The organism is Methylobacterium hispanicum (assembly GCF_022179285.1).
GTDB classification, from domain to species: Bacteria; Pseudomonadota; Alphaproteobacteria; order Rhizobiales; family Beijerinckiaceae; genus Methylobacterium; species Methylobacterium hispanicum.
Window position 1 is genome coordinate 222731 of sequence record NZ_BPQO01000003.1, and the last position, 53889, is coordinate 276619.

Below are 53889 nucleotides of genomic sequence, written 5' to 3' on the forward strand. Positions count from 1 at the left end.
GCCGTTGCCGGCGGGCAGGAGCTGGTCGAGGGCGGGCACGCCGGTGACGCCGCCCGCCGCCGCTTGCGCGTGGGCTGCGGTGGCCGCGAGGCTCAGGCCGAGCAGCGTGAGGCCGAGGCCTGCCCCGAAGCGTCGCGGATTCGTCATTGCACCACCAGGGATTCGACGATCAGCTCGCGCACGCTCCCCTTGGTGCGCAGCGCCACGCGCTCGTTGAGGTCCTCGCGCAGGTGCTGCAGGCCGCTCGCGCCCTCGATCTGGGCCATCGAGAGGGTGCGCAGATACGCGAGCAGGTCGGCGCGGATCTCGGCCAAGGTCGCGTCCGGGTTCTGGACGGTGCCGGCCTTGAACACCACCGAGGACTCGACGCGCACCCAGGATTCGGGCGGCTCGGCAAGGTTCGTGACCACCGAGCCGACGCTGCGGAGCGTCAGGTCGCCCGCGTAGGTCAGCACGGCCACGGGCTTGGCCTGCTCGTCGCGCACCTTCTGGTCCACGGCCTTCTCGACCGAGGACAGCAGGTAGACGCCGAGCGCGCCGCCCGTGCCGACCGCCACCAGCGTGGCGAGGGCGAGCGCCCCGATCGAGCCCCCGCCCTTCTTCTTCTGCGCATCGGCCATGTCGAAAAAACCTCAGAACGGCGCGACGGTCTCGAAGATCTGCTGGCCGAGCGTGGGGTTCTGCACGTCGGTGATCCGGCCGCGCCCGCCGTAGGAGATGCGCGCCTCCGCGATCTTGTCGTACTCGATGGTGTTGCGCCGCGAGATGTCGCGCGGGCGCACGATGCCGGCCACCGCCAGCACCCGGACCTCGTTGTTGACCCTGACCTCCTGCGAGCCCGAGATCAGCACGTTGCCGTTGGGCAGGACCTCGGTGACGACCGCCGCGACCGAGAGGCTGAGCGTCTCCTTGCGGTCGATCGTGCCCTCGCCCTTGGTGCTCGTGCCCGAGCGGATGCCGGTGTCGGCGGTCGCGGTGTCCTTGAGCGCGGAGACGCCGTAGCCGAAATCGAAGCCCAGCGTCGACTTCTGCTGGCGCGAGCGCTCGGTGGCGTTGTCGAACTGCGCCTTGTCGTTGATCGCGATGTTGACCGTGATCACGTCGCCGACGTTGCGGGCGCGCGGGTCCTGGAACAGCTCGGCGCTGCCCGGCGACCACGTGGAATGGTAGCCCGAGCGCGGCCCCAGCGCCCCGAAGGTGACGGGCAGGGGTTCGCGCGGCGGGCTGAGGCCGGCGCCCACGGGGGTGAGCACGGGCGGGCGGCCGATCGGGTCGAGGGTGCTCTGGCAGGCGCCCAGGGCGAGCGCCAGGGCGAGCGCGGACAAGCGGAGGGGGGTCACGATCTCTCGTCCTTCTTGGGCTCGCTCGTCCTCTCGGCCGCCTTGCGGCCGAGGTCCGACATCTTGCGGGCGAGCCCGGCGGCGCGGGCCGATTCCATCTCGGCGAGGATGGCGCTCGCCGCGCGGGCGTTGAGCTTGGTGAGGATCGCGGCGGCCGCGTCCTCCGGCATGGTGGCGAGCTGGGGCGCGGCAGCGTCCGGCCGCATCTTGGCGTAGAGCGCCACCACCCCCGCGTCGGCCTTGGCCAGGAATTCGTTGCGGCGGCGGAGCCAGTCCTCGTACTCGGCGCGCTTGGCCTCGAGCTTGGCGATGCGCGCCTCGACGTCGCGCTCCAGCGCCGCGAGCTGCTCCTTCTGCCACGCGAAGCGGGCGTCGGCGGCGGCGTCCGCGATCCCCGCGCAGTAGCCGGCCTTCGGCGCTTCCTTCACGTAGTCCTGCGCGGTCGCCTCCTTGGGCGCGTCGCGGATCGCGAGCGCCTTCATGGCGGCCTCCTTGGCCGGGTCCGGCTTGTCGCCGCCGCCCGCCGCGAGCGCGGGGGAGGCGGCGAGGCCGAGGAGGAGGGTGAGGGACAGGGTGGGCAGGGCTCTCATTGCACCACCAGCTCCGCCTGGAGGGCGCCGGCGGTCTTCACCGCCTGCAGGATCGCGATGATGTCGGTGGGCTTCAGGCCGACCGAGTTGAGGCCGCGCACCAGGGTCTGCAGGTCCGAGCCGCCCACGATGGCGAGCTTGCCCTGCTCCTCGCGGGCCGCCACCTCGGTGCGCGGCACCACCACCGTCTCGCCGCGGGAGAACGGCGCGGGCTGGGCCACCTCCGGCGTCTCGGTGACCCGGACCGTGAGGTTGCCGTGCGTCACCGCCACCGTGGAGATCTGGACGTTGCGCCCGATCACCACCGTGCCGGTGCGCTGATCGACCACCACCTTGGCGGGGATGTCGGGCTGGACTGTCAGGTCGCCGATCTCGGCCACCAGCCGGGTCTGCGTCGCGTCGCGCCCGCGCAGCACCACCACCGAGCGCTGGTCGCGCGGGCTCGCGATGCGGCGGCGGAAGCGGGCCATCGACCACGCGTTGATCGCGTCCGCCACCAGGGTCGCGGTCTTGAAGTCGGGGTTCTTCAATTCGAAGACCAGCTCGGGCAGCTCGCGGAAGGTGCCCGGCACCTCGCGCTCGATCAGCGCGCCGTTCGGGATGCGCCCGGCCGTCGGCACCCCTTGCGTCAGCTGCTCGGCCTGCCCCTGCACGTTGAACCCCGAGACCGCGAGCGGCCCCTGCGCGGCGGCGTAGACGAGGCCGTCGCCGCCGGTGAGCGGCGTCATCAGGAGCGTGCCGCCCCTGAGCGAGGTGGCGTCGCCCATCGAGGTCACGGTGACGTCGATGCGCGAGCCCGTGCCGGTGTAGGGCGGCAGGTCGGCAGTCACCATCACGGCCGCGATGTTGCGGGTGCGCAGGCGCGCGTCGCGCACGTTGATGCCGAGCCGGTCGAGCAGCGATTGCAGCGACTGCTCGGTGAATTGCGCGTTGCGCAAGGTGTCGCCCGTGCCCTGCAGGCCGGTGACGAGGCCGTAGCCGAAGAGCTGGTTGTCGCGCACGCCCTTGAGCGTGGCGATGTCCTTGATCCGGGTGCCGGCGAGCGCCGGCCCGGCCGGGACCAGGGCCGGCCCCGCGAGCAGGACCGCCAGCAGCGCGAGGACGAGGCGGCGCATCGGGAGCGGCATCACTGCGCCCCGATCTTGATGCGCCCGTCCGCCAGCACGGTGCCGAGCACGATGCGGTTGGTGTCGGCGTTGCGCACCCGGATGGTCTCGCCGAGACCCCCGTTCTGGAGCGGCGCGCCGACCGCCGTGATGACGAGGCCGTTCTCCTCGAAGATCATCTGCGTGAGCGCGCCCCGGCTGACGAGGCGGGGGTCGTCGACCGCGTTCACCGGCACCGGCTCGCCGGGCAGCAGCATGCGCCGCGCGGTGCGGCCCGCGATGGCGAGCGGCGCGTCGATCACGGCCTGCCGCGCCCGGTAGCTCGACGGGTAGGCCTGCATCCGCAGCATCGAGTCCTTGATCGTGTCGCCCGGGTAGACCGTGACGGTGGGCACCGGCAGCAGGATCTCGTCCGGGCCCGCGTCGGCGGGGCTCGCGACGAGCAGCAGGAGCGGGAGCGCCGCCCGGCGGAGCCGGTCGCGGAGGGAGGGGCGCCGAGAGGAGCCGGGCGAGGAGCCGGGCGAGGAGCCGGGCGAGGAGCCGGGCAAGGAGCCGGGAAAGTGGCGGACGGGCTTGGTGCGGGCCATGAGGGATCGCCGAAGGATGCGCCGGGAGCGGACGGCGCACGGGGCGCCGCTGGGTCGTTCGGGTCGTTCGGGCGGGGACCGGGCGGTCCCTTCGGGGGCGCCCTCCCGCCTCAGCGGATGCCCTTCGAGACGGTCGAGGACATCTCGTCGGCGGCCTGGATCACCTTCGAGTTCATCTCGAAGGCGCGCTGGGCCGTGATCAGGCTGGTGATTTCCTTGACCGGATCGACGTTCGAGCCCTCGAGGTAGCCCTGCTGGATCTTGCCGTAGCTGACGTCGCCCGGGTTGCCGACGACGGGCGCGCCGGAGGCCGGCGTCTCGCGGTAGAGGCCGTTGCCCAAGGGCTCCAGGCCCGCCTCGTTGGCGAAGTTGGCGAGCGTGAGCTGGCCGATCTGCTGGTTGGCGACCTGCCCGTCGATCTTGGCGTAGACCTGGCCCGAGAGGTTCACGGTGACCTCGGAGGCGTTCGGCGGGATCAGGATCGCCGGATCGACGAGGTAGCCCTCCAGCGTCACGAGCTGGCCGGTGGCGTTCTTGTTGAAGGAGCCGGCGCGCGTGTAGTTGATCTCGCCCGCCGGGCTCGTGATCTGGAAGTAGCCGCGCCCGTTGACCGCGAGATCGAGCTGGTTGCCGGTCTGCGCCAGCGAGCCCTGCCGGTGCAGGTTGCGGATCGCGGCGGCGCGCACGCCCAGCCCCAGCATCGCGCCCTCCGGCACGGCCTCCTGGCCGGCCTGGTTCGGCACGCCCTGCTGGCGCTCGGCCTGGTAGAGCAGGTCGGTGAACTCCGCCCGCGCCCCCTTGAAGCCGGTGGTGTTGAGGTTCGCGACGTTGTTCGCGATCACTTCGAGGTTGAGCTGCTGGGCGGACATGCCCGTGGCGGCGATGGCGAGGGCGCGCATGATCGGGGTTCCTCAGATCGCCGTTCAGATCGCCATACGGCTGAGTTCGAGATAGGCGGCCACCACCTTGTCGCGGATGGCGACCGCGGTCTGGAGGCTCTGCTCGGCCGACATCACCGCCTCGACCACCTGCTGGGTCGTGGCCCGGCCCTGGATGCCCGCGATCGAGGCCGCCTCGCCCGCCCGCACGTCGTTGCGTACGCCGGTTGCGAGCTGGGCCATGATGTCGCCGAAGTCGGTCGGCGCCGCGGACGGGGCGGCCGGGATGCCGCCCGCGAGCGCCGCGGCGCCCGCGAAGGCGCTCTTCTGCACCGGCGCCGCGCTGTCGGCGCGCGAGAGCGCGGCGGCCTGGACGGCCCTGTCGAAGGCCGAGAGCGATCCGAGAGCCTCGATCATCGGTCGAATATCCTTCAGGATTTCAGGAGGTCGATCATGCCCGCCACCATGGCGCGGGCCTGCTTGATCACCTGGAGGTTGGCCTCGTAGGAGCGGTTGGCCTCGCGCATGTCGGCCATCTCGACCAGCATGTTGACGTTGGGCAGCTTGACCATGCCCTTGTCGTCGGCGGCCGGGTTGGCCGGGTCGTGCTCGGTGCGGAAGGGCGCGGTGTCGTTGCCGATGCCGGAGACGCGGACCGAGGCCGCGCCCAGCGCCCGCTCCATCTCGGCCCGGAAGGTCACGGTCTTGCGCGCGTAGGGGTCGGCGCCCGGCGTCTCGCCGGTCGACTGGGCGTTGGCGAGGTTCTCGGAGACCACCCGCATGCGCAGGGACTGGGCCTCCAGGCCGGCGCTCGCGAGCCGCGTGGCGGAGAGGAGCGGGTCGATCATCCCTTCACCGCGAGCTTGAGCATCCGGTCGAAGGCCTTGACGATGCCGGTGTTGAGGCTGTGCTCGCGCGCCACCGTGCCGGCCTTGAGCAGCTCCTGCTCCAGGGTGACGGCGCTCGCGGTCTCCAGCACGTCCCAGCCGTCCCGGGCCTCCTGCACGCGGGTGCCGGCGCCCGCGCCGTCCACGTGGGCGGAGGCCGTCTGCGCCATCTCGTAGCCGGCGCGGGCCAGAACCTGCGCGAAGGGCGTGACGTCCCGCGCCTTGTAGTCCGGCGTGTTCGCGTTCGCGACGTTGCCGGCGATCGTCGCCTGCCGCACCCCGAGGTGCCGGGCCTGCATCGAGGCGAGGTCGAACAGGTAGATTCCGCTCATGCCGCCTCCTTGCCGCCGTCCCGGCGCGCGCCACGGGTCCCGGGCCCGGACGCGGGCCTCCCATGGATCAGGGGTGTAGGGCGGCAATCTTGCACGAGGCTGGCCCCGCCCCGCCTTGACAGCCCGGGCGCGCCGCCGCACCGCTCGGACGCTGCCCGGACCACGAGGAACCGCCGTCCAAGATGCAGGAAGACCCGCCGGAAGAGCTGCCGGCCGAACCGTCGGACGCGCGGCCCGGCCCCGACGCGGCGGCATCGGACCCGCCGGACCCGGCCGAGCGCGTGCCCGCCACGGCCCGCTACGCGGGCGGCGCCGGGGCGGGGGGGCGCGCGGGCGAGCATGTGGTGGCGGCCAAGAACCGCTGGGCCCGCGCCGTCCTGGGCTTTCGCGATCTGGCGCCCGAGACCTGGTACGCCCTCGACTTCACCCTGGCCTGGGATCCGGCCGAGGAGGCCGGCGGCGCCCTCGACTTCGCGCTGGTCGGCTTCGACTTCCTGGCCCCCGACGGGTCGAGCCTCGACCTCGAATCCGTGCCGGGGCTGGTGCGCACCCTGCCGGATCCCCACGGGATCTGGCTGCCCGGCCCGGCCTACCGGCCGGAGGGCGCGCGCGCGGCGGCGCTGCGCGTCGCCTTCCGGGTGCCCGCGCCCGCCAGCGACCTCGCCCTGGGCTTCCGCTCCTGGCGCAACACCGCGCCGTTCGGGGTCTCGGGCGTGCGGCTGCGCCCGGTCGTGACCGGGCCCGGGGGGGCGCCCGCTCCGGGCGCGCGCCGCCGCCGGCTCGGTCCCGAGCCGCTGGTCCTCGTCCAGGCCCTGGTGCCGGGCGCCGGCCTCGTCCTGCGCGGCCAGATCTTCTCCGAGCGGCCCGACGAGCACGCGGCCTATGCGGGCCTGCGCTACCGGGACGCGGCGGGGGCGGAGCTGCCCCTGCCCTATCCCGACACCGTGTCGGTGCCCGGCCACGGCGCCTCCGTGAACCTGCCGGCCCGGCCGCAGGCGCGCCGCTTCACCCTGACGCTGCGCCCGCCCCCCGGGGCCGTCACGGCCGAGCTGGCTTTCCGCACCTGGGAGGAGGCGGACGAGGACCCGCCCGCGGTCGAGCTGGTGGCCGCGCCCGAGGTGGCGCTGGAGGAGCGCTTCCGCCTGGAGAGCCTCTGCGGCGACGACCTCCTCGACGGACCGGCCTTCCTGGCCCGGCTCGCCGAGCGTCTCGGGCTCGAATCCGGGGCCGAGGCCGGCTGGATGCCGGGGGCCGGCGAGGCCGCGGCGGACGGCCAAGGGAGCGGCGAAGGGAGCGGCGAAGGGAGCGGCGAAGGGAGCCGCGGAGAGGGCGGCGAGGCCGCGGCGGCGCCCGTTCCACCGCCCCTCTCCGCCTCGACGCCCCGCCCCGCCCCGCTCGCCCGGGCCCGCGCGCTCCGCCAGGGCCCTGAGCGCACGGGGCGCGGGCCGGACGGGCGCCCGCTCCTGCGGCTCGCCGGCCTGCCCGACTGGACCCCGCCCGACCCGCCGGACTGGCGCGCCGACCCCTTCCGCTCGGTGCCCTGGCGGCTCGACTACCAGTCGCTCGGGTGGCTGGCGCCGCTGGGCGCGGCGGCGCCCGCGCTCGCCGCGGCAACCGCCGCCTCCTGGGCGGGCGAGAACCCGTGGGGCCAGCCCGCCGACCCGCTCAGCCTGCACCCGGCGGCGCTCAGCCTCCGGGCCGAGGTGCTGGCCGGGCTCGCCGCCGGGCCGCTGCCGGCGCAGGACGAGGCCGGCCTGCGCCCGGTCCTCGTCGGCGCGGCGGCCCAGCACGGCGTCGCGCTCGCCGAGATCGTCGGGCAGAACGCCTTCGGGCGCTCGCTGCACGGTGTGCAGGCCGCCGCCGCCCTCCTGGCCGTCGCCCGCGCCCTGCCCCGGCTGCCGCTGGCGCCCTTCTGGGACGGCCTCGCCCTGCGCGTCCTCGGCGAGGCCGTCGCGGCGCTGATCGGGCCGGACGGGCGCTTCGCCGAGCCGGCGCTGCAGCGGCGGCTCGACCTCCTCGGCCTCGGCCGGGCGCTGGCGGAATGCCTCGCCGGGCAGGCGCCCGGTCCCGACATCGCCGCCCGGGTCGAGGCCGGCCTCGCGGGGCTTCCCGGGCTCCTCGACCCGGGCGGGCGGCTGCCGCCCTTCGGCGACGCCCCGCCGGCCGGCGACGAGGCGGCCTGGGTCGCCCGGCTCCTGGCGCGCGGGACCGACCTCGCGGCCGCCCGCGGGCAGGGCCCGGGGGCGACGGTCTCCGCGGGCGGCTTCGCGCACGACACGCTGAGCGCCCGCGCCGACGCGGTCGGGCGCGGCGCGGCGCACTTCGCCTGCACCTTCGCGGCCCCGCAGGGCCACGCCGACTGCACCTCCTTCGTGCTCGCCGCCGAGGGCGTGCGCTGGATCGTGGAGGCGGGCGGCTCCGAGAGCCTGGAGGCGGGCCCGGCGCGCCACTACCTCGTCTCGGCCCGGGCCCACAACGTCGCGCTGCTCGACGGTCGCGAGCCGGTGGCGGGTCCGGCCTGGCACGCCGGCCGCTTGCGCCTGGAGGGCGCCACCGCCCACCGCATCGCGACGCGGCTGCACGGGCCGGACGTGGCGCACGAGCGGATCTTCGTGCTGCTCGACGACCTCGACGGGATCGCGGTGATCGACCGCTTCCGGGGGGCGGCCGAGGCCGCGCTCGCCTTCGAGGGGCTGCTGCACCTGGCGCCCGAGGCGATCGTCGCGCTGTCGGGCCCGCGCCGGGCGCTGGCACAGCAGGGCGCGCGCCGGCTCAACCTCGTGCCCTGGGTGGCGGAGGGCCGCGCCGCGGGACTCACCCTCGTCAACGGCCGCAGCGAGCCGCCGGGCGCGCTCCAGGGCTTCGTCGCCGGCCCGCGCGGGCTCGTGCCGGCCGGCACCCTCGCCTACGCGGTCGCGGGCCGGGGCACGGTCTGCGGGGGCATGCTGATCGCCACGGACCTCACGGTCGAGGAGCGGCTGACGCGGCTGCTCGCCGGGGAAGCCGCGAGGGATTTCCTGGCGGCGTAGGGCATCCTCCCTCTCCTCGGGGAGGGAGCGCTACGAGCGCACCTCGCGCTTGGGCACGAAGTTCATCTCGTCCACCAGCACGTCCTTCACCACCTCGGCGCCGAGGCGGCCGTTGACCGCGCTGCGGACCTCGGCGAGGCGCCGGGTGATGTCGTACTTGGCGAGCTTGCGGAAATCGAGGCTCGGGTCGGCGTAGATCTGCCGGAAGGCCTCGTCGACCACGAAGGCGTTCGGCGGCACCGGCAGGGTGTGCATCAGGCGCGCATCCGCGGTGAAGACCAGCACCGCGATGACGTAGCCCTGCACACGCCCGTCCGCGATCATCGGAATGTTGATCGGCGCGAGCTTCTGGTACTGGAGGCCCTCCAAGTAGGCCTCCGTCTTCTTGGCGAAGAGGCCGCCGCCCCAGGTCACCGCCCCGTAGCAGGAGGCGATGGTGACGGCGCAGATCCAGAGGCCGGTGACGAGGACCTTCATGCGCCGAACCCGAGCCGCGCCGTGTAGGTGCCGTCGGATTCCTGGTTGAGGGCGGCCGCCGCCAGCGTCTCGCCGATCTCCTCGACGGCGCGCAGGTGCAGCCCCACCACCTCCTGGTTGCGCACGAGCTTGTCGCGCAGGCGCGCGAGGTGGATCGCGGTGGCGGCGTCGAGCGCGGTGGCGTCGAGGTCGCGGGTCAGCCGGGTGAGTTCCAGCAGGCTCCGGCTCTTGGCCCGGTTGAGTTCGGCGTGGTCGAGGGGCCGGCGGGCGACGAGCGCCTCGGTCTCGGCCTCGACGGTCTCTTCCAGGCGCTTCAGGGCGGCGATCAGCATCGCGGGTCAGACCTTCGGGGCGGCGGAATCGGTCGTGGGCTGCGTCGGCTGGACGGGCTGGGCCGTCTCCGGATGGGCCTTGTCCAGCATCCGGGCGATGCCGATGCCGCCGGCCTTGGCGATCTGCTGACCGATCTGCTCGGCCAGCATCGACTTCCAGATGTGGCCGGCATTGCCCTTGCCGAACACGGTCTCGGACTTGTCGGGCATCATCGCCTCGACGAATTGCTGCAGGACGAGGCCCTCGAACTTCTTGTAGGGGTCGCTGACCGGGCCGGCGCCCGCCAGCGTGGTCTGGTTCTGCAGGCTGGTGAGCGAGCCGCGGGCGTCGAGCGGCATGTGGAGCGCGAGGCCCGCCGCCCGCACGGCGTCCGTGAAGGCCGCCGGGTCGCCGGGCGCGGAGAGCTTGGCCGCGGCCTCCTGGTAGCGCTGCGGGTCGGCGGCCTTCGCCACGTCCATCACGATGTCGGTGGGCGGGGAGATGCTCATCGCTTCGTCCTCCCGGCACGGGTGTGCCGGATCCTGGCCTGATATCCTGCCCTACCCGCCCTGGCTTACGGGAGGCTTGCGTCGCCGGGGGACCGCCGGGCCAGCCCGTCCAGCCGGTCGAGGGCCTCGCGGCGCTCGTGCTCGCGGGCCTCGGCCGCGGCGGCGCGCTCGACCAGCGCCTCGGAGCGCTTCTCGGCGAGCCCCCGCTCGCGTAAGGCATCCGCCTGCCGCCCGATCTCGGCCTCCACCGCGCCGGCCTCGGCCGCGAGTCCCTGCAGGCGGCGGTTCGCGGCGCCGAGCAGCAGGTGCCCGAACTGCCCGGCCCCGAGCGCGCCCAGCAGCGCGGCCCGGTCGGCCTCGAGGGCGGCGGCGCGCTCGCGGGTGCGGGCGAGTTCCGTCTCGGCGACGCGGCGCATCTGCGCCTGCACCCGCATCAGCCGCTCCGCCCGCTCCAGGCGGCGGGGATCGTGGGCCACGACGCCTATCCCTGCCGCAGCCAGGCGGCGTAGGTCTGCAGGTACTGCATCATGATCTCGCCCCCGAGGTAGTAGAGCATCAGCAGGCCGCCGAACATCACGAACGGCGTGGCGACGAAGTAGACCGGAATGCTCGGCGAGAGCTTGTTCACGAAGCCCGCCGCGAGGTTGACCACGATCGCGTAGATCACGAAGGGCGCGGTGATGCGAAGCCCCAGCATGAAGGCGTCGGCGACCTGATCGACCACCCGCACCAGGGCGGTCTGGCTGCCGATCCCCTCGCCCGGCGGGATGCGCCCGTAGGATTCGGCGAGGCCGCGGAACAGCTCCCAGTGCAGGTCGCTCGCGAAGAGCAGCGCGGTCGCGGTGACGAGGATCAGCGAGTCGATCGCCGGCACCGGGTCCTGGCCCTCGACCGGCGCGCCCGGCATGGCGCCGAAGCCGACCATGGTCGAGGTCGCGTTCATCACGGTCTCCAGGACCACGAGGAAGATCCGGCCGAGGAAGCCGATGAGCAGGCCCGTGACGGTCTCGGTGAGGATCCAGCGGAGCGTCTCCCCCGGCGCCTGGCCGGCGAGCTTCTGGCTGAACAGCGGCAGAATGAGCGGCGCCAGCGCCAGCGAGACGGCGCCGGCGATGAGCAGCCGGACCTGCTGGGGCACCCGCGGGCTGGAGAAGCCCGGCACGACGAGCAGGCAGCCGCCGATCCGGCAGAAGATCAGGAACACGCCGAGGAAGAGTTCCGGGCCGGCATTCATGTCAGGCGCCGCCTCCCCGGCGGCAGGGAGCGCGCCGGCGGCTCACGAGACCGTCCCCAGCGCCTTGATCTCCACGCCCCGGGCGATCTCCAGGTGCGAGAGCACGGGCAGCGTCGGGAAGATCCGCTCGATGATCATGCGCACGTAAGGACGCGCGTCGGGCGCCGTGACCAGCGCGAAGCCGTGGACCTGTTTCTGGCGCTCGCGGATCGCGGCGGCCGCCTCGCTGCCGAACTGCTCGACGAGGCGCGGGTCGATGTCGAACTCCACCACCTCGCCCTTGGCGTCGCGCTTCAGGCTCTGGTGGAAGGAGAGGTCCCAGTTGGCCCCGAGCCTGAGCACGTTGAGCACGCCGTTCTCGGCGAGATCGCCGCAGATCTGCTGGGCGATGCGCATCCGCACGTGCTCGGCGATCTGCTCGGCGCGGCGGGCGTGGGGCGTGATCTCGGCCACCGCCTCCAGGATCAGGTGCAGGTTGCGGATCGAGACCCGCTCGGAGAGCAGCAGCTTCAGCACCGCCTGGAGGCCGGAATACGAGATCTGCGCGGGCGCGATCTCGTCGAGCAGGCGCTTGTACTCGGGCTCCAGCCGGTCGAGCAGGCCGCGCATGTCCTTGTAGGAGAGGAACTGGGGCAGGTTGTTGCGGATCACCTCCGAGAGGTGGGTGAGCAGCACCGAGGCGCCGTCGATCGGCTCGAAGCCGGTGCGGCGCACCTCGGCGGCGTAGGAATCCATCACCCAGAGCGCGCGCATGCCGAAGGCGGGCTCGCGCACCTCCTCGGCGGGCACGTCGGGCTTCGGCCCGTCGCCCACCACCACCAGCATCTCGCCGGGGCGCATCTCCTGCGTCGCCACGACCGTGCCGTGGATCAGGATCTGGTAGCTCTTGGGCGGCAGCGCCACGCTGTCGGTGAGCTTGATGTCGGGCACCACGAAGCCGTACTGCCGGGCGAACTTCTTGCGCATCTTGGCGACGCGGTGGGAGAGCTCGGCGTGGCTCGCCTGGATCTGCGCCGCGACCTGGCGGCCGAGGATCAGCTCGATCTCGGGGGTCTTGAGCGATTCCTTGACCGATTCGGCGGCCGCGGCCTGCGCCTTGGTCGCGGTCTCCTCGGCGACCTTGGCCTCTTCCAGCGCCTTGCGGGCGGCCGCCCGCTGCGGGATCGCGTAGGCGATGAAGCCCATCAGGCCCGCCAGCACCACGAAGGGCAGGAAGGGCAGGCCCGGCACCAGGGCGAAGACGAACATCAGGGCCGAGGCCACGGTCAGCGCGCGCGGGTAGGCGCCGAGCTGGTTGAGCACCGCCTGCTCGGTGGCGCCGCGCGTGCCGCCCTTCGAGACGAGCAGGCCCGCGGCCAGCGAGACGATGAGCGCCGGGATCTGCGAGACGAGGCCGTCGCCGACGGACAGCTTCACGAACACGTCCGCCGCCTGGCCGAGCGGCATGCCGTGGCGCGTCGTGCCGATGATGATGCCGCCGAAGACGTTGACCGCGATCACGATGAGCGAGGCCACCGCCTCGCCGCGCACGAACTTCGAGGCGCCGTCCATCGAGCCGAAGAAGGCGCTCTCCTCCTCCAGCTCCCGGCGGCGGCGCTGGGCCTCCTTGTCGTCGATCAGCCCGGCGTTGAGGTCGGCGTCGATCGCCATCTGCTTGCCGGGGATGGCGTCGAGGGTGAAGCGGGCGCCGACCTCCGCGATGCGGGTCGCGCCCTTGGTGATGACCAGGAAGTTGACCGTGATCAGGATCACGAAGACCACGATCCCGATCACGAAGTCGCCGCTCATCACGAACTGCGAGAAGCCCTGGATCACGTGGCCGGCGGCATCGACGCCCTTCTGGCCGTTGGCCAGGATCAGGCGGGTCGTGGCGATGCCGAGCGCGAGGCGCAGCAGCGTCGCGATCAGCAGCACGGTCGGGAAGGCGGAGAACTCGAGCGGCTTCTGGATCCAGAGCGCCACCATCAGGATCAGCACCGAGAGCGCGATCGAGAAGGCGAGCCCGACATCGATGAGGAGCGCGGGGACGGGCAGGAACAGGACGGCGAGGATCGCCACGATGCCGGCCGCGAAGCCGAAATCCCGCCGCGACTTCCGCTGTTCGAGGCCGAGCGCCGCACCCGCCGCCATGAAGGGTTCCCCAAGTCTCGACGCAGGGGCGCCCGCGTCTCACGGGGATGCTTCTCGCGCGGCAAGCTTGCGCGGGGATGGGCGCGGGCGTCGCTCTCCCTCCCCCGCAGAGCAGGGCGATCGCATATGGGGTGGGTCGTCTCCTAGATTGCGACTGGAACCGCGCCGCGCCCCCTCTCCCATAGGGAGAGGGTTGGGGTGAGGGGTATGACGGATCAGGACGGCGCTCGGCATCGACGCGCGTTCAGCTCGGCGCCTTCTTTGGAAGCCCCATACCCCTCACCCGGCTTTCTGCGAAAGCAGACCTCTCCCTATGGGAGAGGGGACCCACGCCTGACCGGGGTTAGGCTCGCTCGGCCTATGCGATCGCCCTGCCCGCAGAAGGGGGAGGGAGAACGACGCGCGCGTCAGAACCCGGTGGCGATCCGCCCGTAGGCGAGTTCGGCAAAGCTCGTGAGCTGGGCGCCCACGAAGGTGCCGGTGACGAGGAGCACGAGCAGCACCACCACGATCTTCGGCACGAAGGTGAGGGTCGTCTCCTGGATCTGGGTGAGCGCCTGCAGCAGCGCGATCACGACGCCGACCGCCATCGCGGCCCCGACCGCGGGGCCGGCCGCCACCAGCACCGTCCAGATCGCGGCGCGCACGAGTTCGAGGGCGTCGACCTCGTTCATGACCTCAGCTCTCTTCGCGGGCCGGCTCCGCGGCCGCCCGCCCTTCCCTAGCGCGAATCGGTCCTCAGGACACCGAGACGCCCGATTGCAGCAGCACGGTGCGCCCGTCCGTCAGCGTCGCCAGCGCGCCGTCGCCCGTGACCTTCACCGACTGGACGGTGCCGGAGGTGGTGCCGTCCGCCGAGCTGATCGTGCGGCCGACGATCGAGTCGGCCTGGTCGAGGAAGCTCGAGGTCAGGAGCGAGTCGAGCTTCTTGTTGGTCTGGGTGGCCTGCTCGACCTGGGACAGGGTGGCGAGCTGGCTGACATACTCGGTCCCGTCCATGGGCTTGGTCGGGTCCTGGTTCTTCAGCTGCGTCATGAACAGCGTCAGGAAGGTCTCGGCGTTGAGCTTGGCCGCGACCGAGCTGGTGGCCTTGGCGGCCGCCGCCGTGGCGGCGCCGGTCGTGCCCGTCGCCGCGGCGCTCGAGGCGGCGGTCGAGTTCGTGATGCTGGTCACGTCCATGGACGTCAGACCTCCGGTTCGGGGGCGTGGTCCGGCCGGAGGCCGGCGGTGAGGAGGCGCGGCGCGCGCGGCGGCGTCTGCCCCGGGGCGGCCCGGCGCGGGCGGGTCTCGAAGCGCACGGCCGGGCCCTGCCCGGGGGCGGCCGTGCCGCGCGGGCGGCGCGGCGCGGCCTCGGGGCCGGCGCGCAGGGCGGCGGGCGGGGGCGCGGGCGCGGCGCCCGAGGCCGCCAGCAGCGCGGCCTCGGCCGGGTAGAGCCCGCGGATCGCCTTGAGGGCCTCGAACGGGCGGTCGGCCTCGACGAGCGCCTGGACGGCGGCGAGGCCGGCATGGATCGCCGCGTCCCGGGTGGCCGCCAGGATCCCGGCCTGGAGCCCCGCGCAGAGGTCGCGGGCGGGGCCGGCATTGGCCGGGTCGATCAGCAGGGTCTGGGCCGCGTAGTAGAGCTGGCGGAGCGGCGTCGTCGCCTCCTCGGCCTGGAGCACGTGGCCCTCCAGCAGGAAGGCCGCGTCGTTCAGGAGTTCGATGCCGACCTTGCGGTCGACCCGCAGCACCGCGCCGTTGACGAAGACGCGCTCACCGGCGCGCAGCGAGAGATGCATGCTCCGACCCCTCCCGCCGCTCACTGCAGGCCGTCGCGGATCGAGGTGTTCACCTCGATCAGCGCCGCGAGGCTGCGCTCGGGCGCACGCAGGGCCTCGCCGACCTCGCCCATGGTCCAGGCGCCGATCGAGACGAGATCGCTCCTGAGCGCCTCCGGCAGGGCGTTCTCGGGGTCGAGCAGGTCGGAGAGCAGCACGTTCCAGAGATCCTGCACGAAGGCGATCGCGGCCGTGCGCTCCGCGCCCCGCTCCCCGCGCGCCTCGACGGTGCGCAGGAGATGGAGCGCCCGGTCGAAGGCCATGCGCTCGCGCTCGCGGGCGAGCTGGGGCGCGTCCTCCAGGATCTCGGAATAGGAAAATCGGTACATCGCGTGCCTTCGGTTCGATGGCAGGTGGCCCGGGTCCGCGGGGCGGGTGGCGGGGCGTGGGGCGAAGGTCGTGTCGTCGGTCGGCGGGACGGGACGCTACTCCGCCGGCCTTCAGAGGAAGTTGACGAGGCTGAGCTGGCGCAGCTGGGCGGTGAGCGCGTAGGACATCTGGATCTGCGTCGTCAGCGCATCGACGCGGGTCTTGGCCTCGGCCGGATCGACCGTCTCCAAGTCGTTGACCGCGCGCGACATGAGGGCCTTCTGGGCATCGAGCCGGGTGTTGGCCTCCGTGATCCGCTGCTGGGATCGGCCGAGATCCGCCTGCAGGCCGACGAGGCCGCTGCTCGCCTCGCCCAGCAGGCTCATCACGCGCTCGGTCGCGACCGACTGCACCGCCGCCGAGGCGCCCGTGAGTCCGATGCCGGAGGCGACCGCGTAGGCCAGGGCGAGGGTGCGGAAGGCCGGGTCGTCGGCGGAGACCGAGGTCGTCGCCCGCTCGCTCAGCGAGATCTGGCTGGAGATGGCCTCGCCCGCGGCGCGGGAGATGGTGCCGCCCCAGCCCGCGGCGAAGGGGCCGCCCGGGGCGGCGAGCGTGTCCAGGAAGCCGCGCATCCGGTCGGCGGTGATCGTGGCCGTGGCGGGGCTGCCGACCGGGAAGGCGAAGTAGCTCCCGAAGGCGGCCGCGACCGCGTCCTTGGCGGCGGCGAGGCCGTCCGGGCCGATCGGGCTGACCTTCGTGTTGGTGCCGCCGAACACGTACTGGCCGCCGGTCGAGGCGTCGAGGCCGCCCGCGAGCGCGGAGAGCGCGCTCTCCGCGCCGCTGGCCGCCGTCGCGGCCCGCTTGTCCTCCGGCAGGCCGGTGAGCGTCTTGAGCATCGCGTCGGCCGTGCCCTGGAGCTGGGCCAGCACGGTCTGGCTCGTGCTGAGCCGCATGCCGGCGACGCCGTTGCCGTCCTTCAGGGCGGTGAGCATCGCGCTCTGCTGGCGCACGCCCAGGCTGGTGCCCACCTGCGTCCCGAGCTGCAGCCCGACATCCGCGTAGCGGCCGGTCGCGATCTCGGCGTTGGCGCGCGCCAGCTCGGTCTGCAGGCGCGAGACGTTGCTGCGCGGCGCGTTCCAGAGGCTGATGCTGGAGATGTAGCTCGTGGTCATCATGGTCTTAGCGCACCGCGTCCATGAGGGTCTTGAGGAGGTCGTCGACCACGGTGAGGATCTTCGCCGAGGCGGTGTAGGAGCGCTCCAGCTGGAGCGTCAGCGCGGTCTCGTCGTCGCCGTTGACGCCGGCCACGTTCGACAGGGCGTCGGTCGCGCGCGACAGCAGGGTCGACTGGTACTCGGCCGCCGCGGTGGCGTCCTTGCGCGCCTGCGAGAGCCAGCCGGCCGAGGCCGCCGCGAAGCCCGCGAGCGTCGCCGATCCGGCGAGGTCGGTGCCCGTGCCGACGGTGCGGGCCGCCCCGAGGCTCGTCACCAGGGCGTTCAGGCGGCCCGCATAGGCGGCCTGGCCCGTGCCCACGACGGTCCGCGCGTCGTAGATGCCGCCGTCGCGCAGCCGGCTCACGTCGCCGCCCTGCTGCGGATCGACCCGCGCCGCGACCCGGATCGTCCCGGCGAGACCCGCGACCACCGCGCCGTCCGCCGGCACGGCCGCAGCGTCCGTTCCGGTGAACAGGCCGGCCGCCCGCACCGTCGAGACGGTGGTGGCGGGCGGCGGGTCGGCGACGGTGTAGGTCTCCGAGAAGGCGCGGACGAGGGCGCTCGCCATGGCGTCGAGCTGCGCGCCGTAGGCCACCGCGGCGCCGTCGCGCAGGTCGGCGAGGCCGGCGATGCGGCCGGACTTCAGGGGCATCGCCGCGCCGGCGCCGGTCACGGCCACCCCGTCGACGGTGACGGCGTTGCCCGGGGGCGGCGCGTTCGGGTCGAAGCGCACCGTGCGGGCGCCGCGCTCGTAGAGCGCCGCGCCGCCGTCGGTATAGATCGCCATGCCGCCGTCGGGCCGCGTGACGGTGGTGATGCCGAGCTCGGCGGAGAGCTGCGTCAGGATCCGGTCGCGGTCGTCGAGGCTGTCGGTGATGTCGGTGCCGTTGGCCGTGCCGCGCACCACCGCGTAGTTCGTGGCGTCGAACTGCTGGAGCAGGCCGTTGATGGTGGCGACCGAGGCCTTGATCGCGGAATCGGCGTCCGCCCGCACGCTCTGCACCGCCGCGGCGGCGTCGTTGAGGCTGCCCGCGAGGTCGCGGGCGGCGTTCACCGCCGAGCGGGCGAGGTCGCTGCTGTCGGGCTGGTTGGCGGCGGCCTGGAGCGCGGCGCTGAGCGCGCCGAGCCGGGCGGCGGGCGAGGTGGCGTCGGCCGTGTCGCCCACCGTCTGCGCCAGGGTCTTCAGCCCGTCGAGGCGGGCGGCGCTCGCGGCCTCGTCCGAGGTCGCGCCGAGCTTGCGCGTGAACAGCGCCTGGTCGCCCGCCCGGGTGATGATCACCTGCGCGTTGCCGTTGCCGGTGACCAGGGTGGCGATCTTGCGCGCGTAGCCGGCATCGTTCGCCCCCGCGACGTTGCGGGAGGCGACGGCGATCTGGCTCGACGTGGCGAGCAGCGCGTTGCGCGCCGTGCTCAGCGCGATCTGGAGGCCCATGATGCGGCTCCGAAAGAGGTCGGTGAGATCAGCGCTTGAGGTTCATCAAGGTCTCGAGCATCTCGTTGCCGGTCATGAACACCTTGGAATTGGCGGTGTAGACCGACTGCGACTCGATCATCGAGGTCAGCTCGGTGGCGACGTCGACGTTCGACTGCTCCAGCGCCTTGGCCTTGAACGTGCCGAGCCCGTTCTGCTTGGCGAAGCCCACCTCTAGGTTGCCTGAATCCCGCGTCGCCTCGAAGACGTTCCCGGCCCGGGGCTGGAGCTGGTCCGGGCTCGACACGTCGGCGAGCGGGACCTTGTAGGTCGCCGCGCGGGTGCCGTCGGCGTAGATCGTGTAGACCGTGCCGTCGTCGCCGAAGGCCACGCCCGTGCTGCTCGTCGGCGCCGAGCCGTCGGCCACGCCCTTCGGGCTGCTGTCGGGGGCGAGCTGCGTCATCGCGGAGAGGTCGAGCTTCAGGTCCGGGCGGTTGCCCGAGCCCGTGACGCTGAACGTCGACGTGCCGGTGATCTGGCCGGTCGGGCCGAAGGTGATCGTCTGGGCGGTCCCGACCGGGGCCGGCGAGGCGTCCTGGGTGTAGAGGGCAACCGACCACTTGTTCGTCTCGCTCGCGGTGTCGGCCACCTTCGAGAAGACGACGTCGTACGTCACCTTGTTGCCGAGGTTGTCGTAGGTCGTGACCGGGGTCTTCGTCGTGAAGGCCGTGGCGCTCGGGGTACCCACCGTGGTCGAGCCCTGCTTCAGGTTGCCCTGCAGGGTCATCGTGCTGGAAGGGCGCGCCATCAGCTGGTTCGTGCCCGACTTGATGTCGGTGAGCGCCGGGTTCGCCGGCAGCGTGCCGTCGGGGTTGAGCTTGTAGCCCTGCAGGGTGAAGCCGGCCGCGTTGACGAGGTCGCCGGTGGTGCCGTCCTTCACGAAGTTGCCGGCCCGGGTCAGGAACTGCCCGCCGCCCGCATCCCGCACCAGGAAGAAGCCGTTGCCCTGGATCGCCAGATCGGTCTCCGAGGTGGTGAAGCTCGTCGGCCCCTCCTCGTTGATGCTGCGCCGGACCGTGGTCTCGACCGCGCCCGAGTTGTAGTTGCCGGTGCCCGAGGACTCGAGCAGCAGCGACGAGAACTCCGTCGCGGTGCGCTTGTAGCCCGTGGTCGAGGCGTTCTGGATGTTCTCCGCCACCGTCGAGATGCGGTTGGTCTGGGCGTTCATGCCCGAGACGCCGGTGCGGAGCACGCCGGTGAGGCTCATGGGGACACCTTCAGGGTCTGGTCGTTGCGGGGCGCATCAGGCGCGCGGTGGCTTGTGCGGGGCTTAGTCATCGTCGCCGTCAGCCCCGCAGCGACTGGGCGAGTTCGAGGAAGGCGTCGCGGCTCGGCGCCTGGCCGGGCTCCTGGCGCATCGCCTCGTAGATCTTCGGCACGAGCCCGATCGCCTGGTCGAGCTCGGCGTCGGTTCCGGCCCGGTAGCCGCCCATCAGGCGCAGGTCCCGGGTCTCCTCGTAGCGGGCCATCATGGCCTTGAGCTTGCGCACGAGGTCGCGCTGCTCGGGCGTCCAGACCTCGGAGGCGAGCCGCGAGATCGAGCCGAGCAGGTCCATGGCCGGGTAGCGGCCCTGCTCGGCGATGGCGCGGTCGAGCACCACGTGGCCGTCGAGCGTGCCGCGGATCGCGTCGGCGACCGGGTCGTTGTGGTCGTCGCCGTCCACCAGCACCGAGAACACGCCCGTGATGCTGCCCTGGCCGTCGAGGCCCGGCCCCGCCCGCTCCAGGAGGCGGGGCAGGTCCGAGAACACGCTCGGCGGGTAGCCGCGCGCCACCGCGGGCTCGCCCGCGGCCAGCGCCACGTCGCGGGCGGCGTGGGCGTAGCGGGTGACCGAGTCGATGATCAGCAGCACCGACTCGCCGCGGTCGCGGAACGATTCGGCGACCGAGAGCGCCACCTTCGGCGCCTGCCGGCGCATCATCGGGCTCTCGTCGCCGGTCGAGACCACGATCACCGAGCGCGCCCGCGCCTTGGCGATCGGGCCTTCGAGGAACTCGCGCACCTCGCGCCCGCGCTCGCCCACCAGCGCCACCACGACGCTGTCGAAGCCCTCGGCATCCGCCAGCATCGCGAGCAGCGTCGACTTGCCGACGCCGGATCCTGCGAAGATGCCGATGCGCTGGCCCGCGCAGAGCGGCGTGAACAGGTCGAGCGCGCGCACGCCGGTCACCAGGGGCCGGCGCACCCGGGCGCGGCCGAAGGCGGCGGGCGGGTCGGCGTCGAGCGGGGCGGCGGTCGCGCCCGCGCCGAGCGGCCCGGCCCCGTCGATCGGGCGCCCGAGCGCGTCGATCACCCGGCCCTTCCAGGCGGGGTCGGGCCTGAGCTCGGCCGCGCCGAGCCGGAACACCCGGGTACCGATGCCGGCCTCGATCCGGGGGCCGAAGGTCTTGAGCGTGGCGCCCTCGGCGTCGATGCGCACGATCTCGCCGATCTGGTCGCCGCCGTCCCCGTCCCGCTCGAAGCCCATGCGGTCGCCGAGCCGCACGAAGGGCCCGACGCCGCCGATCCGGCAGGCGCTGGCCGAGACCTCGCGCACGTGGCCGCCGACCTGGACCAAGTGCCCTTGCGCCTGCGCCATCGCCCGTTCCAGGCGCTCGATCGCGTCCGCCATCGGCCTAGCCCTGCGGTCCGAGGGTCTTGATGGCGTCCTGCAGCGTCGATTCCGATTGCTGCGTCAGGTTCGCCGCGCTCTCGAAGGCGCGCTGGATGGTGATGAGCTTCGTCATCTCCAGGATCGGGTTGACGTTCGAGCCCTCCAGATGCCCCTGCGTGAGGCCGATGCGGGTGAAGTCCTGCACCGGCCGCGCGGGCAGGCTGGGAGAGACGGCGTTCGGGCCGGCCCGGCGGATCGCGGCCTTCGGGTCGAAGGTGAACAGGCCGATCGCGCCGACCTGATTGACGCCCTGGTGGATCGTGCCGTCGCGGCCGATCGTCGGCGGACCCTGTTGCGGGTCGAGCAGCAAGGGCCCGCCGCCCGGATCGAGCACCGGCCGGCCGGAGACGTCGGTGAGGCGGCCCGTGGCGTCCATGGTGAGGCGCCCGTCGCGGGTGTAGACGGGGCCGCCCGGGGCCCCGACGGCGAGCCACGCCTCGCCCTGCACGGCGACGTCGAGGGGCGAGTCGGTCTTGGCGATCGGGCCGGAGACCCGCGAGATGTAGGTGTCGCCCGCGCTCGCGAAGGCGACCGCGCCCTTGCTGGCCTGGGCCAGCAGGGCGGTGAACTTCGTCTCCTCCGCGCGGTAGCCGGCGGTGGCCATGTTGGCGACGTTCTGCGCCGTGGTGGTGAGGCGCTTCTCCAGGGCGATCTGGCTGGAGAGCGCGACGTAGAGCCCGTTCTGCATCGGCTCAGAACCCCAGCCGGCTGGCCTGGAGGCCGAGCAGCATGTCGGCGCCGATGCCGCTCCCGCCGTCGCCCGCGCCGAACAGCGCCAGGATCGGGGCGGTCGCGGTGTTGTTCTGCGCGTCCCAGATCGCCGCGAAGCGGCGCGCCAGCTTCTCGACCGCGGCCGGGTCCTGCAGGCTGGCGATGTCGATCTTGGCCGCGATCGTCTCCGCGCGCCGCTCCAGGGCGTCGCTCGAGGCGGCCCCGCTCGTCGCCGGCAGGCCGATCAGGGTGTTGAAGACCTGGGTCAGCGCCTGGTCGCCCAGGATGGCGTAGGCCGAGGTGATCTCGGGCGCCTTGCGGGCGAAGTAGAGGGCGAGGCGCACGCCGGTATCCTCGGCCCCCGCATCCTCCTCCAGGGACTGGCGCAGGTAGGCGTCGGTGACCGCCCGCGAGCGGGCGTCCTGGCCGGTCTCGGTGCCGAAGCCGATGTCGACGGCCGTCCGTGCCGCGTCCGAGAGCGCGACGTTCTGGACGAGGAGCGTGCGCCGCGCGCCGACGCCCGCGTAGATCGTGTCGGCGGCAGCCCCCGTGCCGCCGGGCGCCCCGTCCACGCCGAGATCGGTGTAGGCGGTCGTCTCGAGGACGAGCCTGTTCCGGTCGTCGAGCCGGGCCGCGACCTTGCCCGCGAGGTTGTCCTTGCCCGTGGCCTCGATCCGTCCGTTGATCGCCGCGACGAGCTCGGCCGCCGTGACCCGGGTGAAATCCCGCGCGTAGCCGGTCAGGGTCTGGCGGTTGAGCACGATCGTGCCCGTCTTGGTCGTCGTCGCATCGACCTGCGTGGCGATCGAGAAGCTGGCCTCGTTGGCGCCGCTGAAGTCGAGGCTCCCGCCGAGCGCGCTGGCGCCCGTGACCGTCGCGGTCGTGGCGTCGGTCGTCCCCGTCTCTGCGGTCGCCGCGTCCTGGCCCGCGCCGGAACTGCCGTAGACCTTCGTGAAGTCGAAGGCCTTGGCGAAGGCCACGTAGCGGTCGTCGGCGAGCCGGTTGGCGAAGCTCGTCGCGCTGTCCGTGCCCTCGCTCAGGACCTTGCGCATGAAGGCCCGGGCATAGGTCATGTCCTCCAGGCCGTACGCCTTCATGGCGTAGCCGTAGAGGCGCTGGTCGGCCATCAGGTCGTCGACGGATTTGACCGTGCCGATATGGGCCTTGAAGTAGGCGGTCTCGCGCGAGACCGCGGCCTCGGCGGCCTTGCGCTTGAGGCTCGTCGGGAGGTCGCGGGCGAGGAGCGTGTAGCTCGTGAGCGTGCCGGTCACGGGCGCGTCTCCGGCAGGCCGGGCGCGGCCGGATGGTCGAGGGTCATCGCGTCCGTCTCCGTCGCGGGCCCTGGAGCGGGCACGGCAGGCTCCCGGCCTAGGCGGGCACGCTTGCTCGGAGCTTGCCGGCCCGCAGCCGGCCGCTCCGGAATCCGCCCGGGCGCGCCCATCCCGGTCACAGCTGCGCCGGCCCGATGATGGTCTGCGTGGTGATGACCACCCAGCCCGCGCCCGTGTTGCGGATGGCGAGCACCCGGCCGGCGCCCGGCACCTCGCCGCCGGTCGCGACCGTCACCCGCCCGCCCGCGCCCTCGAGGACGGCGAGGCCGCCGCCGACCGCGCGCAGGCTGTACCCGCTCTCGGGTGCCGGCTCGGCCGGCGCGGGCGCCGCGGCGGACCGGGCCAGGATGGCGCCGGTCGTGGTGGGGTCGAGATCGACGACCGCCGGCCGCGGCCCGGCCGGACCCGGCGGGCGCTTCCAGGCGAAGGGGCCGGTCCCGGCCGGCACCACGGCCTGGACGGCGTAGGGCCGCTCTTGGCCGGCGATGACGTAGCCCGCGAACCCGCTCGCGCCGAGCCCGAGCAGCACCGCGGCGGCCAGCACGAGCCGCTCGGCCCGCGCCTCGCGAGCGCGCCGCAGCATCGCCGCGCCCGCGAGGGGGCGCGGCGATGCTGCGATGCGGCGTTCGGCGCGGAGTTCGGCGCGGGGTTGCGGGGCCGGTCGGGCGGGCATCGGACGCCTGCGGGGTCGGAGGGAGCGTTCCCACCCAGCGATGCGGGTTTATGCTTTCCGCTTGGTTAACGCAGAGGCGGGCGGGCCGGCCCGCGCCGGCCCGCGACTTCGGCGACGGCGAGCGCTATGCTGGCGGCCGGGCGCGCGGCCCGGGTGGCGGACGGGGCCGGCATGGGCGAGGCGGGCGGCGAGAACGGCGGGGCCGAGGGGGCGGCGCGCCCGCCCGCCGCGGCGGTGCCGCCCCGGCCCAAGCGCCACCGGCTGATCCAGCAGGGCCGCATCGTGCTCGGCGACAGCCTCGTGCCGTGCGTGATCCACGATCTCTCGCGGGCGGGCGCGAAGATCCATCTCGCCGCGCGCGTCGAACTGCCCGGGACCTTCGACCTCGTGATCGCGGGCCACGACCTGCGCACGGTGCGGGCGAGCCTGCGCTGGCGGCGCGGCGCCTTCGCGGGCCTCGCCTTCCTGTCCCCTCTCCCCTGAGGCCTGCCTGTCCACAGGCCGTGCGGGATGGCGCCCGCGGGAGGCGGGCGCTTAACCGCCCGCTAAGACGATCGCCGCAATAAGAGGGCATCGCACTCGCCCTCGGCGGGCACGATGGAAGCGGCGGCCGGATCGCGAGGTCCGGAGACATGATGTCGGCCCGCCGCTCCGGTGAGAACCCGGATGTGTAACGCGTAGCGGTACGGGCCCTGTCGCGGCCCGTGGCATGAGGCCGTCCTGCTGCCCCGGTGCGAGCCCGGATCTTCGGACGACATCCCGCATCCTCCTTTCCGGAAAGTCAGTCGCGTGACCAGCCTTCTTACGAATACCGCCGCGATGACGGCGCTCACCACCCTGAAGAGTATCAGTCAGCAACTTGATACGACCAGCAATCGCGTTTCGACTGGCCAACGTGTGTCCAGCGCTTCCGACAATGCAGCCTACTGGTCGATCGCGACTAGTGTGCGCTCCGACAATGCGTCGCTTGGCGCCGTAAAAGATTCTCTTGGACTTGGCGCATCGGCTGTTGATACAGCGTACAATGGCGTTACCAACGTCATCGAGCAGCTTAAGAATATGCGCTCCAAGCTGCAGACTGCGCTGCAGCCAGGCGTCGATCGCAAGAAGGTCCAAACTGAGATTGATGCGATTCAGAGCAATATGAAAGCTATTGCCGACTCGTCCGTCTCGAACGGCCAGAATTGGTTGTCAACTAATACTGGTGCTACTGGCTTTCAGGACGTGAAGAAAATCGTAGCGGGATTCTCGCGCGATGCGGCTGGGGTGACAACATACTCTACCATTGATATCACAGTGTCATCGACTGCGCTTTATAACGCTACGACGACTAAGTCCGGAATTCTCGACAAATTGACAACCGCTGCTGGCGCCAACGGAACCGCCGCAGGCTATTCGGTTGCCGAGATGGATATTAGTGGGGCTGCGGTCACCGACGACAACGTTAAAGACTACATTAATCTGGTTGAGTCCGCTTTGGCTTCTGTGACTGATATCGGTACAAAGCTTGGCGCGAACAAGACTCAGATCGACGGTCAGAAGACCTTTGTCGATACTCTTATCAAGGCTAATGAGCGTGCCGTGGGCACCCTCGTCGATGCCGACATCGAAGAGGAGTCGACCAAGCTGAAAGCACTTCAGACTCAGCAGCAGCTGGCAGTTCAGTCGCTGTCCATCGCCAATACGGCTAGCCAGAACGTCCTCTCGCTCTTCCGCTAAGAGCGTGGGGCGCCGCCCGGCCCCGAGCCGGGCGGCGGACATGCGAAGAAGGCCGCGCCCGGCGACGGGCGCGGCCTTTCTCGTTTCGCGCGGCGCCCGGGCTCAGCCCACGAAGGTGTAGCCCGCCATGCGCTTGGCCTCGATCGGGTCGTGGCCGAGGCGCGCGCGCAGCTTCTTGCGCAGCTTCGAGATGTGGCCCTCGACCACGCTCTCCTCGCAGGCGCTCTCGTGGTCGCCGTAGACCGCGTTGAAGATCTGGCCCTTGGTGACCTGGCGGCCGCGGTTCCGCGCCAGGTATTCGAGGATGTGGCGCTCGCGGCGGGGCAGGAGCAGGCTCTGGCCGTCGATCTCGGGGTCGCGCCCGTCCGCGTGGACGACGAGGCGGCCGGCCTGGTCGAGGCTGGCGGCGGGCGCGGCGCCGCGGCTGACCCGGCGCCGGATCGCGTTCGCCCGGGCGATGATCTCGCGCACGTGCACGGGCTTGCGCACCACGTCGTCGATGCCCGCCGTGAACAGCGCCAGCGTCTGCTCCAGGGAGCGGGTCTCGTTGAGCGCGATGATCGGCGCGGGCGAGAGGCTGCGGATCGCGGCCGTGCAGCCCGGCCGGTCGCCGCAATCGCCGAGCAGGAAGCCCTCGACGCCCGCGAGGTCGCCGGCCGGCAGGTCGCTGAGCCAGACCTGGAAGTCGGGGGCGGGCAGGCCGCGGGCGACGACGCCCTCCTGGCTGAAGCCGGCCACGTACTGGGCGGTCACGCTTTCACGCTCGTCGATGACGATGAACATCTCGGCTGCCCTAGAGGCGCAGGACATCGCCGGCGTCTCGCGCGGGGCGCGGACGACCGAGAACTGTCCTGCAACTGGTCTTGCTGTGTTGTTCTCCGGCCGGGCGGTGCGGAAACCTCTGCGAGGACTTCCGCCGGCAAGCCGGAGGGCCGAACGTGTACCGTTCGTTAAGACGAGGATTTTGTTTACAATGGTTAACGCGTGGTTAACGGTCTGGCACGCCAGCATGCCAGCCGCGGCTCGCGTGGCGCGTGGGCAACGCTTGTTGCGCCGGAGCCACAGGGCGTCGGCGCTGAACCGATCACGGTCCCGCGGGTTGGACGGCTAAGGGTCTCTCGCGAAACGCCCGCTGCACCCTCGCGTGCAGAGGGAGGGCTTCCTGTGAGCGGGAGCTTTGTGAGGTGCTCCGAGGCGCCCGCGCGGCGCCCCGACGGGACGGACCGAGGAGGCAGGCCATGTCGCGGTTGAGCGTGAGGCCCGCGGGCGACGGCACGCACGCGGTGATCGCCGGCAACGACCCGCTGGTCAGCGGGCTGAGCCTGGACGAGGCCGAGAACTATCTGACCTTCATGCGGGCCGCGGCGCGGGTGCGGCGGACGCGCCAGCTGCCGGAGGCGCTGCGTCGGCGAAGCGAGCGGCCGGCCTGACCGGCCGGGCTCCGGGCCCGCGTTACAGGTAGTGCCGGAACACGACCGCGTCGGCGGCCGGGGAGGCGGCACGCCCGCCCGCGCGGCCCGCCGCGCGGCCGGTCCAGCCGGAGGCGGGGACGACCAAGGCCAGCAGGGTCAGAATCCGTCGCGCCGTCACCGCGATCATGGGGACCTCCTGCATCGGTGGGGCTCGAACCCGGGCCTTCGGCGATGCCTCGCCGACTCCTGCAGCCTAGCTCCGGGGAGAGCGCCGCGACGTGCCGTTGCGCACCGGGAGGAGGGCCCGGGGGAGGCCGACCGTTTGACCCCGGCGCGGCCGTTGCGTAGGCGATCCGATGCCCAACGCGCCGTCCCGTCTCCAGACCATCGCGCGGGTCCTGGCCTGGGGCCTGCTCGCGGCGCTCGTCGTCGTGACCGCGGCCCCGATCGGCCTGCGGCCCGAGACCGCCCTGCCCGTCTCCGCCGAGCGCTTCGGCGCCTTCGCGCTGCTCGGCTTCCTCTTCGCCTGCGGCTACCCGCGGCGGCGCCTCGCGGTGCTGGCGCTCACCCTCGCGGCGGCGGGGCTGCTGGAACTGTCCCAGCTCATCCAGCCCACCCGGCACGGGCGCGGGGCGGATTTCCTCGTCAAGGCGGCGGGCGGCGGCGCCGGCTGGGCCGCCGGCCTCGTCCTGGCCCGCGCGCTCGCCCGGCTGCGCCACCTGCGGCCGGCCGCCTGAGCGTCCGGCCCAGGCCGCCTGAGCGTCCGGCCCAGGCCGCCTGAGCGTCCGGCCCAGACCGCCTGAGCGTCCGGTCCAGACCGCCCGAGCGACTCAACCCCTGGGCTCCCGAGCCGCCCGGGCCTAAGCCTTCCGCGCCGTGGCGCGGCCGGATCCGTGCGCTAAGCTGCCGGTTCGGAGCAGACTTCGGGCCCGTCCGGCACGGCCGCGGCGGGCCTCCTTTTGGGGCGCCGCGGTGCGCTCACCACGCCACGCTGTAGGCGACCTCCACCGAGCGCGGGCGCCCGAGCAGCCAGTTGGTGCCGACCCCGCCGACCGCGTTGCCCGAGATCGCGTAGACCCGGTCGAACAGGTTGTAGAGGCGCAGGCTCAGCCGCGAATCCGGCGTGACCTGACGGTCGAGCCCGAAATTGACGAGGGTGTAGGCCGGGCGCCGCGCGGTGTTGGCGAAATCGCTGAACACCGTGCCGACGTTCTGCACGCCGACGCGGGCCTCCCAGTCGCGGGCGAAGGCGTACGTCGCCCAGAGGTTGGCCACGCGCTCGGGCACGTCGATCGGCTGCCTGCCCGCGTAGGAGACCGCCTGCCCGCCCACGACCTGCGTGAAGTCCTCGTACTGCGCCCTCAGGAGCGCGAGGTTTCCCTCGAGCCGCCAGCCGTGGGGCAGGCGCAGCGCCGCGGCGAACTCGACGCCCGTCGAGGACTGGCTGCCGACCTGCACCCCGACCGCGGCGGCGCCGGGCAGGCGCGAGATCAGGTCGTCCTTCACGATGCGGTAGCCGGCCAGCGTCCAGTCGAGCGCGCCGTCGAGCACGACGCCCTTGGCGCCGACCTCGACCTGCCGCCCCGTGGCGAGCCGGAAGCCCGCCAGCGACTGGGACAGGGTGATGAGGCTGCCGACCGGGTCGGTCGCGGTGGCGACCTGCGCGTAGAGCGCCGTATCGGGCGTCGGGTTGAAGACGAGGCCGAAGCGGTAGCCGAGCGAGCGGTAGGTCTTCTCGAAGGTGTCGCCCGTGACGAGGTCCTGTCGGTTCAGCGTCGGCGCGTCGAAGCGCACGCCGCCGAGGACGGAGAGCCGGTCCGACAGGATCAGCCGGTTCTCGGCGAACACCGAGGCCTGGGTGGTGTTCGTCGCGTAGGCCGGCCGCGCCCGCCCGTCCTGCGGGAAGAAGCCCGGGTCGTAGCCCAGCAGCGGCACGCTGTCGGTCTTGTCGAACGTGAAGTTGTTGGTGTGGCGGAAGCCGATGTGGTTGACGTCGAAGCCCGCCAGGAACGCGTTGCGGAACCCGAGCAGCGAGCCCCGGAAGGCCGCGTCGAAGCGGTTACCGACCTGCTCCTGGCTGTGGTAGATCTCGAGGTAGTCGCCCCGGTCGACGAGGCCCGTCGCGCGGTTGAAGCTGTACTGCTCCACGTCGAGCCAGTGCCGCCGCGAGGTCAGCCGGTAGGCGGTGTTGCGGATGGTGACGTCGGCGGTGGGCGTCCACTCGGTCTTCAGTTGGGTCCAGTTGTCCGCGAAGGTGATCTTGGCGTCGCGGACGTTGTAGTTGTTGAAGCGGATCCGGTCCGGGATCTTCCCCGCGACGAGCGGCGTGCCCCAGTAGCGCTCGGGCTCCTGGTAGCCGAGATCGTGGCTGAGCGTGAAGGCGAGGTCGGTGCTCGGCCGGAACAGCAGCGCGCCCGAGACCGCGAGGCTGCGGAAGTCGCCCACCGGCGAGACCCAGCCGTCGCCGCGGTTGCCGCTGACGTTGAGCCGGTAGGCGAAGGTGTCGCCGAACTCGGCCTGGCCGATCGCCCCGCCGGAATCGAGGGCGAGGCGGGCGAGCCCGTCGCTGCCGATGACGGCGCGACCCGCGTTGACGGCCGAGAAGGTCGGCTTCTTCGGCACCACGTTGATCACGCCGCCGATGGCGCCGTCGCCGTAGAGCACGGAGGCCGGGCCCCGCAGCACCTCGATGCGCTCGACGTTCCAGGTGTCGAACGGGAAGGTCACGGTGTTGGCGCCGACGTAGAGGCGGGTGCCGTCGTAGAGCGTCTGGACCGAGTTCGGGCCGGCGAAGCCCCGGGCCGTGAAGGCGCCGTTGCCGTTGCCGGGCGCCGCGATGCTGGTGATGCCGGTGGCGTCCTGCGTCACCGCCTCGGCCACCGTGTTCTGGCCGCGCAGGCGCGCGGTCTCGCCCGACACGATGTCGATGCTGGCCGGCGTCTCCAGGGGCGTCAGGCCGAGGCGGCTCGCGCCCCGGTCGGGGGTGCGCAGGTTGAGGCCGACCGGGTCGGCCCGGGTCAGCGAGACGCCGGCGCCCTCGACCGAGAGCTGGTCGAGCACGACGCCGTCGACGATGGCGGGATCCCGGGCGGCCGGTTCCCGGGCGGCGCGATCCTGCGCCTGGGCGCCCGTCAGCGGGAGGAAGAGGAGCGGCAGCGCGCGCGCGGCCCGCCGGAGACGGGCGCGGTGGTGGAGGCTGGGCATGGGTCGGGTTCTGAGGTCCGGGCGCGGCGGCGCCCCGGCGACGGCTCTATCGCGGATGTAACATTGTTACAATAAGCCAGTGTAACAGTGTTGCGTCCATGGGCCCGGCGCATCCGCGGCGCCGCATCATCCCCGGAACGGGGGGCGCGGTCCGGCGGTGCGGACGGGGATGGTGCGAGGGCGAGCATCGGCGGGCGCGGGCGGCCTTGTGGCACGTCACCGCGAACGAGGCCGCGACGGCCGCCTCCCCGCAGGTATGGCGGCGCCTCGACACCCGCCAGGACACCCCGCCCGGCGCGTTTCGCGTGTGACCACGGCTGACGGCAGGTCTCCTGGCTCGCGGGTCGCCGCCTTCTCACCGTCTTCCCGGGCCGAAACCCAGTGACATGGTGGCGGAAGGCTCGCCGCTCACAGTTGCGGGGGCAGCCGCGGCATCGAGCGAGAGGCTCTCACCGCGTTCCCTTTTGATCCCCGGGGGGAACCGTCCCGATCAGCTACGGCCCCGCTTCGCCCGGAGTCAACGCCACACCGGCCGGAAAAGGCGCGTGCGGTCCTGGATTCCAAAGGTCGAGACCTTTGGCGGGTGCAGGGTGGAACCCTGCTGTCGGCTCCCTCGCCCTGGCAGAACCAGGACGGGGGAGCCGATCCCGGGGCTGCGCGCCCCGGACCCCGCCTGCAGCGCCTTCAGGCGCCCAAAGGGCCTTGGCCCTTGGGGATCCCGGGACTTCACAGCCGCGGCCAGCGCAGCAGGCGGTCGGGCGCGAAGGGCGCGAGCGGCAGAGCGGGCTCGGCGCCGGTGGCGAGGTCGGCCACCAGCTCTCCGGTGATCGGCCCGGTCGAGAGGCCGATATGGCCGTGGCCGAAGGCGAGGATCAGGCCCGCGTGGCGGGGTGCCCGGCCGATCACCGGCATGCCGTCCGGCGTCGAGGGGCGCGAGCCCATCCAGGGCTGGTTGTCCAGCGGGCCGCCGAGGCGCAGCGTGCCCGCGGCCTCCCGCGCCGCCGCCTCGATCTGCCGGTGGTCGGGCGCGGCGCCCCGGGCGTTCAGCTCGACGCCCGAGAGCACCCGCACCCGGCCCTCTCCCATCGGCGCGATGATCGAGCCGGCGCCGGTGTCGAGCACGGGCCGGGTCAGCGGCGGGCTGTCCGGGTGCAGGGCGTAGTGCCGGTGGTAGCCGCGCTCGGCCGCGAAGGCGAAGCGGTAGCCGAGCGGGCGCAGGATCTCGGCCGAGGCGGCGCCCGCCGCCACCACGACCTGCCGCGCCCGGACGGCGCCGCCCGCATAGGCCACGCGCCAGCCCTCGGCCTCCGGGGCCAGCCCCGTGACGGCGCCCCGCAGGTAGCGCCCGCCGGTCTGGCTGAAGAGCCGCTCGCAGGCCTCGATCAGGGCGCCGGGCTCGCTCAGCGCGGCCGTCTCGGTGAGCAGCATGGCCCGCGCGTAGGGCCGCACCAGGGCGGGTTCGCGGTCGCGCAAGGCCGCCCCGTCGAGGATCTCCAGGGCGACGCCGTGCTCGGCCAGGATCGCCCGCTCCAGCGCGGCGCCCGCGAAGGCGGTCTCCGTGCGGTAGAGCTTGAGCCAGCCGGACCGGTGCAGGCGCGCGCGCGTGCCGGCCCGTTCCGCGAGGCGCTCGTGGGCCGGGTAGGCGGCGGTGGTCAGCGGCACGAGCGCGGCCGCCGCCCGACGCCAGCGCGATTCCCGCGCCGCGGCCAGGAAGTGCAGGCCCCAGGGCACCACCCGGACCAGGTGGGCGTGGTTGAGCCGCAAGGCGCTGTCGGCGTTGCGCAGGTAGGCCGGCAGCTTCGGCCAGAGCGCCGGGCCGGCCATCGGGAAGATCGAGCCGCGGCTCAGCACGCCGGCATTGCCGTAGGAGGTGCGCGCCCGCGCCTCGCCCGGATCGACGAGCGCCACCGCGAGGCCGCGCTCGCCGAGCGCGAGGGCCGAGGCGAGACCGACCATGCCGCCTCCGACGACGACGATATCCGGGTCTGGCATGCGGGTTCTCCGGGCGGCGGTTCGGGTCTCCATAGCGCCGGCGACGCTCGCCGGCACCCTGGATCGCGCGCACGCGACGGTTGCGCCGGCGCGCTCCGCGGCGGCGGTGCTCCGTCGGGCACGGAACCCTCCTCCCGCGCGGCGAGGTGATGGCCTCTGACGATGCCGCCTTTCTCGCCGTGTTTCTCGCCGTCGTCCCGGTGGCGCCCACCGCCCCCGGGATGAGGGCGCCGAGAACCGGATCGCCCGATGCGCTCGCCCCGCCCGTACGGGCGGGGACGGATCCCGCGAGCCCCGCTCAGCCCGCCTTCCCCCGCGCCTCCGCCCAGGCCCGGTCGCGCGCCTCCTGCGCCTCCCGCAGCGCCGCCCGCTCGGCCGCCTCGGCGGCGAGGTCCGCGCGGCGCGCCTCGGCGGCGCGGTCGGCCCGGCGCTTGCGGTAGGCCTCCGTCCGCGCCTTCTGGGCCAGGATCTCGTCGAGGCCGATCGGGTCCGCGCGCAGCGGCGGCTTCTCCCAGGGGCGGGGCCGGCGCGGCGGCGGGTCCCGGGGCGCCCGGTGGGGCGGGCCGCTCCCGGTCAGCCGCAGCGCCTCGGCGAGGCTGAGGCCCGCGGCCGCGGCGATGCGGGCCGCGGCCGCGGCGCCCGCGGCACGCTCGCCCGCGGTCGCGCCGCCTTCCATCAGGGCGCGGCACTTCACGAACTTCGCGAAGCGGATCCGGTCCAGGCCCGCCACGCGGTTCAGCGGCCCGTGTAGCCGAGCGCCTCGGCCGCCGTCTTCAGCCGGGCGAAGGAGGCGGCGTAGCGCTCGCGCAGGAAGCCCGCCTCCGGCAGGGCCCGGTCGGGGGCGAGGTTGTCCTCGTTGTCGGACATCTTCACCAGGATCGCCGCGAGGTCGCCCCGCGCGATCACGCCGTCGATCCGCTCGGAGTAGGGGATCCGCTGCGCGGGCTTGGTCAGGACGCGCACCGCCGCGACCACCGCCTCGGAGAACCCCGCCGCCCGCAGGTCCGCGGCCTCGCGGGGCGTGTCCTCCAGGACGTCGTGCAGCAGCGCGACCTGCATCACCGTCTGCGGGTCGATCTCGAGCCGGTCCACGCTGCGCGCGTGCCCGGCCCGCACGAGCGCGAGGTTCGCGACCCGCTCCAGGTGGCGGATGTAGGGCTGCCCGCGCTTGTCGAGCTGGCCCGCATGGGCGAGCGCGGCAAAGCTGTGCGCCTCGTAGATCGTCGGCATGAGCGTGTCGGCTGTCCGTCGCGGCCCCTGCCCGCTTGTAGCGGGCGGGCGCGCGGATCGCGAGGGGGCGGGCTGTCCCCTCCCCGCAGCGCGGCTCCGGGCGCGCGGCCCTGGCCCGCGTCGGGCCGGGCTGTTCGCCCCCGTCCGCGGCCCTACAAAGCCCGCCGGAACGATTGAAGGATCCGGATGGCCTCGACCGCGGCGACCCACGCGCCCTCCACCGCTCCCCGGCGCGGCGTGCCCCGCACGCCGCCGCCCGTGCTGGGCCGCAAGGCCGTGGCGGCGGTGGTGCTCGGCAACGCGCTCGAGTTCTACGACTTCACCGTCTACGCCTTCTTCGCCAAGGCGATCGGCGAGGCCTTCTTCCCGGCCCAGGACCCGACCCACAGCCTGCTCGCCTCGCTCGCCCTGTTCGGGGCCGGCTACGTAATGCGGCCGATCGGCGGCGTGCTGATCGGCGCCTTCGCGGACCGGGCGGGCCGCAAGCCCGCCATGCTGATCACCATCGGGCTGATGGCGCTCGGCATGCTGATGCTGGCCGCCTGCCCGACCTACGCGCAGATCGGCGGCTGGGCCCACGTGATCGTGATCGCCGGCCGGCTGATCCAGGGGCTTGCGCTCGGCGGCGAGGTCGGACCCGCCACCGCCTTCCTGCTCGAGGCCGCCTCCCCGCGCCGCCGCGGCTTCGTGGCGAGCTGGCAGATCGCCAGCCAGGGCTGCGCCGCCCTGCTCGCGGGCCTCGTCGCCACGGGCCTCGCCCTCGCGGTCGGCGACCGGGCCATGGCCGAGTGGGGCTGGCGCCTGATGTTCGGCCTCGGTCTCGCGGTGATCCCGGTCGGCCTCGTCATCCGCAGCCACCTGCCGGAGACGGCCGGCGCCGAGGCCGACCCGGCGGCGGCCGACAGCGTGCTCGGGGTGGTGCGGCGGCTCGTGGTCGGGCACGGCCGGCTCCTCGCCCTCACCTTCGTGGTGATCGCGGCCTCGACCGTCTCGAACGCGGTGGGCACCAACATGCCGGTCTATGCGGGCGCGACGCTGGGGCTGACCGAGACCGCCGCGAGCGCCGTGCCGATCGCGCTCGGCCTCGCCTCGGTCGCCTTCCCGCTGCTCGGCGGCTGGCTCGCGGACCGGATCGGCCGGCGCCCGGTGATGGTCTGGCCGCGGGTCGCCATCCTGGTGCTCGCCGTGCCGGCCTTCTGGTGGATGGCGCGCGCCGGCACGGCGACGAGCGTCTACGCCGTGACCTTCCTGCTCTCCGCGCTCTCCTCGATCAACGCGGCGGCGATCATCGTGGCCATCCCGGAAGCGCTGCCGCGGGCGGTGCGCAGCGCCGGGCTGTCGATCGTCTACGCGCTCTCGGTCTCGATCTTCGGCGGCAGCACGAACTACGTGGTGAACTGGCTGATCGCCGCCAGCGGCGACCGGCTCGCCCCGGCCTACTACCTCGCGGCCTTCAGCGTGGCCGGCACGCTGGCCGCCCTGATGCTGCCGGAGACGCGCGGGCGCGACCTCCTCGCCGACCGCGGGGCCCGGTGAGCGGTGCGGGGGGGCCTCCTGTGGCCCGGTGGTTCGCCCGCCACGAGTCCTCCCGCCACGAGTCCGCCCGCCACGACATGGCCCAGGATGGGTGCGAGACGGGCGCGTTCCCAACGCGCGAGGGCCGGACCCTGTCTCGTGACCTGCTGCGGCGGATCCTGATCTCCGCCTCCCTCTACCTCTTCGTCGCCGCCGCCGTGATGGCCGCGGCCTTCGTCCTCGACCGGATGGATCCGGACGCGGACGGCACGGTGGCGGATCTCGACTCCGATCCGGGCGCCGAGATCCTGACGACCTCCGCCACGCCCTGGACGCAGACGCGCTGACGCCGCGAACCCCGGGGGCGGGATCCGCACCGCCGTGCGGGCGAGGGCCGCGCGCGGGCGCGGCTTTCGCGCTACAAGCGGGGCATGGACAACGTCATCCGCCCGACCTTCGGCAGCCGCAGCCCTCGCTCCGACGCGCGATCCGGCCCGCCCGCGCCCGACGCGGTGCGGACGCTGCGCCTGCTCGGCCATGCCGGCGGCTACCGCGTCGGCCTGGTCGAGGACGCCGAGGCGACCGAGGGGCCCGTGCTCCGGGTCGTGCTCGGCGCCGAGGCCGGCGACGTGGTCGAGGCGGTCGCCGTGATGCCGGCGACGTCGGAGGGGGCGGTCGATGCCGAGATGGTCGGCATGGCGGTGCTGCGCACCCTGGAGATCGTGGGCGAGGACGGCGGGCCCGGCATCGCCTGACCGGCCGGTCCGCGGGTCGCCGCCGAACCGGATGCCGGGCCCGCGCATTGATCCGGTGTCTCGCATGGAGGGTGCCGAACCGTGGGCCTCGTCTTCGCCTTGCTGCTGATCCTGCCGCCGCTGGGGATTGCCGTCCTCGACCTGCTCCGCACGCGCCGGCCGCAGCCCTACTGACCCCTCGACCCCTGCCGCGACGGCCCGGTGGCCTGGCGCCCCGGCTTCGCTTAGAGCTGCTCCCGATCGCGTCGCGATCGGGAGCAGCTCTAAGCCCTTGTTGTGACGCGCTCTCCGCCGAACCGGCATCCGCTTCGGCGGAGGGCGCTCTAGGTCGCCGGGCCGGGACGGATGCAGGAGACACGCATGAGCAGCGACCGCGACGCAGCCCGGGAGGACGCGGACGACCCGCTCGACGACGCCTCGCGCCTCCACGCGAAGCTCGCCGCGCTGGAGATCGTCCTGGGCGTCCTGATCGGCCGGCTGTCCGAGGAGAACCCGGAGATCCGCGAGGACGTGAAGCGCGATGTCGCCGTGCTGCTCGCCGACATGGCCGGCGGCTCGGAGAGCGAGGAGATGATCGTCGCCGAGGTCCGGCGCGCGGCGGACGTGCTCACGGGCGTGGCGATCGGCTGAGGGCATCCGGCGCTGGAGCCGTTCCCGATCGCGTTGCAATCGCGAACGGCTCCAACCCCTTGTCTTGACGCGCTCTCTTGCGCCGAACCGGCGTCCACTTCGGCGCAAGAGCGCTCTAGACGGGCTGGCGACCCCGGCAGGGCTCGAACCTGCGACATCTCGCTTAGAAGGCGAGTGCTCTATCCAGCTGAGCTACGGGGCCGGTCGCGCGGGCCGAAACACCATGCCGGGCGCCACCGGTCAAGGGTTCGCCCCGCCACGCGCGCCGGTCCGCGGCGGGGCGACGTGGCCATGATGGACGGCCATGATGGGCGGCCATGACGGGCGGGCGTGCCGAGCCGGGCGTTACTGTCCGTCCTCGCGCGGATGTGAGCGGACATCAGCATCGCGGCGGCCCGCCACCCTGTCAGATCTGACAGGGTGACTGGCAGATCTGACAGTCGACGTCCGTTTCCGCCGGCCCTACCGGAAGCTTCGCAGATCCGGTGGCCCGCGATGAACGTCCAGATTCCAGTCCTCGCCTCCCCCGTGCCCCTCGGCCCGGGAGACCTGTTCCCGCAGGTCGCGCCCCGCACGCAAGGCAGGCCGAGCTTTGCCATCGACACCCTGGCCGGCCGCTACATCGTGCTCTGCTTCTTCGGCTCCGCCGCCGACCCGCAGGGGGGAGCCGCCCTCGCGGCGGCCCTGCGCGAGCGCGCCCGCTTCGACGATTCCCGCGCGAGCTTCTTCGGCGTCAGCATCGATCCCCGGGACGAGGCCGAGGGCCGGGTCCGGGACCTGATGCCGGGCTTCCGGATCGTGCTCGACTTCGACGGCGCGCTGAGCCGGCGCTGCGGCGTGACCAGCGAGGGCCAGGGCCCCCGGCCCTACCGGCAGTGCTGGATGGTGGTCGATCCGACGCTCCACGTGGCGGCGACCTTCCCGCTCGGGGAGGCCGGCGAGGCGGCCCTGTTCGGCTACCTCGACGCCCTGCCGGAGCCCGCGGCCTACGCGGGCTTCGAGATCCCCGCCCCCGTCCTCGTCCTGCCCAACGTGTTCGAGCCGGCGCTCTGCCACCGCCTCGTCGGGATCTACGACGCCGACGGCGGCTCGGAATCGGGCGTGCACCGCGCGGGCGCGGGCGTGATGGACCACAGCTTCAAGCGGCGCCGGGACTGCACCCTCGAGGATCCGGACCTGATCCGGCAGATCCAGCAGACGATCCACCGCCGCGTGGTGCCGGAGATCGAGCGTCTGTTCTTCATGCGCATCACCCGCATGGAGCGCTACATCGTCGGCTGCTACGCGGCCGAGGACGGCGGCCATTTCCGGGCCCACCGGGACAACGGCCAGGGGCTCACCGCGCATCGCCGCTTCGCGGTCTCGATCAACCTCACGGGCGATTTCGAGGGCGGCGAGGTCAGCTTCCCCGAATACAACCCGCGCAGGATCAAGGCGCCCCCGGGCTGGGCGGTGGTGTTCCCGACCAACATCCTGCACAAGGTCAGCCCGGTGACCCGCGGGCGGCGCTACGCCTTCCTGCCCTTCGTGTACGACGAGACGGGCGCGCAGATCCGCCAGCGGGAACTCGCCAGGCAGGCCGCCGCCGAGGCTGCGGCCCGGGCCGGGGCCTGAGGCGCGGGGCGCAAGGGACCGGACTTGAGGGCGTTCGTTCGACGGGCAGGTGCGGCGGGGCAGGACGGATCGGAGCGGGCGTCCGGCCGGGCCTCGCGGGCCGCCCCGTCGCGCGGCCCGCGCCGGCTCTGGCTGCACGCCGTCGCCTACAGCCTGATCCTCTGCATCTTCGCCGCCGACGTGGTGACGCCGCCCGACAACGTCTCGATCTGCTTCGCCTACACGGTGCCGATCCTGCTGGGCGTCTACACGGGCCCGCGCTCCGCCTTCGGGCTGGCGCTCGCGACCACCGCCTCCTCGCTGCTGGGCTCCTTCATCCGGCCCCCGAGCGGGGGCATCGCGCTGAGCTTCGTGGCCAACCGCCTGATCGCCACCGCGGCGCAGTGGCTCGTCGCCTTCCTGATCGAGCAGCGCCGGCGCGGCCGGGCGATCGTGCAGGCCCATCTGGCGGAGGAGCGTGCCAAGGCGGAGACCGGCCAGCGCTTCGTGCGCATCCTCAGCCACGAGATCGCGAGCGCGCTCACGGCGATCGGCGGCCAGAGCTCGCGGCTCGCCAAGCTCGCGCCGGGCATCGAGCCCGCCGAGATCGTGGCGCGCACCGACAAGATCGGCCAGGCGGTCGCGCGCCTCGACGCCCTCGTCGGCCGCATCCAGCTCGCCGCCGAGGTCGATGGCGGCGAGATCGCGCTCGTCCCGGAGCACACGCCCTGCATGGAGTTCCTCAGGCCGCTGCTCACCGAGTACGAGCCCGGCCCCGAACTCGCCCTCACGCTGCTCTGCGGCGAGGAGACCATCTGCGGCGACCGCGGCCTGCTCTACCAAGCCGTCTCGAACCTCGTCTCCAACGCGGTCAGGTACTCGCACGCCCCCGCCGCCGTGACCGTGAGCGTCGATCGCTCGGACCTGACGGACGGCCCGATGATCACGGTCTCGGATTGCGGCATCGGCATCGACGCGGACGAGGTCGAGCGGGTGTTCGAGCCCTATTACCGGGCGCGCAACAGCACGGGCATCCGGGGCCTCGGCGTCGGCCTGCACATCGTCCGCCACTTCGTGGAGGCGCATGGCGGCGAGATCCGGATCGCGAGCCGGCCGGGCCAGGGCACCCGCGTGAGCCTCCACCTGCCTCCCGAGAAGGTCGCCGCGTGAGCCGGACCCGGATCCTCTGCGTGGAGGACGACCGCGAGATCGCCGACCTCGTCGCCGAGGTGCTGATCGAGGAGGGCTTCGCCGTCGAGCGTGCGGCGAGCGGCCCGGAAGGTCTCGCGCGCCTGCGGACGTCCCCGGACGCCGTGATCTGCGACATCGACCTGCCGGGCTTCGGCGGCCTCGACCTGCTGCGCCGCGCGAGCGAGGCCGGCGCGGTACCGCCCTTCGTGTTCCTCACCGCCTTCGGGGGGCGGCGCAACCAGATCGAGGCGCGGCGCCTCGGCTGCGCGGACTTCGTCACCAAGCCGATCGACTTCGAGCTGCTCGTGGCGGTGCTGCGCAACGTCCTGCAGCGCGCGCCCGTGCGCAGGGCCGTGCGGGAGCCCGCGGTCCAGATGACCGAGCGCGAGCGCGAGATCCTGACCCTGGTCTCGCGGGGCAAGTCGTCGATCGAGATCGCGCAGATCCTGGCGATCAGCGAGCGCACGACGAACTTCCACATCGGCAACGCGATGCGGAAGCTGAACGTGACCTCTCGCGTCCAGGCGGCCGTGATCGCCCTCTCGATGGGGCTGCTCGAGAAGTAGCCGCGCCTCGGGACGTCCCGCCAAACGCGAAAACCCTCCCTCTCCGAACGAAGAGAGGGAGGGTTGACTTTGCCCTTCGGAGGCAGATGCCCGCGTTGGCGGCGCAAGGCATCTGTCGTCTTTTTACAGCCACGATCAAGATGATCTACTGTCACGTCTGACAGGTTGCCGCTGTCAGACGTGACAGCTGTCAGATTATCTAGGACGAGGCTGTCAGGTCTGACAGTAGATGTATCGGCTCTGTTTCCCTTACGGCTCAGCCTGCGCAAGCAGGGAGATGGTCTCCCGATGCGCGGGCTCTTCGGAGGGAATCGACAGTGGCTGAATTTACGGGCGGCACCGGCAACGATACTTTCGCGGTCACGGCAGCCGACGACATCATCCGGGGCCTTGCCGGCGCCGATACGCTCACGGGCGGCGGCGGCAACGACCTGATCTACGGCAACCAGGGCGACGACGTCATCCTGCTCCGGCCCACGGGCAGCACCAGCACGTTCGCCGGCAACAGCACCCTGTTCGGCGGCCAGGGCGACGACTCGATCAACTACACCGGCTCGACGGGCAACAACATCATCTACGGAAACCTCGGCGACGACACGCTGATGGGCGGCTCCGGCAACGACACGATCTACGGCGGTCAGGGCGACGACGTGATCGTGGCCACGGGCGGCAACAACGTGCTGTTCGGCGGCCTCGGCAATGACAGCATCACCGGCGGCACCGGCAACGACACCATCTACGGCGGCGCGGGCGAGAACCGCATCACGACTGGCGGCGGCAACGATCTGGTCTACGGCAACCAGGGCGACGACGTCATCCTGCTCGGCGTTACTGGCACCGACACGCTCGCCGGCAACAGCACGCTGTTCGGCGGCCAGGGCGACGACTCGATCGACTACACCGGTCCGACGGGCAACAACATCATCGACGGAAACCTCGGCGACGACACGCTGACGGGCGGCAACGGCAACGACACGATATACGGCGGCCAGGGCGACGACGTGATCGTGGCCACGGGCGGCAACAACGTGCTGTTCGGCGGTCTCGGCAACGACATCATCACTGGTGGCGCAGGCAACGACACCATCTACGGCGGCGCAGGTAACAACACCATCGATGGCGGTGCCGGCAGCGACCTGATCTACGGTAACCAGGGCAACGACACGATCACCGGGACCAGCGCAACCGGTAACGACACCGTCTTTGGCGGTCAGGGCGACGACTCGATCGACTACTCTGGATCGAAGGGGAACAACGTCCTCTCCGGCGGCCAGGGCAACGACACGCTGATCGGCGGCACCGGCAACGACACGATCTACGGCGGCGTCGGCAACGACGTGATCACCGCCACGGGCGGCGACAACTATCTCGTCGGCGGCGCCGGCGTGGACACGCTCAACGGCGGTGCCGGCAACGACACCTTTGCCTTCGCGGCCGGGGACTCGGGCCTGACCGAGGCGACGTCAGATCTGATCGTGGGCTTCACGACGAGGGAGGACAAGATCCATCTGGACCTCGTCGGCGGACCGGTTCTACGCGACGGCGCGGCTGGTAACGCCGGGTACGACGCGCAGCTAGCCCTCGCCAACGTGCTGATCTCCGGCGGTCAGGTCAACGTCGCCTACGTGACCGGCTCGAACGGCAACTACCTGTTCGTCGACACCAACGGGAATGGGTCCGTCGACATGTCGATCCGGCTCGATGGAGCGGGGACTACCATAGCGCAAGGCGACCTCGCCCGGCTGACGGCCTGATCAGTTCCTGAAAGCAGGCAGGGACGTCGACCTGTCCGCCTTCCCAACGGACCTGGGGCCGTTCACGAGCGGTCCCACGCTACAAACGGGCATCACCCAGGTAGACTTGCCCCGGCACGGGACCGTGCCGGGGCTTTTCTCGTCGCGCCCCAGCGCCGCGCTGTCGCGATGGTCAGCGCCTGCGCGAGTGCGCCGCCGTCAGGCCGGCGCCCCGTGCTGCCAGCCGCGGATCTCGCGGATATGGGCCGCGGGCAGCTGCGCGGCCTCGGCCGCCGCCGCGACCGCCGCGAGATAGCCCGGCCGCGGCACGCCGGGCGTCGCGCTGCGGCCGAGATAGATCAGCGCCCGCTTCACGCCGCCCGCCGCCGCGACCGGCTGGTAGGCTTTCACGTAGAGCCCGCCCGAGACGCCCTCGTAGCGGTCGAGCGTCGGCACGTCGGCGAGCGCCAGCTCCCAGAGCACGCCCCAGACCGAGCGGCCGGGATCGCGCAGGACCGAGGCGTAGCCCTCGCGCATGATGATGAAGCGGTGGCGGCGCAGCTCCGCCCGGCCGACGAGGCGCGAGGCCGGGCAGCGCAGGGCCATGGCGGCGGCGTCCATGTTGGCGCCGTAGGCGAAGTAGAGGGGCATGATGGCGGAGCGGTCGCTGCCCTACTCGCCGGGCCGGCCGTCGTGGCGGCGCGCCGCGCGCTCGTTGGCGAGGACGGCGGCGTAGGCCGCGGCCAGGACGACGGCCGGAATCACGAAGGTGACGAAGATCTCGCCCGCATTCATGGCTTCAGGCTCCGCAAAGCGCGTCTCGCCAGCAGATGTAGGCTCGCGCCGGCGCACAGCCAAATCGCAGCGAAGAACGCCGTCCAGGGGCTCGGCGGCGGCGCGCTCGCCACGCCGAAGCTCACCGCCGTGAGCGGCGTCACGACGCCCAGGATGACGAAGGCCACCGCGACGGTGTTGATCGCGGTGGCGAGAAGCTTGGTCTGCTCGTCGAAGGTCGCGCTCACCGCGCGGCGTCAGGCGAATTCGAGGATCACCGCGTCGACCGCGAGGCTGTCGCCCTCCTTGGCATGGATCTTCGAGACCGTGGCGTCGCGCTCGGCGCGCAGCACGTTCTCCATCTTCATCGCCTCGACCACCGCGATCGGCTCGCCGTTCTTCACCTCCTGGCCTTCCTTGACCAGGATCTGCTTGACGAGGCCCGGCATCGGGCAGAGCACCTGCTTGCCCGAGCCCGCCTGCTCCTTCACCGGCATCAGGGCGGCGAGTTCCGCCTCGCGCCGCGTGTAGACCCGCGCCTCGGCCGCGCAGCCCGCGTGCTGGAGCGCGACGCCGTTGAGGAGCCCCCGCACCTGGATCGCCGCGCGCTGCGCGCCGATCGTGCCGGTCCAGACCGGCGCGCCGGGGCGCCAGTCGCTCGCCACCAAGTGGGCGGCGCCGTCCTGTTCCGTCACCACGACGCCGTCCTCGTGCGGATCGACCGTGACCGGGTAGGCCTGGCCGGCGAGGATCACCACCCGGTCGCGCTCGAACTTGAGGAGCGCGGGGTCGCGCATCTGGCCCGAGATGCCGCGCTTGCGCTGGTTGAGCTGGTGGTCGATGGCGGCGGCCGCCGCCATCATGCGCTTGGCGACCGCGCCCGCGGGCTCGGGGGCCTGGAAGCCCTCGGGGAACTCCTCGGCGATGAAGCCCGTCGAGAGGCGGCCCTCCTGCCAGCGCGGATGCGCCATCAGGGCGGAGAGGAACGGGATGTTGTGGCGGATGCCGTCGATCGCGAAGGCGTCGAGGGCCTCGCCCTGCGCGGCGATCGCCTCGGCGCGGGTCGGCGCCCAGGTGACGAGCTTGGCGATCATCGGGTCGTAGTGGATCGCGATCTCGCCGCCCTCCTCCACGCCCGTGTCGTTGCGCACGATGGCGTGGCCCTGGCGGCCCTCCTCCGGCGGCAGGTAGGTGGTGAGCCGGCCGATCGAGGGGAGGAAGTTGCGGGTCGGGTCCTCGGCGTAGACGCGGCTCTCCACCGCCCAGCCGTCGAGCTTGACCTGGTCCTGGCTCAGCGGAAGCGGCTCGCCCGCCGCCACCCGGATCATCAGCTCGACGAGGTCGAGGCCGGTGATCATCTCGGTGACGGGGTGCTCCACCTGGAGGCGCGTGTTCATCTCCAGGAAGTAGAAGGACTTGTCCTGGCCGGCGACGAACTCGACCGTGCCGGCGGAATCGTAGTTCACGGCACGCGCCAACGCCACGGCCTGCTCGCCCATCTTCCGGCGGGTCTCTTCATCCAGGAGCGGCGAGGGCGCCTCCTCGATGACCTTCTGGTTGCGGCGCTGGATCGAGCACTCGCGCTCGCCCAGGTAGATGACGTTGCCGTGCTTGTCGCCGATCACCTGGATCTCGATGTGGCGCGGGTCGGTGATGAACTTCTCCACGAACACCCGGTCGTCGCCGAAGGAGGACGAGGCCTCGGACTTGGCGCGCGCGAACCCTTCGGCGACCTCGTCGGCCGAGTGGGCGATGCGCATGCCCTTGCCGCCGCCGCCGGCGGACGCCTTGATCATCACCGGATAGCCGATCTCGTCGGCGATCTTGACCGCGTGCTCGGGGCTCTCGATCACGCCGAGGAAGCCCGGCACGGTCGAGACCTGGGCGGCGGCCGCCGCCTTCTTCGACTCGATCTTGTCGCCCATCGCGGCGATCGCGCCCGGGTTCGGGCCGATGAAGACGATGCCGGCCTCCGCCAGCGCCCGCGGGAAGGCCTCGCGCTCCGAGAGGAAGCCGTAGCCCGGGTGCACCGCCTGCGCGCCCGTCTTCTTGCAGGCCTCCACGATCTTCTCGATCACGAGGTAGGACTGGGCGGCCGGCGCCGGGCCGATATGCACCGCCTCGTCGGCCATCGCGACATGGACGGCGTCGCGGTCGGCGTCCGAGTAGACCGCCACGGTCTTGATGCCCATCCGGCGCGCCGTCTTGATGACGCGGCAGGCGATCTCACCTCGGTTGGCGATCAGAATCTTGTCGAACATGCGCCGCTCGGACCGTTGCTTCCCAGGATGATGATCCGGGTTCTGCAGCCCGGTCGAATCCCCGATAAAGCAGATGTGCGGCGGACGGAAGCTGTGCTTTGGGGGACCTTCTGGGATACCAGGCGGGGCCCGCTCAGGCGGCGAGCGCGAAGCGCGGGCTGCGCGCCGCGTCCGGCTGGCGCGACCAGCTGTTGGCGGCGAGCGCGAAGGCCGTCAGGTTCTCGGCGCTGGCCTGGGCCTCGCGCACGATCTCGACGGCGATGCGGGCGGCGACCGGGGTCGGGCCGCTGCGGCCGGACAGCGAGCCGGCGAGCCAGGCGGCGGTCTCGCGCTCGATCCGGCCGGTCGGGCGCTCGCCCCAGACCGCGAAATCGACGACCGCGGCGATCAGGTAATCGCCGAAGGCGGCATCCGCCGGCACGGCGCGCTCCAGGGCGATCAGCATGTCGGCCTCCTCGCGGCTGCCGATCCCGTCGGGGAGAACGTCGCGCATCAGGCGGCGCACGTCGGCCTCCGAGATCAGGCCGGCGCTCTTGGCATGGTTGCAGAAGTGCTGAAGAGAAATGTTGATCATTGCTTGCTGCCTCCCCGGCTGTTTGTCTGTGCCGGTGCTTGTCATTCGATGTAATGGACTATGGCGGCGGAGGATCCTCTTGGAGGTTAATGCGAAAGTCTGAACCCGTGTTCAGGTAAACGCTCGCTCACGAAGCAGGCTTTCGGGAATCTTGCCGCGCGGCGCCGGGGCGCCGGCGCCGCGCCATGGGAAGAAAGGCCGCGCGGGCGGCGACCCCCGCGGAACGGTGGCGCTTGCCCCGCATTGACGCTCGGTTTCTGCGCGCGGAGTCGACGTTCCATGACCCTCCTGAAATGGGCCCTCATCTGCTTCGTGATCTCGTTGATCGCCGGCGGCCTCGGCTTTACCGGCATCGCCTCCGGCGCCGGATCGCTCGCCCGCATCCTGTTCGGCCTGTTCCTGCTCGTCGCGATCGTGATCGTGGTCATCGCCTTCGCGATCGGGCAGGCGGTGTTCTAGCGTGAGCCCTGCCGGACAGGCCGCCCTCGCGGGGCGGGTCTGCCTCGTCACAGGCGCGACGAACGGCATCGGCTACGAGACGGCGCTCGGGCTCGCCCGCGCGGGCGCCGCGCTCGTCCTGGTGGGGCGCGACGCCGGGCGGCTGCGGGAGGCGGAGGCCCGCATCCGCGCCGCCGTGCCCGGGGCCCGCCTCGATCCCCGGCAGGCCGACCTGTCGAGCCAAACCGAGATCCGGCGGCTCGCGGCGGAGGTCTCCCGCGCCCACGACCGGCTCGACGTGCTGGTCAACAACGCGGGCGCGATCTTCGACCGGCGGGAGGTGACGGTGGATGGCATCGAGCGCACCTGGGCGCTCGACCATCTCGGCTACGTGCTGCTCACCCTCGAACTCCTCGACCTGCTGGCGGCCTCCGGGCGCCCGGGCGCGGCCGCCCGCATCGTCAACGTCGCCTCGCGGGCGCACGAGCGCGGCCATATCGCGTTCGACGATATCGAGGCCACGAGGAACTACAGCGCGATTCGTGCCTACGCGCAGGCCAAGCTCGGTAACGTTCTCTTCACCTGCGCGCTGGCCCGCCGCCTCGCCGGGCGCCCCGTCACCGTGAACGCGCTCCATCCCGGCGTGATCAACTCGGGCTTCGCCCGCAACACCGGCGGCGTGCTGGGTTTTGGCTGGGGACTGATTCGGCCGTTCCTCTCCACGCCCGAGAAGGGCGCCCGGACCTCGCTGCACCTCGCGGCGAGCCCGGCGGTCGAGGGCGTGAGCGGGCGCTACTTCGCGCGCTGCCGCGACGTGCCCTCCTCGCGCGAGAGCCGCGACGAGGCCGTGCAGGAGCGGGTCTGGGCGCTGAGCCTGGAGCAGGTCGGACGGGGCTGAGGGCCGGCGGTCGAGGATGGGGCGGGGGCTTTCCCCTCTCCCCGCAGGGCGGGGAGAGGGGAGACTCAACCCTTCACGCCACCGCTGCCCCGTCCCGGGCCGCGGCCCGGCGGTCCTGGATCTCGATGAAGACCCGCGTCACCTCGCGGTTGCGCTCGCGCAGCGTCCGGTCGAGGCGCGTCACCGCGCTCTCGATCTCGGCGCCCGAGAGGTCGTCCGCCATGTCGAGGCTGACGTTCACCAGGATGTCGTCGGGCCCGAGATGCTGGGTCAGCACCGCGTTGACGTGGCGCACGCCGGGCTCGGCGCGCACGATCTCGCGGATCTGGGCCACCACCTCGGGGTCGGCGGCCTCGCCGATCAGCAGGCCGTGCGTCTCGACCATCAGGAAGATCGCCATGCCCACCAGCACCAGGCCGATGCCGACCGAGGCCCAGCCGTCGAGCGCGGGTTGGTCGAGGACGTGCGCCGCCACCACGCCCGTGAACGCGATCACGAGGCCGATCAGCGCCGCCACGTCCTCGACCAGGATCGTGAACAGCGACGGGTCCTTGCTGCGGCGGATCGCGGTGATCGGCGGCCGGTCGCCCTTCTCGGCCCAGAACGCCCGCACGGCCACGAGGCACGAATAGCCTTCCGCGAGGATCGCGAAGCCGAGGATCGCCACGTTCACCCAGAAGCCCGGAAGCCGGTAGCCGAGGATGGAGGCGTCGGCGGCGGGCTCGGGGTGCATGATCTTCTCCGCCCCCTCGTAGATCGCGAAGATGCCGCCCCCGAGGAAGATCATCAGCGCGACCACGAAGGCGTAGAAGTAGATCTCGCGCCCGTAGCCGAAGGGGTGGCGCTCCGTCGGCGGCTTCCTGGCCCGCTTCAGGCCGACCAGGAGCAGGATCTGGTTGGCGGTGTCGACCACCGAGTGCGCGCCCTCCGCCAGCATCGCGGTCGAGCCGGTGAGGAAGGCGCCCACGAACTTCGCCGCCGCGATGGCGAGGTTGGCGCCCGCGGCGGTGTAGATGGCGCCGGTGCTCTCGGCCATGCGCGTCGGTCCTGGCTGGGCCGGCGCGGGGCCGGTCTCGGGGAGGGGTGAGCCTGCAATGAGCCGGCGGCGGCCAAGGTTCCGCCGAGGTTCCACGGAGGTTCCACGGAGGTTCCTCCCCGTCGGCGGTGGACGGGCGGGGCGCCGTTCGGCATCGTGCCGGGCGACCGAGGAGACGACCGGAGCCGCCATGTCCGCAGACACCCCCGCCTACGATCCCCAGAACGTCTTCGCCAAGATCCTGCGCGGCGAGATCCCGGCCCACCGGGTCTACGAGGACGCCCACACCCTGGCCTTCATGGACGTGATGCCCCAGGGCGAGGGCCACACCCTGGTGATCCCGAAGGCGCCGTCGCGCGGCCTGCTCGACGCGGAGCCGGAGGCGCTCGCGGCGCTGATCGCGAGCGTGCAGCGGGTGGCGCGGGCCGTGAAGGCGGCCTTCGCGGCGGACGGGCTGACGGTCTTCCAGTACAACGAGCCGGCGGGCGGGCAGACGGTGTTCCATCTCCACGTCCACATCGTCCCGCGCCGGGAGGGCGTGCCGCTGAAGCGCCACGAGGGCGGCATGGCCGACAACGCCGTGCTGGCCGCGCACGCGGAGCGGATCCGGGCGGCGCTGGAGGGGTAGGCGCCCGGGGCCATCCTATCGCCAGCACCGGAGAGCATGTGGCGCGGGGCGGCCTCCGGTTGAGCGCGTCGGCCGCGCATGACTCCCCCTCTCCCCGCCGCGCGGGGAGAGGGGGGGCGCTTCATCCGTGAACGGGTGCGGTACGGCTCAGGCCGCCGCGGTGCCGCCCGCCTGGGCCATGCCGGCGAGCACCCGCCGGAGCGCGGCGTTCTCGGCCTCGAGCTCGCTGACCCGGCGCAGCAGGACCGCCACGGAGGCGTCGGCCGCCTCGACGGCCGGAGCGGCCGGGGCGGGGACGGGGGCGGCCTCATCCGCGAAGGTGACGCCGATGCCGTCCGCCCGCCGCCAGCGCAGGGTCGCCCGGTAGGTGCGGTCCTTCTGCGGGATGTGGAGGTCGAAGCTTGCCGGCAGCGTCGCGGTCTCGCTCAGCGCCAGCCGCGCGCCCGAGGTCGAGAAGTCCCGGACCATGCAGTCCATGGAGGACGCGCCGTTGTTGAAGCTGATGCGCCCCTTCAGGAAAACGCGCTGGCGCACCTCGTTGCGATGCTCCGCCGACATCTCGCCTCCGCCGCAGGATCGGTGATCGAGGCCGATCCTGGCACCGCAGCCCTTAAGGAATGTTTCCCCCGATCCGCGACTCGCGGGGGCCGGTCAGGCGGTGTAGCGCCGATCCACCGTCTGGAAGAGGTAGAAGCCGTTGAAGCGCACGGCCGTGTCGGCGGCCCGGCCGTCGAAATCGCGCGGCGCCCCGTACTGCGTCCCGAGCTTGCCCTCGAAGGTCCAGCGCCCGCCGCCGAGGAAGGCCGGCACCGTGCAGGCCTCCGGCACCGCGCAGCACAGCCCCTCGATGCTCTTCAGGCGGAACAGATTGTAGCTTCGCATCGGAAGTCCTCCGCTTGGCCGCCCTCGTGCCGGCCCGATGGGCCGGTGCCGGTCGATTCGACCCGTGCCGGTCGACTTGACCGGTGCCGACGCGCCGGATCGGTGCCGCTCCCCCGCGGCGCGTGCGCTGCGGAGAATCGGCTCCGATGCAATGCATCGGCTTGACCGTTCCCATAATGGCACAATCGGTCGGGTTTATGTCGGCTCGTTTGCGGGGACGTTTCTCTCCAGCTCGTCGAGCCAGATCCGGGCCGAGGCGTCCGAGGGCGCGCGCCAGTCGCCGCGGGGCGAGAGCGAGCCGCCGGCCGCCACCTTCGGGCCGTTCGGGAGGGCCGAGCGCTTGAACTGGCTGAAGCCGAAGAAGCGGGCGAGGAACACGCCGAGCCAGCGCCGGATCGTGGGCAGATCGTAGGCGATGCGCTTGGCCTCGGGGAAGTCCGGCGGCCAGGCGCCGCGCTCCGCATCGCCCCAGGCGTGGAGCGCCAGGAAGGCGATCTTCGAGGGCCGGAACCCGTAGCGCAGCGTGTAGAACAGGTTGAAGTCCTGCAGCGCGTAGGGGCCGATCGTGGCTTCCGTGCTCTGGGGCGTGTCGTCGGCGTCCATCGGCACCAGCTCGGGCGAGATCTCGGTGTCGAGCACCGCCTGGAGCGTCCGGTTCTCCTCCGCGCCCAGTTGGCCCGAGGCGATGACCCAGCGGATCAGGTGCTGGATCAGGGTCTTGGGCACGCCGCTGTTCACCGCGTAGTGGCTCATCTGGTCGCCGACGCCGTAGGTGCACCAGCCGAGCGCCAGCTCCGAGAGGTCGCCGGTGCCGACCACGATGCCGCCGTGCCGGTTGGCGAGCCGGAACAAGTAGTCGGTGCGAAGCCCCGCCTGCACGTTCTCGAAGGTGACGTCGTAGACCGCCTCTCCCCGCGCGTAGGGATGGCCCATGTCGGCGAGCATCTGCCGGGCGGCCGGGCGGATGTCGATCTCGGCCGCCGTGCAGCCCATCGCCCGCATCAGGGCGTGGGCGTTGCCCTTGGTGCCCTCCGAGGTCGCGAAGCCCGGCATCGTGTAGGCCAGGATGTCGGAGCGCGGATAGCCCAGCCGGTCGAAGGCCTTGGCGATCACGATCAGCGCGTGGGTCGAGTCGAGGCCGCCCGAGACGCCGATCACCGCCCGCTTGGTGCCCGTGGCCTCGAGGCGCTGGGCCAGCCCCGCCACCTGGATGTTGTAGGCCTCGTAGCAATCCTGCGCGAGGCGCTCCGCCTCGGCCGGCACGAAGGGGAAGCGCTCGACCCGGCGCAGGAGGCCGAGATCCCCGGCCGGCGGATCGAGCCGGAAGCCGACCCGGCGGTAGGGCGGGGCGCCCTGCGCGCGCGCCGAAGCCTGGGCGTTGTCGTCGAAGCTGCCGGCCTGGCGCCGGTCCTGGGCCAGGAGGTCGAGGTCGATGTCGGCGATGGTCGCCACCGGCGTTTGCGGGAAGCGCTCGCCCTCCGCCAGCCGCACGCCCGCCTCGTCGATCGAGGTCTGGCCGTCCCAGGCGAGGTCGGTGGTCGATTCACCCTGCCCCGCCGCCGCGTAGACGTAGGCACAGGAGGCCCGCATCGAGGCCGCGCGGGTGAGGAGCGCGCGCGCATCCGCCCGGCCCACCGTGATCGGGCTGCCCGAGGGGTTGGCCAGCACCGTGGCCCCGTGCAGCGCCGCCCGCATGCCCGGGGCATCGGGCACCCAGAGATCCTCGCAGATCTCGATGCCGACGACGAAGCCGGCGAGGTCCTCGGCCTCGAACAGCAGGTCGGTGCCGAAGGGGGCCTCGTGACCGGCGACCCGCACGGTCCCGCCCGCGATCCCGACGCCCGAGGCGAAGTGGCGCTTCTCGTAGAATTCGCGGTAGTTCGGCAGGTAGCTCTTCGGCACCACGCCGAGGAGCCGCCCACCCTGGATGGCCAGCGCCGTGTTGTAGATCCGGTTGCCCCGGCGCAGCGGCGCGCCGACCACGAGGAGCGGGCGCAGGCGCGCGGATTCGGCGATCAGCCGCCCGGCGGCCTCCTCGACCGCGTCGAGCAGCGTCTCCTGCAGGAACAGGTCCTCGATCGCGTAGGCCGAGAGCGCCAGCTCGGGGAAGACGGCGAGCGCCGCCCCCCTGTCGTGGCAGGTGCGGGCGAGGTCCAGCACCGCGTCCGCGTTGCGCCCCGGCTCGGCCGGGTGGCTGCGGCCGGTGCAGGCGGCCACGCGCGCGAAGCCGTGGCGATAGAGCGAGCGGAACTCTGGAACCTGGGTCACGGCGGGGCGGCCTCGCGTGCGGGTAACCTTGCCGGGGATCTAAGGCAGGCCGCCCCCGCTCTCCAGCGGGGCGGGGGCGGGCAGGGGCGGGCCCTGCGCCCGTCGGGCGCCGGTAAGGACCGGCCGGAGGGCTCAAGCCTCTGTTAACGACGACGCGCCTAACTCGGGAACGAGCCGCCCTGCCCCGGGCGGAAGCCCTGTTTCGAGTAACAGAAGCTCTCATGCGCGCATCGGGACGGCCCCCCTACTCACACCGCGATCCCTCCCGCCCCGGCCGCGGCGTCGACCGCCCGGGCCTCTCGCTCGGGGCGCTCGCGCACCGGCTGATGTCGCTCCGCCAGAGCCTGACCCGCCGCCTCGGCGGGGCCGCGCGCCACCCCGGCTACGCCCTGCCGCGCCAGGGGCAGGGCGCGGCCCAGAGCTGGGCCGCGTCGCCGAACGCCATGCTGGGCCGCGACCGCGAGCCCGAGGTGCCGATGCCGCGCGTCCTGCCGCCGGAGATGGCACCGTTCGGCGCGGCGGAGCCGCGGTTCGGCGCTGCGGAGCCGCGGTTCGGCGCCCGCGCGGCGGCCGGCTTCGGCCCGCCCGAGGCGGCCCGGCCCGAGCCCGGCCCGCAGGGCTGGCCCGACCACGTCTTCGACGATCGCGCGGGCTTCGAGCCGCCGCCGGCGCGCCACGAGAGCCGCATCGACCACGCCGCCTCGACGCCGGGCGTGCTGGTGCGCCAGCCCCGCCGACCCGCCGCGATCGCGCCCGAGGGCGTGCCGGCCGACGCCTATGCGAGCGCTCCCGCGGCGGCCCCCGCCGCGCCCCAGCCCTCCGCCGTGCGCTTCACGCGCACCCCCGACGCGGTGCTGCAGGAGCGCCGCCAGCGCGCGCTGGAGGCCGAGCGCGCTGCGCTGGAGCGCGCTCGCGCCGAGGCGCAGGCCGCCCTCCAGGCCCAGGCGGACGCCCAGGCCGCGATCGAGCGGGCCGAGGCCGAGCGCCGCGCCGCCGAAGAGGAGGTCGCCCGGCAAGAGGCCGCCCGGCAAGAGGCGGCCCGGCAGGAGGCTGCCCGGCAGGAGGCCGAACGCGCCGCCGAGGCCGTGTCGGCCCGCATCGAGGCCGGCCCGCCCGTGCCGCTCTGGCGCCAGCCCTTCGTGGCCTCGGAGGGCGTGCGCTACTTCCGCACCCCCGACCGGCGCCCGGCCCGGCCGAGCGTCGAGCTGTCCCCCGAGACGCCAGCCCCGCAGGAGACGTACGGGCCGGTCGCGGCGACGAGCGCTCCCGAGGTCGAGGTTGCACATGAGGCCGCCCTTGAGGCCGCCCCCGGCGCCGTTTGCGCCGAGGCGGTGCCGGCCGCCCTCGCGGCGCCGGACCACGCCGCGGAGCATCCGGTCGCGGCGCCCGCGTGCGGCGACTTCTCGGACCTGCCCGACTGGTCGGGCATGCAGCCCTGGTTCGGCGCCGACGACGGCGTCTCGGCGAGCGAGGCCTGGGCCGCGCTCGACGCCGCCCCCTCCGTGGCGGCCGAGACCGCTTCCGATGCCGTCGGCGAGCCCGAGGCGGGCGCGGCCGCGCCCTACGTCGCGGTGCCGGTCGACATCTCGCACCTGCGCTCGCTGCCGCCCAAGCCCGTCTACGTGCTCGACCGGCTGGTGCGCTTCGACATGCCGCCGCGCCCGGCCGACCTGCAGGACAATGCCAGCGCCCGCGCCGCCGAGGAGCGCGCGGCCGCGGCTGCCGCGGCGGTGGCCGCCTTCCTGCCGCCGCGCCCGGCCCTGACGCTGGTCTTCGGCCCCGAGACGCCGGCCCCCGCCGGTCCCGGCGACGCCGCCGTGCCGGCCGCCCCCGTCGCCGAGACGGCGCCGCGCGCCCTCCGGCCGGCGCTGTCGGCGATGGCCGCCCGCGCCGCGATCCGCCCGGCCCGCCCGCCGGGCGCGCCCGAGCCCGTGCCGGCCCCCTGCGCGCCTGCCGCGGCCCCCTGCGAGCCTGCCGCGGACGCGGCCGCCGCGTGCGAGCCCGCGTTCCGGGCGCCCGTCCCGGCCGAGGGCGCCGCGCCCGTCGCGGTGCCGATCCCGGCGCGCCCGGTCCTGCTGCGCGGCCGGGCCGCCCCGGCCGCCGAGCCGGCGCAGGCCGTCCCCGAGGTGATCGCCGAGGTGGTCGTCGAGGCGCACGCGGCCGCGGCGCCCGAAACCCCCCTCCCCTCGTCCGCCGAGGCCGGCGAGAGCGTGGCGGCCGAGCCGGCCCCCCTCCCCGCCCCGGCCCAGGGCCCGAGTCAGACCTTGCCCGTCAACGTGCCGGCGGTGGTGCGCCCGCACCTGATCCCCGCCGGGCGCCACCTGGAAGTCGCGGCCTTCGCGAACGCCGACTACGAGCTGCCCGCCCTCGAACTCCTCGCCCTGCCCGCCCCCGGCGGCAGCGAGGAGGTCGATGCCGACGTGCTGGAGCAGAACGCCCTCAACCTGCAGCAGACGGTCCAGGATTTCGGCGTGCGCGGCGACATCCTGGCCGTGCGGCCGGGGCCCGTCGTCACGCTCTACGAGCTGGAGCCGGCGCCCGGCACCAAGTCGTCCCGCGTCATCGGCCTCTCGGACGACATCGCGCGCTCGATGTCGGCGGTCTCGGCCCGCGTCGCGGTCGTGCCCGGCCGCAACGTCATCGGCATCGAGTTGCCGAACGAGACCCGCGAGACGGTCTACCTGCGCGAGCTCCTCTGCGCGCCGGACTTCGTGGAGACGAAGCACAAGCTGGCGCTGTGCTTAGGCAAGAACATCGGCGGCGAGCCGATCATCGCGGATCTCGCCCGCATGCCGCACCTGCTGGTGGCCGGCACGACCGGCTCGGGCAAGTCGGTGGCCATCAACACCATGATCCTGAGCCTGCTCTACCGGATGAAGCCGGAGGAGTGCCGCCTGATCATGGTCGATCCCAAGATGCTGGAACTCTCCGTCTACGACGGCATCCCGCACCTGCTCTCCCCCGTCGTCATCGACCCCAAGAAGGCGGTCATCGCCCTC

Annotated in this window: 58 protein-coding genes, 1 tRNA gene, 1 pseudogene and 1 riboswitch (2 of these 61 only partly in view); of the genes and pseudogenes, 17 read left to right on the plus strand and 43 right to left on the minus strand. The window is 72.9% G+C overall.

Features of this window, described 5'->3' with window-relative positions; all coding sequences use genetic code 11:
• From fliP to flgB, 10 genes are all read right to left on the minus strand, one after another.
• A protein-coding gene (gene fliP / locus MFF56_RS05035) for a flagellar type III secretion system pore protein FliP (RefSeq protein WP_066921999.1) crosses the window boundary here: on the minus strand, nucleotides 1-147 show its 5' end (the start). Its footprint begins 636 nt before the window's first position; the window shows 147 of its 783 coding nt (coding positions 1-147); it begins with the start codon at nucleotides 145-147; its stop codon lies off the left edge, out of view.
• On the minus strand, nucleotides 144-620 hold the full coding sequence (locus tag MFF56_RS05040) for a flagellar basal body-associated FliL family protein (RefSeq protein WP_066922001.1): 477 nt from the start codon (nucleotides 618-620) through the stop codon (nucleotides 144-146). The genes fliP and MFF56_RS05040 overlap by 4 nt, the downstream gene beginning before the upstream one ends.
• Before the next feature lie 12 nt (nucleotides 621-632).
• The gene (gene flgH / locus MFF56_RS05045; protein ID WP_066922003.1) at nucleotides 633-1340 is read right to left on the minus strand and encodes a flagellar basal body L-ring protein FlgH; all 708 of its coding nucleotides are present in this window, start codon (nucleotides 1338-1340) and stop codon (nucleotides 633-635) included.
• Nucleotides 1337-1912: a MotE family protein gene (locus tag MFF56_RS05050; RefSeq protein WP_373324027.1), complete on the minus strand. Its 576-nt coding sequence runs from the start codon at nucleotides 1910-1912 to the stop codon at nucleotides 1337-1339. The genes flgH and MFF56_RS05050 overlap by 4 nt, the downstream gene beginning before the upstream one ends.
• Before the next feature lie 14 nt (nucleotides 1913-1926).
• Nucleotides 1927-3045, minus strand: coding sequence for a flagellar basal body P-ring protein FlgI (flgI, locus tag MFF56_RS05055; RefSeq protein WP_066924817.1), 1119 nt, complete (start codon nucleotides 3043-3045; stop codon nucleotides 1927-1929).
• Nucleotides 3046-3056: 11 nt separating this feature from the next.
• On the minus strand, nucleotides 3057-3623 hold the full coding sequence (flgA, locus tag MFF56_RS05060) for a flagellar basal body P-ring formation chaperone FlgA (RefSeq protein ID WP_283207407.1): 567 nt from the start codon (nucleotides 3621-3623) through the stop codon (nucleotides 3057-3059).
• Nucleotides 3624-3733: 110 nt separating this feature from the next.
• The gene (flgG, locus tag MFF56_RS05070) at nucleotides 3734-4522 is read right to left on the minus strand and encodes a flagellar basal-body rod protein FlgG (protein ID WP_066927707.1); all 789 of its coding nucleotides are present in this window, start codon (nucleotides 4520-4522) and stop codon (nucleotides 3734-3736) included.
• A 24-nt stretch (nucleotides 4523-4546) separates the two neighbouring features.
• The gene (gene fliE / locus MFF56_RS05075) at nucleotides 4547-4918 is read right to left on the minus strand and encodes a flagellar hook-basal body complex protein FliE (RefSeq protein WP_066927709.1); all 372 of its coding nucleotides are present in this window, start codon (nucleotides 4916-4918) and stop codon (nucleotides 4547-4549) included.
• 14 nt (nucleotides 4919-4932) lie between these two features.
• The gene (gene flgC / locus MFF56_RS05080) at nucleotides 4933-5349 is read right to left on the minus strand and encodes a flagellar basal body rod protein FlgC (protein WP_066927711.1); all 417 of its coding nucleotides are present in this window, start codon (nucleotides 5347-5349) and stop codon (nucleotides 4933-4935) included.
• Nucleotides 5346-5720: a flagellar basal body rod protein FlgB gene (gene flgB / locus MFF56_RS05085; protein ID WP_066927713.1), complete on the minus strand. Its 375-nt coding sequence runs from the start codon at nucleotides 5718-5720 to the stop codon at nucleotides 5346-5348. The genes flgC and flgB overlap by 4 nt, the downstream gene beginning before the upstream one ends.
• Nucleotides 5721-5902: 182 nt before the next feature.
• On the opposite strand from flgB, the gene MFF56_RS05090 reads away from it, so the two are divergent.
• Complete coding sequence (locus MFF56_RS05090) at nucleotides 5903-8749, plus strand: heparinase II/III domain-containing protein (RefSeq protein WP_238229601.1); 2847 nt, start codon at nucleotides 5903-5905, stop codon at nucleotides 8747-8749.
• Between the two features lie 30 nt (nucleotides 8750-8779).
• Here the strand turns inward: MFF56_RS05090 and MFF56_RS05095 are convergent, their stop codons facing one another.
• From MFF56_RS05095 to MFF56_RS05175, 17 genes and pseudogenes are all read right to left on the minus strand, one after another.
• Nucleotides 8780-9226 (minus strand): hypothetical protein, encoded by a 447-nt coding sequence (locus MFF56_RS05095; RefSeq protein WP_066919959.1) that lies wholly within the window; start codon nucleotides 9224-9226, stop codon nucleotides 8780-8782.
• Nucleotides 9223-9558 carry a hypothetical protein gene (locus tag MFF56_RS05100; RefSeq protein ID WP_066919960.1) on the minus strand — a complete coding sequence of 112 codons (336 nt, stop codon included), beginning with the start codon at nucleotides 9556-9558 and terminating at the stop codon, nucleotides 9223-9225. The genes MFF56_RS05095 and MFF56_RS05100 overlap by 4 nt, the downstream gene beginning before the upstream one ends.
• A gap of 6 nt (nucleotides 9559-9564) precedes the next feature.
• On the minus strand, nucleotides 9565-10047 hold the full coding sequence (locus tag MFF56_RS05105; protein ID WP_066919961.1) for a rod-binding protein: 483 nt from the start codon (nucleotides 10045-10047) through the stop codon (nucleotides 9565-9567).
• Nucleotides 10048-10112: 65 nt separating this feature from the next.
• On the minus strand, nucleotides 10113-10523 hold the full coding sequence (locus MFF56_RS05110; RefSeq protein WP_238229602.1) for a hypothetical protein: 411 nt from the start codon (nucleotides 10521-10523) through the stop codon (nucleotides 10113-10115).
• Between the two features lie 5 nt (nucleotides 10524-10528).
• The gene (fliR, locus tag MFF56_RS05115) at nucleotides 10529-11281 is read right to left on the minus strand and encodes a flagellar biosynthesis protein FliR (RefSeq protein WP_066919962.1); all 753 of its coding nucleotides are present in this window, start codon (nucleotides 11279-11281) and stop codon (nucleotides 10529-10531) included.
• Nucleotides 11282-11323: 42 nt separating this feature from the next.
• Complete coding sequence (gene flhA / locus MFF56_RS05120; protein ID WP_066919963.1) at nucleotides 11324-13411, minus strand: flagellar biosynthesis protein FlhA; 2088 nt, start codon at nucleotides 13409-13411, stop codon at nucleotides 11324-11326.
• 407 nt (nucleotides 13412-13818) lie between these two features.
• Complete coding sequence (fliQ, locus tag MFF56_RS05125; protein WP_066922577.1) at nucleotides 13819-14085, minus strand: flagellar biosynthesis protein FliQ; 267 nt, start codon at nucleotides 14083-14085, stop codon at nucleotides 13819-13821.
• Between the two features lie 64 nt (nucleotides 14086-14149).
• The gene (gene flgD, locus MFF56_RS05130; RefSeq protein ID WP_066922579.1) at nucleotides 14150-14590 is read right to left on the minus strand and encodes a flagellar hook assembly protein FlgD; all 441 of its coding nucleotides are present in this window, start codon (nucleotides 14588-14590) and stop codon (nucleotides 14150-14152) included.
• Nucleotides 14591-14748: 158 nt separating this feature from the next.
• Nucleotides 14749-15189, minus strand: a pseudogene (flbT, locus tag MFF56_RS05135) (flagellar biosynthesis repressor FlbT); the annotation flags it as partial.
• 20 nt (nucleotides 15190-15209) lie between these two features.
• Nucleotides 15210-15557: a flagellar biosynthesis regulator FlaF gene (gene flaF / locus MFF56_RS05140; RefSeq protein ID WP_066922581.1), complete on the minus strand. Its 348-nt coding sequence runs from the start codon at nucleotides 15555-15557 to the stop codon at nucleotides 15210-15212.
• Between the two features lie 111 nt (nucleotides 15558-15668).
• On the minus strand, nucleotides 15669-16712 hold the full coding sequence (locus MFF56_RS05145; RefSeq protein WP_066922583.1) for a flagellar hook-associated family protein: 1044 nt from the start codon (nucleotides 16710-16712) through the stop codon (nucleotides 15669-15671).
• A 4-nt stretch (nucleotides 16713-16716) separates the two neighbouring features.
• Nucleotides 16717-18183 carry a flagellar hook-associated protein FlgK gene (gene flgK / locus MFF56_RS05150; protein WP_066922586.1) on the minus strand — a complete coding sequence of 489 codons (1467 nt, stop codon included), beginning with the start codon at nucleotides 18181-18183 and terminating at the stop codon, nucleotides 16717-16719.
• 28 nt (nucleotides 18184-18211) lie between these two features.
• The gene (locus MFF56_RS05155; RefSeq protein ID WP_066922588.1) at nucleotides 18212-19429 is read right to left on the minus strand and encodes a flagellar hook protein FlgE; all 1218 of its coding nucleotides are present in this window, start codon (nucleotides 19427-19429) and stop codon (nucleotides 18212-18214) included.
• A gap of 79 nt (nucleotides 19430-19508) precedes the next feature.
• Nucleotides 19509-20834 carry a flagellar protein export ATPase FliI gene (fliI, locus tag MFF56_RS05160; protein ID WP_066922590.1) on the minus strand — a complete coding sequence of 442 codons (1326 nt, stop codon included), beginning with the start codon at nucleotides 20832-20834 and terminating at the stop codon, nucleotides 19509-19511.
• 4 nt (nucleotides 20835-20838) lie between these two features.
• Nucleotides 20839-21564 (minus strand): flagellar basal-body rod protein FlgF, encoded by a 726-nt coding sequence (flgF, locus tag MFF56_RS05165; protein WP_066922592.1) that lies wholly within the window; start codon nucleotides 21562-21564, stop codon nucleotides 20839-20841.
• Nucleotides 21565-21568: 4 nt separating this feature from the next.
• Nucleotides 21569-22858 carry a DUF1217 domain-containing protein gene (locus tag MFF56_RS05170; RefSeq protein WP_066922594.1) on the minus strand — a complete coding sequence of 430 codons (1290 nt, stop codon included), beginning with the start codon at nucleotides 22856-22858 and terminating at the stop codon, nucleotides 21569-21571.
• A 175-nt stretch (nucleotides 22859-23033) separates the two neighbouring features.
• The gene (locus MFF56_RS05175) at nucleotides 23034-23591 is read right to left on the minus strand and encodes a hypothetical protein (protein WP_238229603.1); all 558 of its coding nucleotides are present in this window, start codon (nucleotides 23589-23591) and stop codon (nucleotides 23034-23036) included.
• A gap of 126 nt (nucleotides 23592-23717) precedes the next feature.
• Here MFF56_RS05175 and MFF56_RS05180 point away from each other — a divergent pair, with 126 nt between their 5' ends.
• Together MFF56_RS05180 and MFF56_RS05185 are read left to right on the plus strand one after the other, a co-directional pair.
• Nucleotides 23718-24074 (plus strand): PilZ domain-containing protein, encoded by a 357-nt coding sequence (locus MFF56_RS05180; RefSeq protein ID WP_238229604.1) that lies wholly within the window; start codon nucleotides 23718-23720, stop codon nucleotides 24072-24074.
• Nucleotides 24075-24380: 306 nt separating this feature from the next.
• Nucleotides 24381-25310: a flagellin N-terminal helical domain-containing protein gene (locus tag MFF56_RS05185; RefSeq protein WP_082772966.1), complete on the plus strand. Its 930-nt coding sequence runs from the start codon at nucleotides 24381-24383 to the stop codon at nucleotides 25308-25310.
• 102 nt (nucleotides 25311-25412) lie between these two features.
• Here the strand turns inward: MFF56_RS05185 and MFF56_RS05190 are convergent, their stop codons facing one another.
• On the minus strand, nucleotides 25413-26093 hold the full coding sequence (locus tag MFF56_RS05190; RefSeq protein WP_066920814.1) for a response regulator transcription factor: 681 nt from the start codon (nucleotides 26091-26093) through the stop codon (nucleotides 25413-25415).
• A 455-nt stretch (nucleotides 26094-26548) separates the two neighbouring features.
• On the opposite strand from MFF56_RS05190, the gene MFF56_RS05195 reads away from it, so the two are divergent.
• Nucleotides 26549-26740 carry a hypothetical protein gene (locus MFF56_RS05195; RefSeq protein WP_066920815.1) on the plus strand — a complete coding sequence of 64 codons (192 nt, stop codon included), beginning with the start codon at nucleotides 26549-26551 and terminating at the stop codon, nucleotides 26738-26740.
• A 22-nt stretch (nucleotides 26741-26762) separates the two neighbouring features.
• On the opposite strand, the gene MFF56_RS05200 is transcribed toward MFF56_RS05195, so the two are convergent.
• On the minus strand, nucleotides 26763-26909 hold the full coding sequence (locus tag MFF56_RS05200) for a hypothetical protein (protein WP_238229605.1): 147 nt from the start codon (nucleotides 26907-26909) through the stop codon (nucleotides 26763-26765).
• A 169-nt stretch (nucleotides 26910-27078) separates the two neighbouring features.
• On the opposite strand from MFF56_RS05200, the gene MFF56_RS05205 reads away from it, so the two are divergent.
• Entirely contained in the window at nucleotides 27079-27459 is a 381-nt protein-coding gene (locus tag MFF56_RS05205) for a hypothetical protein (RefSeq protein WP_066920817.1), read from the plus strand.
• A gap of 241 nt (nucleotides 27460-27700) precedes the next feature.
• Here the strand turns inward: MFF56_RS05205 and MFF56_RS05210 are convergent, their stop codons facing one another.
• The 4 genes from MFF56_RS05210 to MFF56_RS05225 form a co-directional block, all read right to left on the minus strand.
• Nucleotides 27701-29926, minus strand: coding sequence for a TonB-dependent receptor (locus tag MFF56_RS05210; RefSeq protein ID WP_066920819.1), 2226 nt, complete (start codon nucleotides 29924-29926; stop codon nucleotides 27701-27703).
• 305 nt (nucleotides 29927-30231) lie between these two features.
• Nucleotides 30232-30425, minus strand: a riboswitch (cobalamin riboswitch).
• A 227-nt stretch (nucleotides 30426-30652) separates the two neighbouring features.
• On the minus strand, nucleotides 30653-31918 hold the full coding sequence (locus MFF56_RS05215; protein WP_066918956.1) for an NAD(P)/FAD-dependent oxidoreductase: 1266 nt from the start codon (nucleotides 31916-31918) through the stop codon (nucleotides 30653-30655).
• Between the two features lie 298 nt (nucleotides 31919-32216).
• Nucleotides 32217-32648 (minus strand): hypothetical protein, encoded by a 432-nt coding sequence (locus MFF56_RS05220; RefSeq protein ID WP_238229606.1) that lies wholly within the window; start codon nucleotides 32646-32648, stop codon nucleotides 32217-32219.
• Between the two features lie 5 nt (nucleotides 32649-32653).
• The gene (locus MFF56_RS05225) at nucleotides 32654-33148 is read right to left on the minus strand and encodes a phosphohydrolase (RefSeq protein ID WP_238229607.1); all 495 of its coding nucleotides are present in this window, start codon (nucleotides 33146-33148) and stop codon (nucleotides 32654-32656) included.
• A gap of 186 nt (nucleotides 33149-33334) precedes the next feature.
• Between MFF56_RS05225 and MFF56_RS05230 the strand changes: the two genes are divergently transcribed.
• The 4 genes from MFF56_RS05230 (at nucleotide 33335) to MFF56_RS05245 (ending at nucleotide 36048) form a co-directional block, all read left to right on the plus strand.
• On the plus strand, nucleotides 33335-34684 hold the full coding sequence (locus tag MFF56_RS05230) for an MFS transporter (RefSeq protein ID WP_066919359.1): 1350 nt from the start codon (nucleotides 33335-33337) through the stop codon (nucleotides 34682-34684).
• 20 nt (nucleotides 34685-34704) lie between these two features.
• The gene (locus MFF56_RS05235) at nucleotides 34705-35010 is read left to right on the plus strand and encodes a hypothetical protein (protein ID WP_156453528.1); all 306 of its coding nucleotides are present in this window, start codon (nucleotides 34705-34707) and stop codon (nucleotides 35008-35010) included.
• Nucleotides 35011-35094: 84 nt separating this feature from the next.
• Nucleotides 35095-35418, plus strand: a complete 324-nt coding sequence (locus MFF56_RS05240; RefSeq protein WP_238229608.1) for a hypothetical protein — start codon at nucleotides 35095-35097, stop codon at nucleotides 35416-35418.
• Nucleotides 35419-35778: 360 nt separating this feature from the next.
• A complete protein-coding gene (locus MFF56_RS05245; protein ID WP_066924657.1) occupies nucleotides 35779-36048 on the plus strand; it encodes a hypothetical protein in 270 nt (89 codons plus the stop codon).
• A 125-nt stretch (nucleotides 36049-36173) separates the two neighbouring features.
• On the opposite strand, the gene MFF56_RS05250 is transcribed toward MFF56_RS05245, so the two are convergent.
• A tRNA-Arg gene (locus MFF56_RS05250) sits at nucleotides 36174-36250 on the minus strand.
• Nucleotides 36251-36543: 293 nt separating this feature from the next.
• On the opposite strand from MFF56_RS05250, the gene MFF56_RS05255 reads away from it, so the two are divergent.
• The 4 genes from MFF56_RS05255 to MFF56_RS05270 all read left to right on the plus strand — a co-directional run bounded on the left by MFF56_RS05255 (nucleotide 36544) and on the right by MFF56_RS05270 (nucleotide 41152).
• Entirely contained in the window at nucleotides 36544-37662 is a 1119-nt protein-coding gene (locus MFF56_RS05255) for a 2OG-Fe(II) oxygenase family protein (protein ID WP_238229609.1), read from the plus strand.
• Between the two features lie 24 nt (nucleotides 37663-37686).
• Nucleotides 37687-38811: a sensor histidine kinase gene (locus MFF56_RS05260; RefSeq protein WP_238229610.1), complete on the plus strand. Its 1125-nt coding sequence runs from the start codon at nucleotides 37687-37689 to the stop codon at nucleotides 38809-38811.
• Entirely contained in the window at nucleotides 38808-39398 is a 591-nt protein-coding gene (locus tag MFF56_RS05265) for a response regulator transcription factor (protein WP_066927482.1), read from the plus strand. Before MFF56_RS05260 ends, MFF56_RS05265 begins: the two co-directional genes overlap by 4 nt.
• A 317-nt stretch (nucleotides 39399-39715) precedes the next feature.
• Entirely contained in the window at nucleotides 39716-41152 is a 1437-nt protein-coding gene (locus MFF56_RS05270; RefSeq protein WP_066927484.1) for a calcium-binding protein, read from the plus strand.
• 198 nt (nucleotides 41153-41350) lie between these two features.
• Here the strand turns inward: MFF56_RS05270 and MFF56_RS05275 are convergent, their stop codons facing one another.
• The 5 genes from MFF56_RS05275 to MFF56_RS05290 form a co-directional block, all read right to left on the minus strand.
• On the minus strand, nucleotides 41351-41782 hold the full coding sequence (locus MFF56_RS05275; RefSeq protein ID WP_238229611.1) for a gamma-glutamylcyclotransferase family protein: 432 nt from the start codon (nucleotides 41780-41782) through the stop codon (nucleotides 41351-41353).
• Nucleotides 41783-41803: 21 nt separating this feature from the next.
• A complete protein-coding gene (locus MFF56_RS32080; RefSeq protein ID WP_280949112.1) occupies nucleotides 41804-41926 on the minus strand; it encodes a hypothetical protein in 123 nt (40 codons plus the stop codon).
• Nucleotides 41923-42153, minus strand: coding sequence for a hypothetical protein (locus tag MFF56_RS05280; protein ID WP_066927925.1), 231 nt, complete (start codon nucleotides 42151-42153; stop codon nucleotides 41923-41925). The genes MFF56_RS32080 and MFF56_RS05280 overlap by 4 nt, the downstream gene beginning before the upstream one ends.
• Nucleotides 42154-42162: 9 nt before the next feature.
• Nucleotides 42163-44166, minus strand: a complete 2004-nt coding sequence (locus tag MFF56_RS05285; protein WP_066927927.1) for an acetyl-CoA carboxylase biotin carboxylase subunit — start codon at nucleotides 44164-44166, stop codon at nucleotides 42163-42165.
• A 133-nt stretch (nucleotides 44167-44299) separates the two neighbouring features.
• Nucleotides 44300-44740, minus strand: a complete 441-nt coding sequence (locus tag MFF56_RS05290) for a hypothetical protein (RefSeq protein ID WP_066927929.1) — start codon at nucleotides 44738-44740, stop codon at nucleotides 44300-44302.
• 279 nt (nucleotides 44741-45019) lie between these two features.
• On the opposite strand from MFF56_RS05290, the gene MFF56_RS05295 reads away from it, so the two are divergent.
• Both MFF56_RS05295 and MFF56_RS05300 read left to right on the plus strand, forming a co-directional pair.
• On the plus strand, nucleotides 45020-45199 hold the full coding sequence (locus MFF56_RS05295; RefSeq protein ID WP_066927931.1) for a DUF1328 domain-containing protein: 180 nt from the start codon (nucleotides 45020-45022) through the stop codon (nucleotides 45197-45199).
• Nucleotide 45200: 1 nt separating this feature from the next.
• A complete protein-coding gene (locus MFF56_RS05300; RefSeq protein ID WP_066927933.1) occupies nucleotides 45201-46076 on the plus strand; it encodes an SDR family NAD(P)-dependent oxidoreductase in 876 nt (291 codons plus the stop codon).
• A gap of 73 nt (nucleotides 46077-46149) precedes the next feature.
• Here the strand turns inward: MFF56_RS05300 and MFF56_RS05305 are convergent, their stop codons facing one another.
• Complete coding sequence (locus tag MFF56_RS05305; protein ID WP_066927934.1) at nucleotides 46150-47112, minus strand: cation diffusion facilitator family transporter; 963 nt, start codon at nucleotides 47110-47112, stop codon at nucleotides 46150-46152.
• A 190-nt stretch (nucleotides 47113-47302) separates the two neighbouring features.
• Here MFF56_RS05305 and MFF56_RS05310 point away from each other — a divergent pair, with 190 nt between their 5' ends.
• On the plus strand, nucleotides 47303-47740 hold the full coding sequence (locus MFF56_RS05310; RefSeq protein ID WP_066927937.1) for an HIT family protein: 438 nt from the start codon (nucleotides 47303-47305) through the stop codon (nucleotides 47738-47740).
• A gap of 147 nt (nucleotides 47741-47887) precedes the next feature.
• Here MFF56_RS05310 and MFF56_RS05315 read toward each other — a convergent pair whose 3' ends face one another.
• The 3 genes from MFF56_RS05315 to MFF56_RS05325 form a co-directional block, all read right to left on the minus strand.
• Nucleotides 47888-48298, minus strand: a complete 411-nt coding sequence (locus tag MFF56_RS05315; protein WP_066927939.1) for a PilZ domain-containing protein — start codon at nucleotides 48296-48298, stop codon at nucleotides 47888-47890.
• Nucleotides 48299-48391: 93 nt separating this feature from the next.
• Complete coding sequence (locus MFF56_RS05320) at nucleotides 48392-48622, minus strand: hypothetical protein (RefSeq protein ID WP_066927941.1); 231 nt, start codon at nucleotides 48620-48622, stop codon at nucleotides 48392-48394.
• A gap of 195 nt (nucleotides 48623-48817) precedes the next feature.
• A complete protein-coding gene (locus MFF56_RS05325; protein WP_066927943.1) occupies nucleotides 48818-50890 on the minus strand; it encodes an NAD(+) synthase in 2073 nt (690 codons plus the stop codon).
• A 221-nt stretch (nucleotides 50891-51111) separates the two neighbouring features.
• Between MFF56_RS05325 and MFF56_RS05330 the strand changes: the two genes are divergently transcribed.
• On the plus strand, nucleotides 51112-53889 hold the 5' portion of the coding sequence (locus MFF56_RS05330) for a DNA translocase FtsK (protein ID WP_238229612.1). Its footprint extends 996 nt past the window's final position; the window shows 2778 of its 3774 coding nt (coding positions 1-2778); its start codon is at nucleotides 51112-51114; its stop codon lies off the right edge, out of view.

Bases quoted from the DNA above. Each gene is read 5' to 3' on its own strand.
- MFF56_RS05040 (WP_066922001.1), bottom strand. From the start codon at position 620: ATGGCCGATGCGCAGAAGAAGAAGGGCGGGGGCTCGATCGGGGCGCTC.
- flgI (WP_066924817.1), bottom strand. From the start codon at position 3,045: ATGCGCCGCCTCGTCCTCGCGCTGCTGGCGGTCCTGCTCGCGGGGCCG.
- flgA (WP_283207407.1), bottom strand. From the start codon at position 3,623: ATGGCCCGCACCAAGCCCGTCCGCCACTTTCCCGGCTCCTTGCCCGGC.
- flgG (WP_066927707.1), bottom strand. From the start codon at position 4,522: ATGCGCGCCCTCGCCATCGCCGCCACGGGCATGTCCGCCCAGCAGCTC.
- fliE (WP_066927709.1), bottom strand. From the start codon at position 4,918: ATGATCGAGGCTCTCGGATCGCTCTCGGCCTTCGACAGGGCCGTCCAG.
- flgC (WP_066927711.1), bottom strand. From the start codon at position 5,349: ATGATCGACCCGCTCCTCTCCGCCACGCGGCTCGCGAGCGCCGGCCTG.
- flgB (WP_066927713.1), bottom strand. From the start codon at position 5,720: ATGAGCGGAATCTACCTGTTCGACCTCGCCTCGATGCAGGCCCGGCAC.
- MFF56_RS05090 (WP_238229601.1), top strand. From the start codon at position 5,903: ATGCAGGAAGACCCGCCGGAAGAGCTGCCGGCCGAACCGTCGGACGCG.
- MFF56_RS05095 (WP_066919959.1), bottom strand. From the start codon at position 9,226: ATGAAGGTCCTCGTCACCGGCCTCTGGATCTGCGCCGTCACCATCGCC.
- MFF56_RS05100 (WP_066919960.1), bottom strand. From the start codon at position 9,558: ATGCTGATCGCCGCCCTGAAGCGCCTGGAAGAGACCGTCGAGGCCGAG.
- MFF56_RS05105 (WP_066919961.1), bottom strand. From the start codon at position 10,047: ATGAGCATCTCCCCGCCCACCGACATCGTGATGGACGTGGCGAAGGCC.
- fliR (WP_066919962.1), bottom strand. From the start codon at position 11,281: ATGAATGCCGGCCCGGAACTCTTCCTCGGCGTGTTCCTGATCTTCTGC.
- flhA (WP_066919963.1), bottom strand. From the start codon at position 13,411: ATGGCGGCGGGTGCGGCGCTCGGCCTCGAACAGCGGAAGTCGCGGCGG.
- fliQ (WP_066922577.1), bottom strand. From the start codon at position 14,085: ATGAACGAGGTCGACGCCCTCGAACTCGTGCGCGCCGCGATCTGGACG.
- flgD (WP_066922579.1), bottom strand. From the start codon at position 14,590: ATGGACGTGACCAGCATCACGAACTCGACCGCCGCCTCGAGCGCCGCG.
- flaF (WP_066922581.1), bottom strand. From the start codon at position 15,557: ATGTACCGATTTTCCTATTCCGAGATCCTGGAGGACGCGCCCCAGCTC.
- MFF56_RS05145 (WP_066922583.1), bottom strand. From the start codon at position 16,712: ATGATGACCACGAGCTACATCTCCAGCATCAGCCTCTGGAACGCGCCG.
- flgK (WP_066922586.1), bottom strand. From the start codon at position 18,183: ATGGGCCTCCAGATCGCGCTGAGCACGGCGCGCAACGCGCTGCTCGCC.
- MFF56_RS05155 (WP_066922588.1), bottom strand. From the start codon at position 19,429: ATGAGCCTCACCGGCGTGCTCCGCACCGGCGTCTCGGGCATGAACGCC.
- fliI (WP_066922590.1), bottom strand. From the start codon at position 20,834: ATGGCGGACGCGATCGAGCGCCTGGAACGGGCGATGGCGCAGGCGCAA.
- flgF (WP_066922592.1), bottom strand. From the start codon at position 21,564: ATGCAGAACGGGCTCTACGTCGCGCTCTCCAGCCAGATCGCCCTGGAG.
- MFF56_RS05175 (WP_238229603.1), bottom strand. From the start codon at position 23,591: ATGCCCGCCCGACCGGCCCCGCAACCCCGCGCCGAACTCCGCGCCGAA.
- MFF56_RS05180 (WP_238229604.1), top strand. From the start codon at position 23,718: ATGCTGGCGGCCGGGCGCGCGGCCCGGGTGGCGGACGGGGCCGGCATG.
- MFF56_RS05190 (WP_066920814.1), bottom strand. From the start codon at position 26,093: ATGTTCATCGTCATCGACGAGCGTGAAAGCGTGACCGCCCAGTACGTG.
- MFF56_RS05195 (WP_066920815.1), top strand. From the start codon at position 26,549: ATGTCGCGGTTGAGCGTGAGGCCCGCGGGCGACGGCACGCACGCGGTG.
- MFF56_RS05200 (WP_238229605.1), bottom strand. From the start codon at position 26,909: ATGATCGCGGTGACGGCGCGACGGATTCTGACCCTGCTGGCCTTGGTC.
- MFF56_RS05205 (WP_066920817.1), top strand. From the start codon at position 27,079: ATGCCCAACGCGCCGTCCCGTCTCCAGACCATCGCGCGGGTCCTGGCC.
- MFF56_RS05210 (WP_066920819.1), bottom strand. From the start codon at position 29,926: ATGCCCAGCCTCCACCACCGCGCCCGTCTCCGGCGGGCCGCGCGCGCG.
- MFF56_RS05215 (WP_066918956.1), bottom strand. From the start codon at position 31,918: ATGCCAGACCCGGATATCGTCGTCGTCGGAGGCGGCATGGTCGGTCTC.
- MFF56_RS05225 (WP_238229607.1), bottom strand. From the start codon at position 33,148: ATGCCGACGATCTACGAGGCGCACAGCTTTGCCGCGCTCGCCCATGCG.
- MFF56_RS05230 (WP_066919359.1), top strand. From the start codon at position 33,335: ATGGCCTCGACCGCGGCGACCCACGCGCCCTCCACCGCTCCCCGGCGC.
- MFF56_RS05240 (WP_238229608.1), top strand. From the start codon at position 35,095: ATGGACAACGTCATCCGCCCGACCTTCGGCAGCCGCAGCCCTCGCTCC.
- MFF56_RS05245 (WP_066924657.1), top strand. From the start codon at position 35,779: ATGAGCAGCGACCGCGACGCAGCCCGGGAGGACGCGGACGACCCGCTC.
- MFF56_RS05255 (WP_238229609.1), top strand. From the start codon at position 36,544: ATGAACGTCCAGATTCCAGTCCTCGCCTCCCCCGTGCCCCTCGGCCCG.
- MFF56_RS05275 (WP_238229611.1), bottom strand. From the start codon at position 41,782: ATGCCCCTCTACTTCGCCTACGGCGCCAACATGGACGCCGCCGCCATG.
- MFF56_RS32080 (WP_280949112.1), bottom strand. From the start codon at position 41,926: ATGAATGCGGGCGAGATCTTCGTCACCTTCGTGATTCCGGCCGTCGTC.
- MFF56_RS05285 (WP_066927927.1), bottom strand. From the start codon at position 44,166: ATGTTCGACAAGATTCTGATCGCCAACCGAGGTGAGATCGCCTGCCGC.
- MFF56_RS05290 (WP_066927929.1), bottom strand. From the start codon at position 44,740: ATGATCAACATTTCTCTTCAGCACTTCTGCAACCATGCCAAGAGCGCC.
- MFF56_RS05295 (WP_066927931.1), top strand. From the start codon at position 45,020: ATGACCCTCCTGAAATGGGCCCTCATCTGCTTCGTGATCTCGTTGATC.
- MFF56_RS05305 (WP_066927934.1), bottom strand. From the start codon at position 47,112: ATGGCCGAGAGCACCGGCGCCATCTACACCGCCGCGGGCGCCAACCTC.
- MFF56_RS05310 (WP_066927937.1), top strand. From the start codon at position 47,303: ATGTCCGCAGACACCCCCGCCTACGATCCCCAGAACGTCTTCGCCAAG.
- MFF56_RS05315 (WP_066927939.1), bottom strand. From the start codon at position 48,298: ATGTCGGCGGAGCATCGCAACGAGGTGCGCCAGCGCGTTTTCCTGAAG.
- MFF56_RS05320 (WP_066927941.1), bottom strand. From the start codon at position 48,622: ATGCGAAGCTACAATCTGTTCCGCCTGAAGAGCATCGAGGGGCTGTGC.